This window comes from Pantoea sp. Lij88 (genome assembly GCF_030062155.1).
GTDB lineage: Bacteria > Pseudomonadota > Gammaproteobacteria > Enterobacterales > Enterobacteriaceae > Pantoea.
Genome location: NZ_CP118269.1, coordinates 2,185,827 through 2,241,754 on the forward strand (window position 1 = coordinate 2,185,827; position 55,928 = coordinate 2,241,754).

The 55,928-nt window shown below is 55.0% G+C and carries 58 protein-coding genes (2 of these 58 cut by a window edge); 28 read left to right on the top strand and 30 right to left on the bottom strand.

Annotation, left to right across the window (positions count from 1 at the left end):
- From acnB to PU624_RS14015, 11 genes are all read right to left on the bottom strand, one after another.
- A protein-coding gene (gene acnB, locus PU624_RS13965; RefSeq protein WP_283545471.1) for a bifunctional aconitate hydratase 2/2-methylisocitrate dehydratase crosses the window boundary here: on the bottom strand, positions 1-551 show its start. It extends 2,059 nt beyond the left edge of the window; only the first 551 of its 2,610 coding nucleotides appear in the window; the start codon lies at positions 549-551; its stop codon lies beyond the left edge, outside the window.
- A gap of 76 nt (positions 552-627) precedes the next feature.
- A complete protein-coding gene (locus PU624_RS13970) occupies positions 628-1,176 on the bottom strand; it encodes an RBBP9/YdeN family alpha/beta hydrolase (protein ID WP_283545472.1) in 549 nt (182 codons plus the stop codon).
- Between the two features lie 29 nt (positions 1,177-1,205).
- Positions 1,206-2,078 carry a triphosphoribosyl-dephospho-CoA synthase CitG gene (citG, locus tag PU624_RS13975; protein WP_283545473.1) on the bottom strand — a complete coding sequence of 291 codons (873 nt, stop codon included), beginning with the start codon at positions 2,076-2,078 and terminating at the stop codon, positions 1,206-1,208.
- Positions 2,053-2,571 (bottom strand): citrate lyase holo-[acyl-carrier protein] synthase, encoded by a 519-nt coding sequence (citX, locus tag PU624_RS13980; protein ID WP_283545474.1) that lies wholly within the window; start codon positions 2,569-2,571, stop codon positions 2,053-2,055. Before citX ends, citG begins: the two co-directional genes overlap by 26 nt.
- Positions 2,572-2,597: 26 nt before the next feature.
- Positions 2,598-4,118, bottom strand: coding sequence for a citrate lyase subunit alpha (gene citF / locus PU624_RS13985; protein WP_283545475.1), 1,521 nt, complete (start codon positions 4,116-4,118; stop codon positions 2,598-2,600).
- 32 nt (positions 4,119-4,150) lie between these two features.
- On the bottom strand, positions 4,151-5,026 hold the full coding sequence (gene citE / locus PU624_RS13990) for a citrate (pro-3S)-lyase subunit beta (protein ID WP_283547986.1): 876 nt from the start codon (positions 5,024-5,026) through the stop codon (positions 4,151-4,153).
- Positions 5,026-5,316 (bottom strand): citrate lyase acyl carrier protein, encoded by a 291-nt coding sequence (gene citD / locus PU624_RS13995; protein ID WP_283545476.1) that lies wholly within the window; start codon positions 5,314-5,316, stop codon positions 5,026-5,028. Before citD ends, citE begins: the two co-directional genes overlap by 1 nt.
- A 21-nt stretch (positions 5,317-5,337) precedes the next feature.
- Positions 5,338-6,414, bottom strand: a complete 1,077-nt coding sequence (citC, locus tag PU624_RS14000) for a [citrate (pro-3S)-lyase] ligase (protein ID WP_283547987.1) — start codon at positions 6,412-6,414, stop codon at positions 5,338-5,340.
- 53 nt (positions 6,415-6,467) lie between these two features.
- Positions 6,468-7,331 (bottom strand): fumarylacetoacetate hydrolase family protein, encoded by an 864-nt coding sequence (locus PU624_RS14005; protein WP_283545477.1) that lies wholly within the window; start codon positions 7,329-7,331, stop codon positions 6,468-6,470.
- A gap of 78 nt (positions 7,332-7,409) precedes the next feature.
- The gene (locus tag PU624_RS14010; protein ID WP_283545478.1) at positions 7,410-8,651 is read right to left on the bottom strand and encodes an MFS transporter; all 1,242 of its coding nucleotides are present in this window, start codon (positions 8,649-8,651) and stop codon (positions 7,410-7,412) included.
- Between the two features lie 83 nt (positions 8,652-8,734).
- Positions 8,735-9,823 (bottom strand): 4-oxalomesaconate tautomerase, encoded by a 1,089-nt coding sequence (locus PU624_RS14015; protein ID WP_283545479.1) that lies wholly within the window; start codon positions 9,821-9,823, stop codon positions 8,735-8,737.
- A gap of 159 nt (positions 9,824-9,982) precedes the next feature.
- Here PU624_RS14015 and PU624_RS14020 point away from each other — a divergent pair, with 159 nt between their 5' ends.
- Positions 9,983-10,909, top strand: coding sequence for a LysR family transcriptional regulator (locus tag PU624_RS14020; protein ID WP_283545480.1), 927 nt, complete (start codon positions 9,983-9,985; stop codon positions 10,907-10,909).
- Positions 10,910-10,952: 43 nt separating this feature from the next.
- Here PU624_RS14020 and PU624_RS14025 read toward each other — a convergent pair whose 3' ends face one another.
- Positions 10,953-12,194: an MFS transporter gene (locus PU624_RS14025; protein ID WP_283547988.1), complete on the bottom strand. Its 1,242-nt coding sequence runs from the start codon at positions 12,192-12,194 to the stop codon at positions 10,953-10,955.
- 347 nt (positions 12,195-12,541) lie between these two features.
- Here PU624_RS14025 and PU624_RS14030 point away from each other — a divergent pair, with 347 nt between their 5' ends.
- Positions 12,542-13,426: a LysR family transcriptional regulator gene (locus tag PU624_RS14030; RefSeq protein ID WP_283545481.1), complete on the top strand. Its 885-nt coding sequence runs from the start codon at positions 12,542-12,544 to the stop codon at positions 13,424-13,426.
- Between the two features lie 40 nt (positions 13,427-13,466).
- On the opposite strand, the gene umuC is transcribed toward PU624_RS14030, so the two are convergent.
- The 3 genes from umuC to PU624_RS14045 all read right to left on the bottom strand — a co-directional run bounded on the left by umuC (position 13,467) and on the right by PU624_RS14045 (position 16,133).
- The gene (umuC, locus tag PU624_RS14035) at positions 13,467-14,735 is read right to left on the bottom strand and encodes a translesion error-prone DNA polymerase V subunit UmuC (protein ID WP_283545482.1); all 1,269 of its coding nucleotides are present in this window, start codon (positions 14,733-14,735) and stop codon (positions 13,467-13,469) included.
- A gap of 2 nt (positions 14,736-14,737) precedes the next feature.
- Entirely contained in the window at positions 14,738-14,974 is a 237-nt protein-coding gene (locus PU624_RS14040) for a hypothetical protein (RefSeq protein ID WP_283545483.1), read from the bottom strand.
- A gap of 154 nt (positions 14,975-15,128) precedes the next feature.
- Positions 15,129-16,133 carry a LacI family DNA-binding transcriptional regulator gene (locus PU624_RS14045; protein ID WP_283545484.1) on the bottom strand — a complete coding sequence of 335 codons (1,005 nt, stop codon included), beginning with the start codon at positions 16,131-16,133 and terminating at the stop codon, positions 15,129-15,131.
- 317 nt (positions 16,134-16,450) lie between these two features.
- On the opposite strand from PU624_RS14045, the gene PU624_RS14050 reads away from it, so the two are divergent.
- Together PU624_RS14050 and PU624_RS14055 are read left to right on the top strand one after the other, a co-directional pair.
- Positions 16,451-17,647 carry an L-talarate/galactarate dehydratase gene (locus PU624_RS14050; protein WP_283545485.1) on the top strand — a complete coding sequence of 399 codons (1,197 nt, stop codon included), beginning with the start codon at positions 16,451-16,453 and terminating at the stop codon, positions 17,645-17,647.
- A gap of 77 nt (positions 17,648-17,724) precedes the next feature.
- Entirely contained in the window at positions 17,725-19,035 is a 1,311-nt protein-coding gene (locus tag PU624_RS14055) for an MFS transporter (protein WP_283545486.1), read from the top strand.
- A gap of 212 nt (positions 19,036-19,247) precedes the next feature.
- On the opposite strand, the gene umuD is transcribed toward PU624_RS14055, so the two are convergent.
- Positions 19,248-19,667, bottom strand: a complete 420-nt coding sequence (gene umuD, locus PU624_RS14060) for a translesion error-prone DNA polymerase V autoproteolytic subunit (RefSeq protein ID WP_283545487.1) — start codon at positions 19,665-19,667, stop codon at positions 19,248-19,250.
- Between the two features lie 337 nt (positions 19,668-20,004).
- On the opposite strand from umuD, the gene PU624_RS14065 reads away from it, so the two are divergent.
- On the top strand, positions 20,005-20,256 hold the full coding sequence (locus tag PU624_RS14065; RefSeq protein ID WP_283545488.1) for a hypothetical protein: 252 nt from the start codon (positions 20,005-20,007) through the stop codon (positions 20,254-20,256).
- 96 nt (positions 20,257-20,352) lie between these two features.
- On the opposite strand, the gene PU624_RS14070 is transcribed toward PU624_RS14065, so the two are convergent.
- The gene (locus tag PU624_RS14070; RefSeq protein ID WP_283545489.1) at positions 20,353-20,577 is read right to left on the bottom strand and encodes a hypothetical protein; all 225 of its coding nucleotides are present in this window, start codon (positions 20,575-20,577) and stop codon (positions 20,353-20,355) included.
- 550 nt (positions 20,578-21,127) lie between these two features.
- Here PU624_RS14070 and PU624_RS14075 point away from each other — a divergent pair.
- From PU624_RS14075 to PU624_RS14085, 3 genes are all read left to right on the top strand, one after another.
- Positions 21,128-21,373, top strand: coding sequence for a biofilm development regulator YmgB/AriR family protein (locus PU624_RS14075; RefSeq protein WP_283545490.1), 246 nt, complete (start codon positions 21,128-21,130; stop codon positions 21,371-21,373).
- A 288-nt stretch (positions 21,374-21,661) separates the two neighbouring features.
- On the top strand, positions 21,662-22,510 hold the full coding sequence (locus PU624_RS14080; RefSeq protein ID WP_136198390.1) for a manganese catalase family protein: 849 nt from the start codon (positions 21,662-21,664) through the stop codon (positions 22,508-22,510).
- Positions 22,511-22,572: 62 nt separating this feature from the next.
- Positions 22,573-23,436: a glucose 1-dehydrogenase gene (locus PU624_RS14085; protein ID WP_283545491.1), complete on the top strand. Its 864-nt coding sequence runs from the start codon at positions 22,573-22,575 to the stop codon at positions 23,434-23,436.
- Here PU624_RS14085 and PU624_RS14090 read toward each other — a convergent pair.
- Positions 23,429-24,439 carry an apurinic/apyrimidinic endonuclease family protein gene (locus tag PU624_RS14090; RefSeq protein WP_283545492.1) on the bottom strand — a complete coding sequence of 337 codons (1,011 nt, stop codon included), beginning with the start codon at positions 24,437-24,439 and terminating at the stop codon, positions 23,429-23,431. The genes PU624_RS14085 and PU624_RS14090 overlap by 8 nt on opposite strands.
- A 101-nt stretch (positions 24,440-24,540) precedes the next feature.
- Here PU624_RS14090 and PU624_RS14095 point away from each other — a divergent pair, with 101 nt between their 5' ends.
- Positions 24,541-24,906 (top strand): MmcQ/YjbR family DNA-binding protein, encoded by a 366-nt coding sequence (locus PU624_RS14095; protein WP_283545493.1) that lies wholly within the window; start codon positions 24,541-24,543, stop codon positions 24,904-24,906.
- A gap of 105 nt (positions 24,907-25,011) precedes the next feature.
- On the opposite strand, the gene PU624_RS14100 is transcribed toward PU624_RS14095, so the two are convergent.
- On the bottom strand, positions 25,012-25,296 hold the full coding sequence (locus PU624_RS14100; RefSeq protein ID WP_283545494.1) for a helix-turn-helix domain-containing protein: 285 nt from the start codon (positions 25,294-25,296) through the stop codon (positions 25,012-25,014).
- Positions 25,297-25,404: 108 nt separating this feature from the next.
- Positions 25,405-26,055, bottom strand: coding sequence for a metal-binding protein ZinT (gene zinT, locus PU624_RS14105; RefSeq protein ID WP_502921570.1), 651 nt, complete (start codon positions 26,053-26,055; stop codon positions 25,405-25,407).
- Positions 26,056-26,442: 387 nt separating this feature from the next.
- Between zinT and katE the strand changes: the two genes are divergently transcribed.
- Entirely contained in the window at positions 26,443-28,707 is a 2,265-nt protein-coding gene (gene katE / locus PU624_RS14110; RefSeq protein ID WP_283545495.1) for a catalase HPII, read from the top strand.
- 97 nt (positions 28,708-28,804) lie between these two features.
- Here the strand turns inward: katE and PU624_RS14115 are convergent, their stop codons facing one another.
- Complete coding sequence (locus tag PU624_RS14115) at positions 28,805-30,463, bottom strand: methyl-accepting chemotaxis protein (protein WP_283545496.1); 1,659 nt, start codon at positions 30,461-30,463, stop codon at positions 28,805-28,807.
- Between the two features lie 224 nt (positions 30,464-30,687).
- Here PU624_RS14115 and PU624_RS14120 point away from each other — a divergent pair, with 224 nt between their 5' ends.
- Positions 30,688-31,944, top strand: a complete 1,257-nt coding sequence (locus PU624_RS14120) for a mechanosensitive ion channel family protein (protein ID WP_283545497.1) — start codon at positions 30,688-30,690, stop codon at positions 31,942-31,944.
- Positions 31,945-32,001: 57 nt separating this feature from the next.
- On the opposite strand, the gene PU624_RS14125 is transcribed toward PU624_RS14120, so the two are convergent.
- Positions 32,002-32,298 (bottom strand): hypothetical protein, encoded by a 297-nt coding sequence (locus tag PU624_RS14125; RefSeq protein WP_283545498.1) that lies wholly within the window; start codon positions 32,296-32,298, stop codon positions 32,002-32,004.
- 418 nt (positions 32,299-32,716) lie between these two features.
- On the opposite strand from PU624_RS14125, the gene treZ reads away from it, so the two are divergent.
- The 4 genes from treZ (at position 32,717) to budC (ending at position 40,049) form a co-directional block, all read left to right on the top strand.
- Positions 32,717-34,501, top strand: a complete 1,785-nt coding sequence (gene treZ, locus PU624_RS14130; RefSeq protein ID WP_283545499.1) for a malto-oligosyltrehalose trehalohydrolase — start codon at positions 32,717-32,719, stop codon at positions 34,499-34,501.
- A complete protein-coding gene (gene treY / locus PU624_RS14135; RefSeq protein ID WP_283545500.1) occupies positions 34,498-37,026 on the top strand; it encodes a malto-oligosyltrehalose synthase in 2,529 nt (842 codons plus the stop codon). Before treZ ends, treY begins: the two co-directional genes overlap by 4 nt.
- A 55-nt stretch (positions 37,027-37,081) precedes the next feature.
- Entirely contained in the window at positions 37,082-39,157 is a 2,076-nt protein-coding gene (gene glgX / locus PU624_RS14140; RefSeq protein ID WP_283545501.1) for a glycogen debranching protein GlgX, read from the top strand.
- A 127-nt stretch (positions 39,158-39,284) separates the two neighbouring features.
- Entirely contained in the window at positions 39,285-40,049 is a 765-nt protein-coding gene (gene budC, locus PU624_RS14145) for a meso-2,3-butanediol dehydrogenase (RefSeq protein WP_283545502.1), read from the top strand.
- 118 nt (positions 40,050-40,167) lie between these two features.
- Here the strand turns inward: budC and PU624_RS14150 are convergent, their stop codons facing one another.
- Positions 40,168-40,443 carry a hypothetical protein gene (locus PU624_RS14150; protein ID WP_283547990.1) on the bottom strand — a complete coding sequence of 92 codons (276 nt, stop codon included), beginning with the start codon at positions 40,441-40,443 and terminating at the stop codon, positions 40,168-40,170.
- A gap of 380 nt (positions 40,444-40,823) precedes the next feature.
- Here PU624_RS14150 and PU624_RS14155 point away from each other — a divergent pair, with 380 nt between their 5' ends.
- From PU624_RS14155 to PU624_RS14165, 3 genes are read left to right on the top strand one after another with little or no spacing between them, the layout of a single operon-like run.
- Positions 40,824-40,982: a hypothetical protein gene (locus tag PU624_RS14155; RefSeq protein ID WP_283545503.1), complete on the top strand. Its 159-nt coding sequence runs from the start codon at positions 40,824-40,826 to the stop codon at positions 40,980-40,982.
- Positions 40,983-40,985: 3 nt separating this feature from the next.
- Complete coding sequence (locus PU624_RS14160) at positions 40,986-41,528, top strand: TetR/AcrR family transcriptional regulator (RefSeq protein WP_283547991.1); 543 nt, start codon at positions 40,986-40,988, stop codon at positions 41,526-41,528.
- The gene (locus PU624_RS14165) at positions 41,525-42,673 is read left to right on the top strand and encodes an MFS transporter (protein WP_283545504.1); all 1,149 of its coding nucleotides are present in this window, start codon (positions 41,525-41,527) and stop codon (positions 42,671-42,673) included. The genes PU624_RS14160 and PU624_RS14165 overlap by 4 nt, the downstream gene beginning before the upstream one ends.
- A gap of 152 nt (positions 42,674-42,825) precedes the next feature.
- On the opposite strand, the gene PU624_RS14170 is transcribed toward PU624_RS14165, so the two are convergent.
- On the bottom strand, positions 42,826-43,059 hold the full coding sequence (locus tag PU624_RS14170; protein ID WP_283547992.1) for a hypothetical protein: 234 nt from the start codon (positions 43,057-43,059) through the stop codon (positions 42,826-42,828).
- A gap of 293 nt (positions 43,060-43,352) precedes the next feature.
- On the opposite strand from PU624_RS14170, the gene PU624_RS14175 reads away from it, so the two are divergent.
- The 3 genes from PU624_RS14175 (at position 43,353) to PU624_RS14185 (ending at position 45,646) form a co-directional block, all read left to right on the top strand.
- Entirely contained in the window at positions 43,353-43,874 is a 522-nt protein-coding gene (locus PU624_RS14175; RefSeq protein ID WP_283545505.1) for a GNAT family N-acetyltransferase, read from the top strand.
- 100 nt (positions 43,875-43,974) lie between these two features.
- Positions 43,975-45,186, top strand: a complete 1,212-nt coding sequence (locus PU624_RS14180; protein ID WP_283545506.1) for a diguanylate phosphodiesterase — start codon at positions 43,975-43,977, stop codon at positions 45,184-45,186.
- A gap of 226 nt (positions 45,187-45,412) precedes the next feature.
- Positions 45,413-45,646 carry a DUF4060 family protein gene (locus PU624_RS14185; RefSeq protein ID WP_003850264.1) on the top strand — a complete coding sequence of 78 codons (234 nt, stop codon included), beginning with the start codon at positions 45,413-45,415 and terminating at the stop codon, positions 45,644-45,646.
- A 46-nt stretch (positions 45,647-45,692) separates the two neighbouring features.
- Here PU624_RS14185 and anmK read toward each other — a convergent pair whose 3' ends face one another.
- Entirely contained in the window at positions 45,693-46,814 is a 1,122-nt protein-coding gene (gene anmK, locus PU624_RS14190; RefSeq protein WP_283547993.1) for an anhydro-N-acetylmuramic acid kinase, read from the bottom strand.
- A gap of 282 nt (positions 46,815-47,096) precedes the next feature.
- On the opposite strand from anmK, the gene slyB reads away from it, so the two are divergent.
- A complete protein-coding gene (gene slyB, locus PU624_RS14195; RefSeq protein ID WP_283545507.1) occupies positions 47,097-47,564 on the top strand; it encodes an outer membrane lipoprotein SlyB in 468 nt (155 codons plus the stop codon).
- Between the two features lie 40 nt (positions 47,565-47,604).
- Here the strand turns inward: slyB and slyA are convergent, their stop codons facing one another.
- The gene (slyA, locus tag PU624_RS14200; RefSeq protein WP_136198598.1) at positions 47,605-48,042 is read right to left on the bottom strand and encodes a transcriptional regulator SlyA; all 438 of its coding nucleotides are present in this window, start codon (positions 48,040-48,042) and stop codon (positions 47,605-47,607) included.
- A gap of 150 nt (positions 48,043-48,192) precedes the next feature.
- Between slyA and PU624_RS14205 the strand changes: the two genes are divergently transcribed.
- The 3 genes from PU624_RS14205 to PU624_RS14215 are packed head-to-tail and all read left to right on the top strand — an operon-like array spanning position 48,193 to position 51,289.
- Positions 48,193-48,429 carry a DUF1656 domain-containing protein gene (locus PU624_RS14205; protein WP_010245554.1) on the top strand — a complete coding sequence of 79 codons (237 nt, stop codon included), beginning with the start codon at positions 48,193-48,195 and terminating at the stop codon, positions 48,427-48,429.
- 5 nt (positions 48,430-48,434) lie between these two features.
- Positions 48,435-49,292: an efflux RND transporter periplasmic adaptor subunit gene (locus PU624_RS14210; RefSeq protein ID WP_283545508.1), complete on the top strand. Its 858-nt coding sequence runs from the start codon at positions 48,435-48,437 to the stop codon at positions 49,290-49,292.
- Complete coding sequence (locus PU624_RS14215; protein WP_283545509.1) at positions 49,289-51,289, top strand: FUSC family protein; 2,001 nt, start codon at positions 49,289-49,291, stop codon at positions 51,287-51,289. Before PU624_RS14210 ends, PU624_RS14215 begins: the two co-directional genes overlap by 4 nt.
- On the opposite strand, the gene PU624_RS14220 is transcribed toward PU624_RS14215, so the two are convergent.
- The 4 genes from PU624_RS14220 to PU624_RS14235 all read right to left on the bottom strand — a co-directional run bounded on the left by PU624_RS14220 (position 51,290) and on the right by PU624_RS14235 (position 53,694).
- Positions 51,290-51,757, bottom strand: a complete 468-nt coding sequence (locus PU624_RS14220) for a hypothetical protein (RefSeq protein ID WP_283545510.1) — start codon at positions 51,755-51,757, stop codon at positions 51,290-51,292.
- 129 nt (positions 51,758-51,886) lie between these two features.
- A complete protein-coding gene (sodC, locus tag PU624_RS14225) occupies positions 51,887-52,405 on the bottom strand; it encodes a superoxide dismutase [Cu-Zn] SodC (protein ID WP_283545511.1) in 519 nt (172 codons plus the stop codon).
- Positions 52,406-52,489: 84 nt separating this feature from the next.
- Positions 52,490-53,386: an aldo/keto reductase gene (locus PU624_RS14230; protein ID WP_283545512.1), complete on the bottom strand. Its 897-nt coding sequence runs from the start codon at positions 53,384-53,386 to the stop codon at positions 52,490-52,492.
- Positions 53,387-53,454: 68 nt separating this feature from the next.
- Complete coding sequence (locus PU624_RS14235; protein ID WP_283545513.1) at positions 53,455-53,694, bottom strand: DUF1289 domain-containing protein; 240 nt, start codon at positions 53,692-53,694, stop codon at positions 53,455-53,457.
- A gap of 174 nt (positions 53,695-53,868) precedes the next feature.
- On the opposite strand from PU624_RS14235, the gene PU624_RS14240 reads away from it, so the two are divergent.
- From PU624_RS14240 to gloA, 3 genes are all read left to right on the top strand, one after another.
- Positions 53,869-54,465: a TetR/AcrR family transcriptional regulator gene (locus tag PU624_RS14240; RefSeq protein WP_283545514.1), complete on the top strand. Its 597-nt coding sequence runs from the start codon at positions 53,869-53,871 to the stop codon at positions 54,463-54,465.
- A gap of 50 nt (positions 54,466-54,515) precedes the next feature.
- Positions 54,516-55,613: an alkene reductase gene (locus tag PU624_RS14245; RefSeq protein ID WP_283545515.1), complete on the top strand. Its 1,098-nt coding sequence runs from the start codon at positions 54,516-54,518 to the stop codon at positions 55,611-55,613.
- 116 nt (positions 55,614-55,729) lie between these two features.
- Positions 55,730-55,928: the beginning of a lactoylglutathione lyase gene (gene gloA, locus PU624_RS14250; protein WP_008926200.1), read on the top strand. Its footprint extends 209 nt past the window's final position; 199 of the gene's 408 nt are visible here — the first part of the coding sequence; the start codon lies at positions 55,730-55,732; its stop codon lies beyond the right edge, outside the window.

Here is a 55,928-nt window from a genome sequence, read left to right on the forward strand (position 1 = left end):
GGTGACAGGTCATCCGTATTCGTTTCGCCTGTGACCCTGAAGACGGTAAGCGTAATAACATCAGGCAGCGCAGGACGCCGCGTAAACCACTCCCCGCTGGCCCACGAATGAATAACGTCCTGCGCCCGGATATTACCCTGCTGCGCTTTTTCGACAACGTCGTTAAATTTTTCAAAAATAAGCAGCGTATGGCTTAACTGTTCCGCCGCGCACTCCGCCCATTGCGGATCGTCCAGCAAGTCGATGAGCGGTTGAATATTATATCCGCCCTGCATGGTGCCCAGCAGTTCAATCGCTTTTTGTGGCGCAATCACTCCGCCTGCATTGCTGTTTTCGATCTGCTGATAAAGAAACTCTGCTTTAATTTTTGCGGCCGGATCAACACCCGGTGGAACGCAATGCGCTAACAGTTCAATGAGCCTGTTTTTATCCTCACCCTTTTCGCCCGTCAGCGCGGTAATTAACGCCCGGACTTGCTCAGCATTCAGAGGCTCAGGGGGAATGTTTTTTAAAGCACGCGCCTGCACATGCTTATTATAGTTTTCTAACATGGTTTCTCCGAAACAGACATGATTTATCCTACCAGGGGTTATGTAGTAACCTGTTTAATCCTGCTTTTAATTATCCTTAAAGACTTTCGCAAAATTCGGCCAGTTGCATCAGACCATATTCCCATTCCCCGAATCCGGCCGCGGTATTAATATGTCCTGAATCGCCCGTATCAATAAGACGTGCGCCCCAGCATTCCGCCCAGAATTGCGCGCGTTTAAATGACATAAGCGGATCGTTACGGCTCACCAGCATCACGCTGGGCGTATTCAGTTTTTCCGGCAGAACGCTATCCTCCAGTTCGAAAAGCGCGGGTTCTGCGGGGGCGACCAGGATGAGGCCTGCGATAGCCAGCTTTTGAGTCTGAACCAGCCGACATGCGGCAAGCGCCCCAAAACTATGCCCGACCAGAATAGCCGGATGCTGAGAGGTAAAGTGTTCACGACGGATAGCAGAGATCCAGCCATCAATATCGGGCTCCAGCCAGTTTCGCTGACGTATCCGTTTCCAGAGCGGAAAGCGCCGATGCCAGCAACTTTGCCAGTGATCCTCATCGCTGTCTCTCAGTCCTGGCACCAGAATAACGGTGAGCTTTTCATCGATCTGTTCCAGACGATCTGTCGTCATTCCGCTTTACTCTCCATGTGCACGCTATCTCATGACGCCGGATAATGAGAAAGTAACCATCCAACCGCCAGAAGATCTGCGCTTCCTCCCGGACTCAGGTTTTTTTTAATAAAGGCGTGGTCCATATTTTTCAGCGCCGTTCTGAGCCTTTCGTCGGACAGATTTTTTATTTTCATCAGCCTTGTCGCGTAACGCCGGACATATTCCAGGCCCGCTATTCCCCCGCGTGAAATCAGATTGGTATCGGAATTGGCGGCCATTAATGCCAGCAGCATCTTCAGCAACGCCTCTTCTTGTGTTCCCCCTTCACGCAGGGTTTTGTTCCACTGCGGCAGACCATAGCGCCTGACGGTCTCAAAGCCCCTCTCCGCCTCGCCGCGTGCGCCCGTGAAGCCAAAGGCCTGAAAAAATTCCTCTCCCCTGGTTTTTGCCCGCTCGTTTCTGCTGAGTTCTCTGTCGACCAGACCTGCGCACATTGCACGAACTTCCTGACAAAGCGTCTCCTGGCTGAGCCTGACGTTGTCTTTGGCGAGCCGCCCCGCAGCCGCGCACAGGAGACCCAGAGAAAAAATCCCGCCTTTGTGTGTATTGATGCCGCCGGTGGCTTTAAACATCGCCTGTTCACACGCCAGCCCTGTTGGTCTTATCGCCAGTAAGGTCTGGCGAGCAGGTAAGCCGGCAGTGGCGAATCCCTGATCATAAAAACGGGGAAACCAGGGTGAGATAGCGCGAAGACTGACCATAAAGTGCATGATAGTCATGTCACGATGCGCCCCGTTATTTTCGCTATCCACCAGGCCCGGCTTAGGGGTTAACTTAACTTCTCTGTGCATCGCCTGGGCTGCCAGCCACGCGATATTCCGGTCACGCTCAGACTTAATGCTGACCGCTGAAATAGTCATAGGTTAAATCCTCTATCACCTGCGCAAGTTCATTCTGAGAATGGCGGCGCATACGCGAGCAGACGTGCGCAGGTTCATGACAAATGAAGCACCTGCGCATGGGCTGATGTATCGCGCTGCGCTTGAGTAAGCCCGACGTGGGACAAAACACATCAATGTCCCACAGCCGCCCAAGCGGATGGTTATCCTCCAGATGGGCCATAACATGCTTAATCATCCAGGCCGGTGACGAAATGGACCACCGCGCCTCGGGGCCGGTGCAGAGAAAGTCGGTTTCATGCCGGGTGACCGGCCATCGGTGTTTCAGCAGCGACTGATTGATGGCCTCATTCGCCTCGGCCATGACACGTCGGGCAAGAGGGGTATCTTTTATCTCCCCTGGCCAGACGAGGGTCACAGAGACCATCGTCTGGCCATACTGGCCCAGCCACTGTTGCTGCAGGCGCGCGCGTGCCTCTCTGGCTTTCAGCACATCCTCAAGAGCAAGACGCATACACGATGCCTCTGCCGTTTCCCGGCTCACTCTTTCACCTGCCTGACCACATCAATGACGCTGCCATCGCGATACCGCACAACGCCCACGATGCGGGAAGTAAACGCAATCGGCTTAGGTTCACCCGAAATGAGCAGCGCTTTCTGATAGAGTGTCCCGATATCCACCACCGGCAGACCGGCGGCGATCAGGCGCGCTTTCACCTCCTGTCGGGCAGGATTTACAGCAATACCGTGGTCGGTAACCAGTACGTCAACGCTCTCGCCTGGGGTGACGCGCGTGGTGACCTGCCTGACTACGGTAGGAATGCGGCTGCGGATAAGAGGCGCCACCACGATGGTCAGATTAGCTGCGGCGGCCACGTCACAATGTCCGCCAGAGGCGCCGCGCATCACCCCGTCGGAGCCGGTCAGCACGTTCACATTGAAGTCGGTATCGATTTCCAGCGCGCTTAAGATGACGATATCAACACGATCGCAGCAGGCAGCTTTCGCGGCAGGATTGGCATAAACGCTGGTGGAGATTTCAACATGATCAGGATTTTTCGCCAGCGAAGCTCCCGCAGCCCCGTCAAAACTCTGGGTATCCAGCAGCTTTTTAATCAGCCCTTTTTCATGCAGATCCACAATGCTGCCAGTGATGCCGCCCAGGGCAAAGCTGGCCACAATGTTCTGTTTCCGCATCCGTGATTCCAGAAAACGGGTGCAGGCCGTTGAGGCCGCACCGGAACCCGTTTGCAGCGAAAAACCGTCGCGGAAAAAGCCGGAATGCTCGATCACATCGGCGGCAGAACGCGCAATCATCAGCTCACGCGGATTACTGGTGACGCGCGCCGCACCGACGCTGATCTTTGCCGGATCGCCTACGCTGTCGATTTTGACAATGTAATCCACCTGATCCTGAATAATGCTGGCGGGCATATACGGGAACGGCTCAATGCTCTCCGTCAGCAGCACCACCTTTCTGGCATATTTTGCATCAACCATCGCATAACCCAGCGAACCGCAACGGGACAGGCCGCCGCTGCCGCTGGCATTGCCATATTCATCGCAGCAGGAGACGGCTAAAAAGGCGACATCAATAGTGATTTCGCCCTTTTCAATCAGGTTGACTCTGCCGCCATGCGAGTGGATCTCTACCGGCTCTGCCATCAGGCCATGTGAAATCGCTTCGGCTAATTCACCCCGCATGCCGGAGGTGTAGATTTTGGTGATGACGCCGGCTTTGATGTGTTCAATCAGTGGCGCGTTGCAGGTCATTAACGAGCTGGATGCCAGCGTCAGTCCCTTAAGGCCCTTTTCTGCCAGCTTCGCCATGACGTAATTAATGACTTTGTCACCTTCACGGAAGGCGTGATGAAAGGAGACCGTCATACCATCACGTAATGCGCAGCGGGCCAGAACCTCATCAACCGTGTCAAAAAGTTTGCGCTGATATTTCTGGCGGCGATCTGCAAGATAAGGGGTCTGCGTGTTGGCACCGGTAAAAGGTTCATACTGCCGTGCGTTGCCGGACAGCGTCTGCAGGGCTTCAATTAAATGGCTCATGGTTTAATCCTGTTGTTCTGGGCTGAATGCAGCTACTGACGAACGCCGGAAGCGTTTTTACGTTCAATCACGACACGGGCATGGTTAATGATTGGCGCATCGATCATTTTTCCGTTCAGTGAAATCACCCCCAGCCCATGACGATCCCCCTCTTCGGCCGCTGCAATCACGCGCTCTGCGTAATCGACCTCTTCCTGAGTGGGCGCGTAGGCATTGTGCAGAATTTCAATCTGTCGTGGATTGATCAGCGATTTGCCGTTAAAGCCCATACGCTTAATCAGATCGACCTCTTTTAAAAAACCCGCTTCATCGTCAATGTCGGCATACACCACATCAAAGGCATCAATCCCTGCGCCGCGCGCAGCATGCAATACCGCGCAGCGCGCATAAAAAAGCTCGGTGCCGTCGCCACGTTCCGTCTGCATATCCATCACGTAATCAAATGCCGCCAGCGCAATACCCATTAATCGCGGCGACGATTTAGCAATAGCCACCGCATTAATAACGCCGACCGCCGATTCAATCGCCGCCATCAGTCTGGTCGAACCGACAGGACGTCCACACTCCGCCTCAATGCGGGCAATTTCCCCTTCAAGCTGATAAATATCATCCGGCGTGTCGGTTTTAGGTAAGCGAATAACGTCGACGCCCGCGCGTACCGCTGCTTCGGTATCTTTCAGCCCAAAAGGCGTATTCAGCGGATTAATCCTGACCACCGTTTCAATATCTTTATACATGGGATGCTGTAACGCATGAAAAACCAGCAAACGTGCGCTGTCTTTTTCTTTTAGTGAAACGGCATCTTCCAGATCAAACATAATGGAGTCAGGGCGATAGATAAAAGCTGTTGAGAGCATTGCGGCACTTGAACCGGGTAAAAAAAGCATGCTGCGACGTAATTTCTTCATCATAGTTTTTCCCACGCAATTTCTTTGCTCTCTGTTCCACGCAATATCGCCGTCTGCATTCTGGCCCGGATAACACAATTCAGCGCGCCTTTATCTTCGACAATAATTTCTCCCTGCGTAATATTAAAAGCAGAAAGTGTTTCTTTCACCACGGCAGTAATCTGCTCGCCAAATTGTTTGTAAACTTCGCTGTTAACAGTAATATCCAGCCCGTCTTCAGCCGGGCTGACTTTGACAACCAGATCGCTGGATTCAAGCGTACCGGCTATGGCCGCCTTAACTATTTTCATTTTAATTTCCTGGACAGTAAATTATCCGACGTTTGCCAGATTGTAGTCTGACTGTTTAAAGGGGTGACGTGACAGCCATCGGATTAAAAATGGCAGCGTGGTGGCTGGCACCATTCGTGTAACCGCCTCCATATCATTTCTCTCTAATGACTTTCTTACCGCAGAGGCCGATATCGGAAGGTTATTCTCATCCGTCACTCTGGTTATTTCGTTAACTTTAATCGGGGCTTCTGCCATTATCGTTTCATCTTCCAGCCAGTGATGCATCGCAAAATTATATTGCGCGGTGACTTTACAAAAAGGCTCGGTTCCCACAAAGCGCTGCCGGATATTTAACGCAGGCGCGATGTGGCGACGGAACAGCATTAAATCGATAGCGGCATAGACCTCATTAACAATCTGCTTTTCTTTGAGAAAGTAGCCAGGAAAGGTTCCCCGCGAAATAATATATCGGGAGCCGGGATGAACCGTGACATTAGGTAAATGACGTGAGCCCTCCTTTACCATGGCTAAACGATCCTGAAAGGAGAACGTCGACAAATCTTCCTCGACCACAAAGATATGAAGCCAGTCGCAGGCTTTTGCCGCCTGCTCAATCAGATAAAAATGCCCGGAGGTAAACGGATTGGCATTCATCACAATCGCGCCAACGTTGCTGACGTTAACCTGGTGATGTTTACGCAGCTTCCTGCAGTAGTGATGGATGCCCACAGGCGTGTTCTCCATCAGTGTGGCCCGGTTATCGAGTGTCACCAGAGGATAAAAACCGCATCCCCGGAAGGCTTTCACATTGCAGGGCGTGGTCAGGAGAAAAAGCTGATGCTCGCCATTCTGAATCGCCTGCGCCTCCGCTTCGTGAATCACTTTCAGACCCAGCGAGGTGCTGCGCCAGGCGGCATCCACAGCGATGCACTTTAACGTACTCCCGGCAATCCCTGCACAGGCCACCAGATGGCGTTTACAGCGCGCAATGACGAACTGTTCGATATCATCATCCATACCCAGTCCATTACTCTTAAGAAACAGGGCAATCTCTTCTCGCAGAGTCCCGCTGTGCGTTTCAACCGTTTCAAACGTCAGCGACGGGTCGCTATACATCATGTTTCTCCTGAAAATATCTGATGATCACCTCCTCCCGTACCTGCCGGAAATCAGGATGCCTGCAGATCGTGCTGCGGATCTGACTCCACAATCGTATTGGTTAAGTGCCCGATATTTTCAATCACGACGTCGACCTGGTCGCCTTCGTACATAAAGAGTGGCGGCGTACGTTTTTTGCCGACGCCCCCCGGAGAGCCGGTAATAATGACATCACCGGCATTGAGTGAAGTGAAGGTGCTGATGTAGCTAATCAGGTCGGCAACCTTATGGATCATACTGCCGGTGGAATCATCCTGAACCAGCCTGCCATTGAGCCAGGTCTGAATCGACAGCGCATGGGGATCCGGGATTTCATCCGCCGTCGTCATGCAGGGCCCGAAAGCGCCAGTATGGGGCCAGTTTTTCCCGGCGGTGAACCAGGCATGCTGCCAGTCCCGCACAGAGCCATCCATGTAGCAGCTGTAGCCAGCCACATGCTGCATGGCATCACTTGCGGCGATATTGATACCCGGCTTGCCAATAATGACGGCCAGCTCTCCTTCATAATCAAATTCGTTTGATAAGGCGGGTTTGACGACCGGTGTCGCATGACCCGTCTGCGAGTCAGGAAAACGAATAAACAGCGTGGGGGCATCACAGGTTTCCGCAAACTCCCTGCGTTTCTCCGCATAATTCATGCCGACACAAAATATCTTCTCTGGCACTTCAATGACGGGCAGAAAAATAATATCACTCGCCATGACATCGACAGGATAGTCCTGATATTGCCGGGCAATGTCGATCGCATCCTGCTGAAGCAAGGCTTTCAGGTCAGGACAGAGATGACCCATTTTCTCACCCAGATCGATAATGCCGTTCTCAGTAAAAATACCGTAGCTTTTATGACCGTGATGGCTGTAGCTGGTTAATTTCATAATAAAACCTGCTTGTCGTATTTAATGCTTTCGGGTTCACGCCGTGTAATACGGCGTGAACAATCGTTTATTCTGCTGCTATTTCAGCGGTGCGACGGGGACCAGCTTCTTTTGTTCATTGCCGGATAGTGATGTCGCGACAACCGCAGCCACCACAAGCAGTGTAATAATAAAGCCGGTCATTCCATGCCAGCCGGTGGCGTGGAAAACAAGGCCATTGACGAAGCCAATCAGTGAACCGCCCATGTAGTAGAAGAAAAGATAGAGCGCAACGGCCTGACCACGGGCGTGGGTGGCATTCTTACTGACCCACCGCAGACCAATAGAGTGACAACCAAAGAAGCATCCTGTGAAAATGACCGCGCCGACAATAAAGACGACAACGTTATCCACCAGCGTCAGCAGCATCCCCAGGGCCATGATGGCGAAGAGCGTTCTGAGCACATTCATGCTGCCATATTTTTCGGCAAAGCGGCCGGCCTGAGGCGCAGTAAAGAAACTCAACGCAAAGCTGAAGGAGATCAGGCCCGCATTGGCATGAGAGATATTGAACGGTTCGCCTTTCAGGAAGAAGGCCAGATAGTTATAGAGCGACGTGAAGACACCAAAGATGATGAAGCTGATAATAAATACCCGGGAGAGATTTTTGTTTTTAAAATGCTCAGCCGCGCCCTTCACGACACACAGAACGTTGAGGTTTTCCGTCGGCTTAAAGTTTTTGGAGGCTGGCAGCAGAAAGTTAACCAGAATCGCGACGACGATCAGGCTGACGGCAAAACCGTAGAAAATGGTATTGATTGAAATATGGTCAATCAGCTGGCTGGCAATAATACGACCGGACATGCCGCCCATCGAGTTCCCAAACACAAAGTAGCCGGTGACCACTCCCGCGACAACGGGCGCGACCTCCTCACTGATATAGGCGGTTGCCGCTGCAGCAATGCCACTGAGTGCCAGCCCGATGACTGCACGCAGTGCCACTAACAGTGTCCAGGATTGCGCCAGCGGACAAAGCAGGGTCAATATCCCGCCCAGTAGCAGAGAAACGATAATCAGTTTTTTTCTGCCATAGTGATCGGCTAAGGTTCCGGTAAATAGCAGGCCGAACGCCAGCATTGCCGTCTCTGCGGAGAGAATGATACTGACCTGACTGACAGGAATATCATATTCAATCGCCAGAACCGGCAGCAGCGGCTGAATAAAGAACAGAGAGGCTAATTCGGCCAGTCCGGATAAAGCCAGTGCCAGAATAATACGAATGTAAGCACTGGCTTTAATCTCACCCGCGGGTTTGGTTTGTTTATCGGTAGTTATAGTCATAACATCCTCATTACTATTTTGGGTACAGGGCGCTATAGCCCGTATGACCTAAATTTTTTATTTAATAGTTCAGGAGGGGGTAATTAAATTGCTTCTGAAATAGCCGCATCCGGAACGCAGACGACGCCTTCAAAAAGTTTCCGGCACGTTCTGATGACAGCGGCCCGTGTCTTTTCAATTTCATTGCTCTCGTTGGTTAACGAAACAGAAATTTTTCCGCCGGGATGTTCAATATCAATAATACTGGTGTACGTTGTCTTAGGCTGTCCTGAAATAATCTTCCAGGCTACAGAGCCTTCAATCCGTGTTGCTGTAGAAATACCAATGGATCCGGTAATCGCCAGCGATCGGTGGCAGGCATGCGGCATAAAGTAACGGACGTTAATGGTACCACCCGCCTGGGGTTTGCTCAGAAGGACCGGCTTAGGGATCACTTTGTCAGAGACGTCACCGAACCCCATCGCTCTGCCAGCCTGACGACGGATATGCTCCAGACGCGTCATAAATGCGCGGTCAGATTCCAGCTCTGCCGGTTGCTCAAAACCCGTTTTACCCAGCTGTGCAGCCTCGATAAGTACCATTGGCATGGCCATATCAATGCAGGTCACCTCTGCCTCGTCGATGCGATCGATGACGTTACCGGTTGGCAGTAGTTTTCCGGTCTTACAGCCGGCAGAATTAAGGAATGTAAGTCCTACAGGGGCTGCAGCACCCGGCACGCCATCAATGTGGGTGTCGCCTTCATAACTCACAAGAAGATCCGGTGTCTGGACTTCAGCATCAACCAGAGTACCGGTGTTGAGGTTGCGAATACGCACGGTGGTGACGGGACTTTTTGCGCTGACCAGCCCCTTTTCAATGGCGAAAGGTCCTACAGCACACAGCATGTTTCCGCAGTTGGGTGTGGTATCAACACGTCGCTCGTTGACCATGACCTGTACGAACAGATAGTCAACATCTGCATCGGAACAGGTTGACGGGCTGACGATAGCGACTTTGCTGGTCTGGGGACTTCCTCCGCCAATCCCATCAATTTCGAGTTCATGACCTGCACCCATCAGACTAAGCAGCACGGCATCGCGCTCCTCAATGTTATCGGGCAAGTCGCTGGCCAGAATAACCGGTCCTTTAGATGTACCGCCACGCATTAGTACGCAAGGAATCTTCAGCATGTTGTTTTCTCATTTCGCCTGGTGATAAGAACAGCGTCAAGATTCCACAGCATGATCAGGAATTCTAATGTCTAATTTCACGTCATTAATACGCTTTACGCATAAATACCCGCTGGGTTAGTGTGGGTGAAATAAAATAACGATAAGGCGTAAAATTTAATGCAGCATGAACTTCAGGGCATACAAGCTTTTGTTAAAATTGCAGAAATCGGATGTTTTACAAGAGCATCTCACTTCCTTCACATTTCACAACCTGCGTTAACACGCAGAATTAAAAAACTTGAGGAAAGTCTGGGGACGGTATTATTTGAACGTTCAACAAGAAAGATAAAACTCACCGCGGTTGGCAGAGAGTTTTTACCTAAGGCAAAGAATTTAATCGATTTCTATGAAAGTTCGATTCTGAATATTAAGGAGATGGCCACACACCAGAGCGGGTTTATTACGTTATCCTGTCTGCCTACCGCCGCATTCTACTTTCTGCCTTCCGCGATCAAAGATTATAACAATCACTACCCTAACATTCGTATTCGAATTCTGGAGCACACTGCCAGCGACTGTCTTGAAGCAGTGCTAAATGGCGATGCAGATTTCGGCATAAATATGATAAACATCACACATCCAAATATCGATTTTACTGCGCTGGTGAATGAACCCTTTGTTCTGGCCTGCCGTCGCGATCACCCACTGGCACAAAAGCAGCTGGTTTCGTGGCAGGATCTGGCGGGTTTAACGCTGATTGGTGTCCGGCGTTCAAGCGGTAACCGGTCGCTGATTGACCAGGCGCTGGAGGAGGTGGCGTTTAAGCCAGACTGGTTTTACGAAGTCAGGCATCTCTCCACCTCGCTCGGCATGGTAGAAGCAGGTCTGGGGGTTGCGGTGGTGCCGAATCTGGCGATGCCACTGAATGAACACCACATTCTGGTCAGTCGTCCGCTGGTTGAGCCGGTTATCCGGCGAACGCTGGGTCTCGTTCAGCGGCGGGAAACGGTGCTCAGTCCGGCCGCTGAAAAGTTCAGAGAACGACTCTTACAACTCTGGTCTCAGGAAGCCAACAGCCCCTGGATTGGTAAGTTCACTAACTGAAGTCGCCTTCGTCAGAAATCAGGCATGACCTGATTTCTGTGAATTAGTGGCGTTTTTCCATCTGTATCCAAAATACCGCGATGCTCAGCAGTAAACAGATAACCGCACTGACGCTGAACAGCAAATCCACGGCCAGATTCAGACTGGCATGATCCACCACCACACCTGACAGCACAGGCACCCAGTTAGCGATATAGGCAAGGACATAGAACAACGAAATCAGTTTTGCGTGACTGGCAGCCGGGGAGATCATATTTACCAGGGTCGCGCTTCCCACAAAGATCGCGCCATAGGAATATCCGGCCACGAGCAGTCCTGAGCATGCCCATACTAAAGAGTGGGTGCTGATAGCCCAGGTAAAAAACACAATCGAAATGGCCTGAGTAAGACAGCCGGCAGCCAGAGACGTGCGAGCGCTAATGCGGCGGCTCAAAATCTGACTGATACCGGCCACCACTAAATAGACCGCAATCACGTAGCCATACACACCCTGACTATGAATGCCGAGCAGATGCTCCGATACCGCCGGTCCAATCGACAAAATACTGGCGGCAAACGCCCAACTCATAAACAGAGCGCCAGCACACAGGAAAAAACGTCTGCCCGTCGCTTGCAGCCCGGCTTTAAGTGTCGTATCCGCTGAAATGGCAGACGAGGATGGCGCAACCCTGGGTTGGTCGTGATGGCGCGCTGGCCAGCTAAAACGTAATCCGATAAGGGCAATCGCAGCCGTGATCATAATCAGCAGAAACGGCAACGTCTGGCTGTGGAAATTTGCCTGAATCGCCACGCCACTAAAAACTGGCCCCAGAGCCAGACCGGTGGTGAAAGAAAGCGTTGCGAGTAGAGCTGCAGCTTTACCGCCATCTTTAGGGCCAAAACGCAAAAGGGCAATATTAGCTGCACCGGTTAATGCCCCGGTACCTACGCCCGCCAGCAGGCGTGCCATAAACAGGCAGGCAAATGAATCGGCGAGGGAAAACAGCAAGGCTCCCGCGAAGACGGCCAGTAGCGCAGGCATCATCAGGCTGCGCAGGTCGGCAACTTTCCCTGCAAGATTTCCTACGCTGAACAACGCAATCAAAACGCCTGCCGCATACGCGCCATAGATAATCGTCAGGCTGACGGCGGTTAAGCCCAGTTGCTGTTGATAGAGAGGATAAAGCGGCGTTGGCGCACTGCTGTTTAATAAGGCAGCGACCAGAGCCAGTGCAATGAAGCATAAAGCGCGCGTCTTTGACCTGGCGTTATTTGATCTGTCTGCCACGTAATTAACTTCTGACATGTTTATTATCCTGAGCGCATGCCACATGATTAGGCGTGAGCCACATTGATGTTTGATAGCGATGAGATGCGCGCATCATAGGGCCTGACGGAGAACAGGTACATCGACATTCCTGCATCACAGGTCTTCATTAATGCAGCTTGTTGTGCCCGGCGAAGTATGCATAAGTTGTAAGGCAAATCAGCCTGTTATACACGTGCAGTCTGACGACGCCAGGACGACAATGATATTACGTACTTCGCACAGTGCGGGCAGACCACTCTGCTGTTAAATGATTGATATTCAATCCGGTAACGTTGACACTTGTCGCAGCAATAAAGAGTCCGTGTTAAGGAAGAGAGCAAGAGATGAACTGGGATGATGTCCGTTTTTTCCTCGCGTTAGCGAGACAAAAAACGTTGCGGGGTGCCTCAAAATCGTTGAACGTCGATCAGGCGACAGTCGGACGCCGTATCGCAGCGTTCGAAAGCGCGCTCGGCTCCCGATTGTTTATCCGCACGCCCCGCGCTTTTACGCTGAGCGAGTCTGGCGAACAGGTGATGACCGAAGCCATTGCGATGGAAAGCGCCATGCAGGCGATGAGTCGTAAAGCCGCCTGCGGCGATAACATTCCGGCAGGTAACGTGCGCATCGCCAGCACAGACACGCTTGCCACTGTGTTTATCCTGCCTGCCATTCAGCGCCTGCGCGAACAATATCCGGATATCACCGTAACCTTACTGACCGGAATAGGTTTTTCCGATATCTCGTACCGCAGCGCGGATATAGCCATTCGTGCTGCCCGACCCGATTCTGAAGAGTTAATCGTTAAACGTATGGCGACCATTGATATGGGGCTTTACGCCAGCCAGCGTTATTTTGATCGGCTCGGAGAACCGAACCAGGAAGACGGATTAAGCAGCCATCAACTGGTCATGTTTCCGGCAGACATGGTGCCACGTCATCGACAAAACCTGTGTGGCTTTGCAGTAAACAGCAAGCAAGTCGTGCTGGAATGTAATACGCAACTGTTGATGCAATCCGCGATCAAACGCGGGATTGGCATCGGCCTGCTTTCGACATTTTTAGCTCACGGCGATCCGCAATTAATCCCGATTTTTCCTGAAAAACGCGACCCGGTTGATATCTGGCTGGTGCTTCATCCAGATCTGCAAAAAGTCGCACGCATCAGGGCAGTGATTACGGCGCTGGAGCAGTGCTTTGCGGAAGAAACCAGGGTAAGAGAAATTTAGCAGACCTCGCGGTTTCAGTAGCTGAAGAAAATTACCTGGCCTACTTAACCGCCGCCACCGGCAAATCCGTTACCCGTGTGGTATAGGCAGGCGACAGCATTTCGCGCTTCATCGACCAGGCTTTGTTGATCCCCTGCCCGGCAAACCACAGCTTTCCGCTGCCGGTTTTGTTAATTTTATCCATCAGCTGCATCAGCTCTTCGCTATTGCGGCGTGGCTGATGCTCATCAAACAGATCAAGCTGGGCCACGCCCTGACTGAAAAAATCCCCCAGCACGATGCCCGCCTTCATGTAGCGGTGTCCCTCAATCCAGATGTTATCCAGACATGCCATCGCGACACTGATAATGTCGCGGGTGTCCTGCGTCGGGATCAGCAGCTGGCCCGTGGACTGATTGCCATAAAAGGGTTCGTCAGTCGCATGCGGACTGGTGCGCACAAACACCCCTATCTGACGACAATATTGTTTCTCACGACGCAGCTTTTCTGCCGCGCGCTCAGCATAGGCGCAGACGGCTTCACGCATCTGATGATAATCAGAGATACGGCTGCCAAACGAGCGTGAACACATGATTTGCTGTTTTACCGGCGTCACCGACTCCAGCTCCAGACAGGACTCGCCGCGCAACTCTCTGACCGTGCGTTCCAGCACCACGCTGAACTGTTTGCGAATGGCCTCGGTGCTTTGATCGGCCAGATCTTTCGCCGTCATGACGCCCATGGCATTGAGTCGTTTGCCGATCCGGTGACCCACACCCCAGACTTCAGCTACATCAATCAGCGCCAGCAGCTTTCTTTGCCGTTCGGGGTCCGACAGATCGACAATGCCGCCGGTTTTGCTCCACTTTTTGGCCGCAAAATTCGCCAGCTTGGCCAGCGTTTTCGTCTGGGCAATGCCGACACCAACGGTCAGATGGGTCTCTTTGCGTACCCGTTCTCTGACCTGGCGACCAAAGGTCTCCAGCGCCATACAGTTCTGCACGCCGGTGAGATCCATAAAGGCCTCGTCGATCGAATAGATCTCCACCGACGGCGCCATCTCTTCCAGTATGGTCATCACCCGCTGGCTCATGTCGGCGTAGAGCGCGTAATTTGAGCTGAAGACGTGCACCGCATGACGCGTCAGCTCTTCACGCATTTTAAAATAGGGTGCGCCCATTTTGATGCCGGCTTTCTTTGCCTCGGCGCTGCGCGCAATCACGCAGCCGTCGTTGTTCGACAGCACCACCACTGGCTTGCCTCTGAGATCGGGCCGGAACACGGTCTCACACGACGCATAAAAGCAGTTCACATCGACCAGTGCGAACATGATCAGTGTCGGGTACGGTAGATAAAATCAATAGCCACGTCGGCGATATCGGGTTCATCCGGGCATGCATAAAGAGCCTGATGGGGAGAGGCGAGGAAACGCAGTGAAAACGAGAATCGCAGCAATCGTTGTGGAACCAGGCACTCAGCCTCAGCGGTGGCAACGATAGTCGTGCCATGAGAGTATGTCCGCTTCTGCGGGTCATCAACTGACAGTGACAATGTGGAAGACGCGATCATACGTTTGCCTGAAGCTATACCTGTATTTATATACAGTAATATAGACAGCATGATTTTTCCAGTTGCTACTCTGTAAAATTTTTAATGACAGATTCTCTGACCCGATAGCCATCGATCGGCATGCAGAAGCACATTTTCGGTGACATGTGCTCGTTTATGCAGACTCTCGCTCAATCAAATGAAAGCCTATATCCACAATGGCTTCTGCACCCGATTTTTGTTCAATACGATCGGCCAGCAGCGTGGCGGCACGCTGACCAATAGCGTGTCTGTCAACACTGACGGTCGTAATTGAAGGACGATTACAGGCGGCAAAATCGAGATCGCCAAAGCCAATAACGGCGATATCCTGCGGGATACGTAAACCCCTGCTCTCGGCTTCCATGATCGCCCCTTGTGCCAGCGTATCTGAACTGCAGACAATGACGTCAAACTCACCTTTGCCAGAAAGCTGTGTTAAACCGCTACGCCCTAATGCAAGCGATGCCGGAAGGGGCACATCCACCTGATGTACAACATCAATTGCATTGCGTTGAAGAACATCGCATAACCCCTGCTTACGCTGCGCGGCGCGGCGATCGTCGGTCCATAACAGACCCGGGCGACGATAGCCTTTACTCAGAAGATATTTACCGATTGCCTGTCCGACCTTTTCATGGGAAAAGCCCACCAGCATATCGAGCGGTGTCGGCGTTAAGTCCCAGATTTCCACCACCGGAATCATTGCGTTCAGGATGACCTTTTTCAGTTCTGTCGAGTGATGGATCCCGGTCAGTACCACGCCGTCGGGACGACGGGAAAGCAGAGTTGCCATCAGCTCCGCTTCTGTTTGTTCGGTATACCCTGCTACGCACAGCAATATGTGATACCCGCGTCGTGCCAGCTCATCGCTCAGCGACTGGATGGTATCAACAAACATGTTGTTGTTTATTTGTGGCACCAGAACCGCAATTAATTTACTCCGTCGCGACGCCAGACTGCCCGCTAACGCGTTAGGTATGTAGCTTGTGGCATGAACCGCCTGCATGACTTTCTCAACCGTTTTGGGGCGAACCAGTTGCGGTGAATTCAACGCCCGACTCACTGTCATCGGAGACAATCCCGCGCGACGTGCGACATCTTCCAGCGTCGGTGCGCGAGGTGGTTTAGTGCTCTTCACTGCCGGTACCCCTGCCAGATTGGCTGATTTATCTGCACATTATTCATTATGACTGTGGCTATTGCCAGCCTCTATCCAGGGAATACGACAAAGAACACGGCTTACTGACACCGGTTCTTCAGATAAATGATTGCGCAAACATTTTGTATTGTGCGTTTACCCAAAAATTTGCATAACGTGATCGATTTTCCGAAAAAAATGCGCTTTCATGCGACTTATGTGATCAATTGTTCAAATAATCATCCGTCATCTGGCTTCCTGAATGCCATAACAATAATAATGATATCGCAATCATTTATCGCTTTCAGGAGAGTAATATGTCTTCAGGTACAAACTCAAGTGCCGTCACCTACGCAAAAGCGGCCCATACCGGAACGGCAGCAGAAACGGGTGACCGTATCGAATGGGTAAAACTTTCACTGGCCTTTCTGCCGCTGGCAACGCCGGTGAGCGATGCGAAAGTGCTGACTGGCCGACAAAAGCCCCTGACCGAAGTGGCGATCATTATTGCCGAGATCCGCAGCCGTGATGGTTTTGAAGGTGTCGGTTTTAGCTACTCCAAACGCGCCGGTGGCCAGGGTATTTATGCTCACGCTAAAGAGATAGCCGATAATCTGCTGGGTGAAGATCCCAATGATATTGATAAGATCTACACCAGACTGCTCTGGGCCGGTGCCTCCGTAGGTCGCAGCGGGATGGCGGTTCAGGCTATCTCCCCCATCGATATCGCCTTATGGGATATGAAATCCCGGCGTGCCGGTCTGCCGCTGGCAAAGCTGTTAGGTGCGCACCGTGACTCCATTCAGTGTTACAACACCTCAGGCGGATTCCTGCATACACCGCTCGACCAGGTGCTGAAAAACGTGGTGATTTCCCAGGAAAATGGCATTGGCGGCATTAAGCTGAAAGTAGGACAACCTGACTGTGCCGAAGATCTTCGCCGGTTAACCGCAGTACGTGAAGCGCTTGGCGATGATTTCCCGTTAATGGTTGACGCTAACCAGCAGTGGGATCGCGAAACGGCTATGCGTATGGGACGCAAAATGGAGCAGTTCAATCTCATCTGGATTGAAGAACCTCTCGATGCTTACGACATCGAAGGTCATGCTCAGCTGGCTGCCGCGCTGGATACCCCTATTGCGACCGGGGAAATGCTGACCAGTTTCCGTGAGCATGAGCAACTGATTCTGGGCAATGCCAGCGATTTCGTGCAGCCTGACGCGCCGCGTGTCGGCGGGATTTCGCCCTTCCTGAAGATTATGGATCTGGCGGCGAAGCATGGCCGTAAACTGGCACCGCACTTTGCGATGGAGGTGCATCTGCATCTCTCCGCGGCTTACCCACTGGAGCCGTGGCTGGAACACTTTGAATGGCTGAACCCCTTGTTCAACGAGCAGCTGGAGCTGCGCGATGGCCGCATGTGGATTTCTGATCGACATGGTCTGGGCTTCACACTGAGTGAGCAGGCACGCCGCTGGACACAATTAACCTGTGAATTTGGCAAACGCCCTTAACACGACAGGCGGGAATCATTCATTCCCGCGCCTCTTACCTTACACAATGCATTCTGCCCTTGTCTGAGGAGTAGATAATGAAAAAAATAATAAAGCGCACAAAAGTGCGTTACACCATTCTTATGTTTTTATTTATTGCTACAGTATTTAATTACGCAGATCGTGCAACCCTGTCGGTGGTTGCCCCAATAATAAGTAAAGAATTAGGCTTTGATCCGGAATCGATGGGTCTGGCCTTCTCCTCATTTGGTATTGCCTATGTCATTATGCAACTACCCGGTGGCTGGCTACTGGATCGCTACGGCTCACGACTGGTTTACGGTTGCGCATTAATTGGCTGGTCGCTGGTCACCATGTTTCAGGGAACCATTTATCTGTACGCTAGTCCCTTGTTTGTCCTCATTATTCTTCGTCTGCTGATGGGTGCGATTGAGGCCCCTGCTTTTCCAGCGAACAGTCGCTTAAGCGTACAGTGGTTTCCCAATAATGAACGTGGCTTCGTGACGTCGGTTTATCAAGCCGCGCAATATATCTCGCTGGGTATTATTACTCCGCTGATGACCATTATTCTGCATAATTTAAGCTGGCATTTTGTCTTCTATTACATTGGCGCGACTGGCGTGATCCTCGGTATATTCTGGTTAATTAAAGTCAAAGACCCCATGCATCATCCAGAAGTTAACCAGGAAGAGATTGACTATATTCGTCATGGTGGTGGAGAACCGATGCTGGGCAGTAAAAAGGATCCTCAGAAAATAACGTTCGCACAGTTCAGAACCGTCTGTATTAACCGGATGATGATCGGCGTTTACATCGGACAGTTCTGCGCCACCTCCATCACCTGGTTCTTCCTGACCTGGTTCCCGACTTATCTGTACCAGGCGAAAGGAATGTCAATTCTGAAAGTTGGCTTTGTGGCCAGTATTCCGGCCATTGCGGGTTTCACTGGCGGCCTGCTGGGTGGGGTCTTCTCTGACTGGCTGCTCAAACGCGGCTGTAGCCTGACCATGGCGCGTAAATTGCCTGTCATCTGCGGCATGTTACTCTCCTGTGTGATTATCATCGCCAACTACACCTCTTCAGAATTTGTCGTTATTGCTGCGATGAGCCTGGCTTTTTTTGCAAAAGGATTTGGTAACCTGGGCTGGTGCGTACTCAGCGACACTTCACCGAAGGACGTTCTGGGTCTGGCTGGCGGTGTATTTAACATGTGCGGCAATATGGCAAGCATCGTGACCCCTTTGGTTATCGGTGTGATTCTCGCCAATACCCAGTCGTTCGACTTCGCCATTTTATATGTCGGTTCAATGGGACTCATTGGCCTGATTTCGTATCTGTTTATCGTCGGTCCGTTAGAACGGATTACGCTGGCCGCGTCTGCAGCCTGATTGTCTTTACAGGGAACGCTTCGCCCGCTGTTCCGGCAGTGTATTGCGTCGGAACAGCGATTTTTATTGGTATGGCCTGAGATCAGATCTCCTTACTCGCGCCACATCCTGCAGATGAATAGCATCGAATCAGCCCACGCTTCTCATCACTCACATCGGTGTCTGACAGCGCCAGGCATAAAAGCAGTTCACACCGACCAGCGCGAACATGATCAGTGTGTCGCTTTAATGACAAAGGTCACCACGCCAAACACCTCCAGCGCATCTTCGGTCTGGATAGCGATCGGTTTAAATTTGTTGTTCATCGGCATCAGTTGCAGGCAGGGATGAAGCTGGAGACGTTTAACGGTGAATTCGCCATCGACGGCGGCGACCACGATGTCGCCGTGTGAGGCGGTGAGGGAGCTGTCGACCACCAGCATGTCACCATCGTTAATGCCCGCCTCAATCATCGACTCACCGCTGACCCGGACAAAATAGGTGGCGCTGGGGTGCTGAACCATCAGCGCATTGAGATCGATACGTTGCTCGACATAATCCTGCGCCGGGGAGGGAAATCCACAGGGCACACGTTCGATATAAAGCGGTAACGGCATAACGGCGCGAATGTCCGCAGGTTTAATGAATTCCATAATATCACTCCTTTTTCAAATTACTGTATATAAATACAGTAATAGCTAATCCCTCTTTTAATCAAGTCACAGAAAAGTTTTTTAAGCGAAGGGGTTGATGGTAATGCACTTTTTTTTAACCGCTTTTTTCGCATTGCCGCCAGAGTAAGCGGAAACGGGTTACTTTTGCCGCAGCACGGGAATATCCGCGTTTTTTTCTTCCAGTAGCTGACCTTATAAATTCAGCCGCTGATTATTCTGACTTAAGGAAAATCTGACAACGCCCCTCTGGCCATCGCGGAGGTTTGAATATTCAGCGCGGGCTGGTTATTCTGCTTTTTTTAAGCATGGAGGGGTTATGGCAGACGACGATCGAATCAAACATCTGGAAGAAGCCGTCGCGCAGCTGAAGGTTGAGACCACGGTATTAAAAGCGATACTCGGCCAGCAAATAGCGCTGAATAATCTCAATTACAAAGGGAAATTTGACGATGTGCTGGCGGCGCTGGCGAAAGAATATGCCGAACGGGGGCTGGAGGAAGGCAATAATCAGGCCATCCATGATGTCCTGCGTGAATATATTAAATATGAGCCGCCTGCAGTGGAATAAGCGACTTTCTGGCAGCGTCCGGTTGCCGGACATGACCGGCTCCTGAACGCTGCCACTTTCCAGACCTGCCCCGCCTCAGGCGCTGCGGGTCAGTGGTCAGGCCTGGCTGTCACTCTCCAGCGCATCCTGAATCGCATCGGCCAGATTACCAATTTCATTCGCCACAGCCTGCAGGTCCCAGGAGGTTTTTGAGCCAGTCGCCGACGTAGAGGCACTGACGGACTCCTTTGCCACTGACAGCGCAGCTGCCACAGCCACTGAACGTTTATGTTGTTCCTGCGTCACGCCCGCAGGCGGAATCGCGAAATAGTCGTGAACCATGATCATTTCCTTGTGATGAGTAAGGGCTCAACCTTAGCCTTCTGCATCAGGCGTGGGAAGTGAATTATGCGACGCAGGCTGTCAGACGGCCAGGATTGCAGCAGTACTGTTGCACTATGCGTTTTTTCTGCGCTAAAACCTGTACAGCTTTTGCAGGAATGCCCCAAAAAAAGCCGTTTTAGCGCTTTGTGGTGTCATCAGCAAAACTCTCTGCCTTTTCATCTGAAAACCCTGATTGCCCTGAAAATAACTTCAACGTCCTGTATTTAATGACTTAATCGGCAACAATCCCTTTGTACACCTTAAACATGCATTTCTGATACACCACCAACCAGTTAAATTTTGTCAAATTTCATTGTACAACTTTGCAATTCTTGTATAACTTTGTCTCGTGATGTTCAATCACTTGTAACGAAAGGTGCTTTGCACCGCATCTGAAGGTGTTGTGGATTTCCACCTTCAGATGCATTTTTTTTGCGTCAGCCGACAACCGGATCTGAATCGACGCATTCTCCCCCAATTTCTTATGAGGCCTGACATGCAAACAACGATGAATACAGAGTCTCAGATTTCTGATTACTTCATGAACTCTGGCACCGCTTTGACCACCGAAAAAGAGGTTATCGCGGCGGTCCACGCTGAACTTGCCCATTCAAAATCGCATGTCTCAGATAAAGACATTGTGCTGGGCCTGATTCACCGCCTGGAGAGCGAGCGTGACGTGGTTAAGCAGGATATTTACCGTCAGGCGCTGGAACATGTTCTGCAGCGTGCAACGGCCACCAGCGAAAGCTAAAAACCTGTGTCTGATATGACGGAACGCGAATTAGCACGGATGCTTTTCCGGTACGGAATCAGCCCCTTTTAAGGGGCTTTTTTGTTTCTGCTTCTCTGAATCACTCCTCTCTTTCTTATCTCCCGCATTGCCTGCTCTGCCGGGCCAGATATAGCTCCGGAAATCACCTCTTTTGCCGCTTATTTGACCGCAAATCCCGGTTAATTGCTCTCGTTTCGCTTTATTTATCCGATATCTGTGTCCAGGCTTTTCCTGCATCTACTGCAAACACAGACGAGGAAAATAACTATGTTTCATCATTCATCAAAACTTCAATTCCCGGTTCGTGTAGAGAAGCCCGATCCAGAGTTTGCCATGCTGTTACAGCAGGCCATCGGCGGCGTCGAAGGTGAGATTCGTGTAGCGATGCAATACTTTTTCCAGGCGATGGGCGCGCGAGGTGATGTGCGGATTCGGGATCTGCTGATCTCCACCGCCACCGAAGAGCTGAGCCATATCGAAATGCTGGGCTACGCCGTGGCGCTGAACCTTGAAGGCGCACCGCTCTCTTACCAGGAAGCGTCAGCCAAAGATCCGGTGGTTAATGCCATTCTGGGCGGCATGAACCCACGCCACATCCTCTCTTCCGGTCTGGCTGCGATGCCGGTAAACGCCAACGGCATGCCGTTCGACATGAGCCACATCTACGCCTCCGGCAACGTGGCCGCCGATATGCTGGCTAACGTCACCGCAGAAGCTACCGGTCGCGTCCTGGCTACCCGCCTCTACAACATGACCGAAGACAAAGGCATGAAGGATTTCCTCTCCTTCCTGATCGCCCGTGACACCATGCACCAGCAGCAGTGGCTGGCCGTGATCGAAGAGATGGGCGGACTGAACGCGTCGCTGCCGATCCCGAACAGCTTCCCGCAGGAACATGAAGCGCAGGAGCACTCTTACTACTGCCTGAATACCTCGCTGGATAAACCGCTGCCGGAAGGTCGCTGGAGCAGTGGCCCGGCTTACGATGGTCATGGTCAGTTCAGCGCGAAACAGCAGCCCGATATTCTGGGTGATGAACCGGTGCTCGGCAATGCCCGTCCCGGTTCCGGTGCGCAGTCAGAACAGATCGACGGCGTTACACCACCCAAACCTTAATCCCTCCCCTGTCAGGGTCCGATGCCCTGGCAGGGTTGTCTCATTTTTACGGAGGAAAAGTCATGTCATCCACTCAGCGTCCACAACCCCCTTTTGCCGCGCAGCAGCAGACGTGGCCAGGCAGCACGGCCGCGATGCAGCCCCAGCCCGATCATGGCGAAGAGAGCTATCAGGGTTCCGGCCGTCTGGCGGGTAAAAAAGCGATTATTACCGGCGGGGACTCCGGCATTGGCCGCGCCGTCGCCATTGCCTTTGCCCGGGAAGGTGCCGATGTGCTGATCTCTTATCTTGATGAGCATGAGGATGCGCAGGATACCGCCCGGCTGGTCGAGGCCGCCGGTCAGAAAGCTATTCTGGTGCCAGGCGACATCACCGATGCGTCACACTGCAACGCCCTGGTCGATAAAGCCGTCGAAGCCTTTGGTGAGATTAACATTGTGGTCAATAACGCGGCGTATCAGATGACGCGCGAGTCGCTGGATGAGATCAGCGACGACGAGTTTGATCGGACCATGAAGACCAACCTTTACGCGATGTTCTACATCACGAAAGCGGCCACGAAGCATATGCCGGCGGGCGGATCGATCATTAATACCGCCTCGATCAATGCTGACCAGCCGAAACCGAAGCTGCTCGCCTACTCCGCCACCAAGGCCGCCATCGTTAATTTCTCTGGCGGCCTGGCCGCCCTGCTGGCTGAAAAAGGCATCCGTGCCAATGCCGTCGCACCCGGCCCTATCTGGACACCCCTGATCCCGTCGACCATGCCGGTTGAACAGGTGAAGAGCTTTGGCAGTGAAGTGCCGATGCAGCGTGCCGGTCAGCCTGCTGAGCTGGCGCCCACCTATGTGATGCTGGCCAGTGATGAAGCCAGCTACATTTCCGGGGCGACCATTGCCGTCACGGGCGGCGTGGCCATTATTTAACGTTCGCCGATTCCCTGGTCTCTTCGGCCAGGGGATGACCGATCAGTTTCTGCGCAATCCCCCACTGATAGAGCGGCTCCCGCGCCAGATTCTTCATTTTTACTTCGCACATGATGTCGAAATCCTGGAACGACAGCGCCCACCCATTCAGGGTCGGATTAAAGAAGTAGTCGGAGTGCGCCCGCAGTTTGCTTTTGCTCACGCCCAGCTGCTGCTGATCGGGCCAGCCCTCCTGCGGAATAATCCCTTCCTGTGAAATCGAATAGTGCAGCACTGGCCGCACGCCGCGCCACGAATCGATGACTCTGGCAACGCGCGCGTCATCCGGCTGAATAAACTCACTCTCTTTGACCCAGTGGTGATGGATATCCAGCACCACCGGACAGAGCGGTGCCGCCTGCAGCACGTCATCCAGCGAGCAGGAGATCTCATCATTCTCCACCGTCAGCATCCGTCGCGCTTCCGGGCTGAGCTGATTAAACGATCGTTTAAAACCGTCGAATCCCGCCTTGCCGTTCATATGGATGTTGATTTTAAAATCCTGGAAGGTCTTGCCGTAGCCCATCAGACAGGCGCAGAGCGTGTGATACTCCACATCCTCCAGCGCGCGCACCACCACATCCGGATTATCGGAAGCCAGCACCGTATATTGTCCCGGATGGAAAGAGAGCCGGATCTGATTTGCCCGCGCCAGTTCGCCACAGCGGGTAAACAGCGGATAGAGCTCAGGCAGAAACTCCGCAAACAGCGGCGTGGCTTCCGGCACCGTGTAGAGTGGCAGCAGATCGCTGCCGATACGCATCATCCTGAGTGGCTCAGGTAACGTGGCCAGATGCTCAAGCGTCAGGTAGAGATTATTAAGGTTGATAACGGTAATCTCATGAACCAGCTGATGACGTTCAGCCTGCGGTAAACTCAGAAATCGTTTACGGGTGGTCGCGCGAAACGGGAAAAACTGTTTGCCGTCGCTATTGAGATACTTACATGCAAAGCCTAATTTCATGTCTGCTCCTGGTTTATGCTTATCAGAAGTGTAACAGGCCTCTGGCGACCAGCCAGTCGCGGGCCTGAGAGATCCGATTAATCATGACAGGGAGAATCACTATGCAGGGTCACGCGATCCAGCGCATCGCTATCGACGCGGCTGAACGGCTGCCCGCCGCGGAATCCGGCTATCCGTTCGGGCCGGAACATCAGGTTTTTAAAGTGTGTGGAAAAGTGTTTTTACTGCTGACTGAGCTGCGGGGCGTGCCGATTATCACGCTGAAGTGCGAACCGCAGCAGGCGGAGTTGCACCGGGTGATCTATCCCTCGATCACCGCGGGTTATCATATGAATAAGCGTCACTGGATCACGGTGCATCCCGGCGACGGCCTCTCGCCCGGCCTGATTCAGCAGCTGGTTGAGGAGTCATATCAGCGGGTGGTGCGCGGCATCCCCGCCTCACGCCGCCCGGTGTGGGTGGGATGAAGGCGGTGGATGGAATAGGTGTTATCCCGCGCCGGAGAGAAGATGCGTTTGATGGCAGGAATAATAAATAGCAGGAGCAGAATCACCCCTGCCATCATGTGTCAGTCAGAGGAAGATCTGAGGATTTTCAACGCCACAGACGCGGGCATAACGGGCGAGTGTTTCAATGGTGGCTTTATCTGCGCGACGCTCGGTACGTGACACTGCAGACGGACTGACACCGAGGGCCTCCGCGACCTGAGCGCTGGTCATTCCCGCGCTTTCCCGCCATCTGGCTAACTGCTCGCGCAGATGCTCAGCCCGAACTTCTGCCTCGTAATGTTCGCGAACAACCGGATCAGATAAAATTTCTTTGCGGGCCGTCGTCCACGCAACTGATTTCTTACTCATCGTTTAACATCTCCTCTAAACGGTGCGCCCGGCTATCCCACCGGATGAGCTGAGCATAACCGCTATGTACCCGCCCTCACCAGCACGTCATCAGCCCCGCCCCGGCACTCAGTGGTGCAGCATCTCCTCCACGACGTCTGAGTTCGTCATCTGGTAAGGGTAATAGGTCGGCCAGTTGTCCATTTCAGCCAGCAGCGCCTGCTGAGACTGGTTGCCCATAAAGATATGGAAGTGGGCGGACTTACGTGGCCCGATGGTATGATCGCTGAACTGCACATATTTCGGGGCGTTGCTGCTGGCGTCCTGACACTCAAACAGATAGCGCACCCCTTTTTTACCCGAGGTATAGGTCAGGATCTTGTGGCCGGCATAACGATACTGGCAGGCACTGACCCGATCGCCGACATGGAACTCCATCACCCCATTTTCGATACCGATGGTATCGACGTCGGTGGCGTAGCCTTTACGATAATAAGCTTTAACCTGCTCTGCCGTTTTACGCTTATCCTGCTGCGCTTTCTTCTGCCAGACCGGATCCAGCTCGCCGCTTTGCAGCAGCGGATAGACCGACTGCCACAGTCCGTCCCAGTCAGAGAGCGGACGGTCTTTCACGTCGCTGTCAGCAAAGACGCCTTCTGCTGCTTTCTGCTCCATCGCTGACAGCGGTTTACCGTGTGTATGCGTGCCGTGCGCCAGCGACGACTGGCTGATTAACAGCGCGCCCAGCATCCCAATCCATTTACCTGCGTGATTCGTCAAAGCCTGATCCTCAGTTAAAGATACAAAGCGAAATGTTATGATATAACATTTCACACTTCAACCTGAGATGTCATCTGTCGATATTAATTTTATTTATTGATTATCACCCTCTTCCGGAACGTCCCTCGCGCCTGCGGCGGGCAAATCTGACGGGAGAGTAAAGCGGGTTGCCAGCATAGCGGGCGCGGGCTGACGCACCGCTAAGCCAGACGGCACAAGGCCTGGATAAGCGAAGCGATAACGGACATTCAGCGATAAGTCTGGTTTTTATGCCGGACAAAAAAGGCGCAGTCACTGCGGTTAAATAGCCGGTTTACCCTCAGCATTGTTCAGGTTGTTCTATATTTAGTGTCGTCGAAAGTAAAATAACAGCTGGAGCATGGATTAATGTCGAAAGAAACAGAGAAGAAACCCCTGAGTGAACGCGCGCCCACCACCGGTCCGGAATCATCAGAGCCGGGTCTGGGATCGCTGGCACCGAAAGATGGTTCGCATCAGCCCCCAGCCGAACCAACACCGCCAGGCAAACAGCCTACCGCGCCGGGCAGCCTGAAAGCGCCTCAGACGCACAACGCCAAACTTGACCAGCTTGAAGCCAGCCGCAAAAACGGCACCGGCAGTGCCCTCACCACCAACCAGGGCACACGCATCGCCAACGATCAGAACTCACTGCGTGCCGGTACGCGTGGTCCGACGCTGCTGGAAGACTTTATTCTGCGTGAGAAGATTACGCACTTTGACCATGAGCGTATCCCGGAGCGTATCGTGCACGCCCGTGGCTCCGCCGCCCACGGCTATTTCCAGCCTTACCGCTCCCTGAAAGATCTGACCAAAGCACAGTTCCTGAGCGATCCGGAGCAGACCACCCCGGTGTTCGTGCGTTTCTCCACGGTTCAGGGCGGAGCGGGCTCTGCAGATACCGTGCGTGATATCCGCGGTTTTGCCGCCAAGTTCTACACCGAAGAGGGTGTGTTTGACCTGGTCGGCAACAATACGCCGGTGTTCTTTATTCAGGATGCGCATAAATTCCCTGACTTTGTGCATGCCGTTAAGCCTGAGCCGCACAACGAAATCCCGCAGGGCCAGAGCGCCCATGACACCTTCTGGGATTATGTCTCTCTGCAGCCGGAAACCATGCATAACGTCATCTGGGCGATGTCTGACCGCGGCATTCCGCGCAGCTACCGCACCATGGAAGGGTTTGGTATTCACACCTTCCGCCTGATTAACGCCGAAGGCAAAGCGACCTTTGTCCGTTTCCACTGGAAGCCCGTCGCCGGGAAAGCCTCGCTGCTGTGGGATGAGTCGCAGAAACTGACCGGTCGCGATCCCGATTTCCATCGCCGCGATCTGTGGGAAGCGATTGAAGCCGGTGATTTCCCGGAATATGAACTGGGCCTGCAGCTGATCCCGGAAGAGGACGAGTTCAAATTCGACTTCGATATTCTGGATGCCACCAAGCTGATCCCGGAAGCGCTGGTGCCGGTAGAAATTGTCGGCAAGATGGTGCTGAACCGTAATCCGGACAACTTCTTTGCCGAAACCGAGCAGGTGGCGTTCCACCCGGGTCATATCGTGCCGGGCCTCGATTTCTCCAACGATCCGCTGCTGCAGGGACGTCTGTTCTCCTATACCGACACGCAGATCAGTCGTCTGGGCGGACCGAACTTCCATGAGATCCCAATCAACCGTCCGACCTGCCCGTACCATAACTTCCAGCGTCAGGGCATGCACCGTCAGGATATCGATACCAACCCGGCGAACTATGAGCCGAACTCGATCAACGACAACTGGCCGCGTGAAACCCCGCCGGCGGCCAAAGGCGGCGGCTTCGAGAGCTATCAGGAGCGTGTTGAAGGCCACAAAGTGCGCGAGCGCAGCCCGTCATTCGGTGAATATTATTCCCAGCCGCGCCTGTTCTGGAACAGCCAGACCGAGGTCGAGCAGCAGCACATCATTGGTGCCTACTCGTTTGAACTGAGTAAAGTGGGCCGTACTTACATCCGTGAGCGCGTGGTGGATCATCTGGCACGCATCGATACCAAACTGGCGCAGGGCGTGGCGGATAACCTGGGACTCGCGCTGACCGATGAGCAGCTCAACATCCAGCCACCTGCTGCGGTGAACGGCCTGACTAAAGATGACAGTCTGAGCCTCTACGCGATTCCGGATGGTGAGATCAAAGGCCGTCAGGTCGCGCTGCTGCTGAGCGATGGCGTGAAGGCGGCGGATGTACTGGCGATTCTGCAGGCGCTGAAAGCGGAAGGCGTGCACGCCAAACTGCTGGCACCGCACATGGGCCAGGTGCGCGCGGATGACGGTTCGGTACTGCCGGTTGATGCCACTTTCGCCGGTCTGCCTTCACTGACCTTTGATGCGGTGATGGTACCGAATGGCAATATCGATGCCCTGCTGTTAAGTGGCGATGCCCGCTACTTCCTGCTGGAAGCCTACAAGCACCTCAAGGTGATTGGTCTGGTGGGCGATGCGCGTCGCTTTAAAGCGCAGTTCGGTCTGGAAGATGCCGATCAGGAAGAAGGTATTGTGCAGGGCGACTCGGCGGAGAGCGCACTGATGTCTGAGTTTACTCAGGCGATGAAAGCGCACCGCGTCTGGTCCCGTAGCCAGAAAGCACAGTCCGTTCCGGCCTGATGCGTTGAGTAAATAAAAAACCGCCCCTGGGGGCGGTTTTTTTATGCCGGAAAGCGGCGCACTGTCGCGTGCGGGGTGATCCGTCAGACCTCCGTTATCAGAAGGTCTGCCAGTTCTCATTGTCCGTCACGGCCACAGGCTGACGTTTTGGCACGGCGATCGCCTTCGCAACCGGTGCGGCGGAGAAGGCCGTATGCAGACTGCCGGTTTTGAATACCGATACCGTTTTACGCAGGTAGCTCGCCTGCTCTTCCAGTGAAGCGGCGGCACTCGCCGACTCCTCCACCAGCGCGGCGTTCTGCTGCGTCACGCCATCCATCTCAGAAACCGCAATGCAGACCTGCTCAATGCCACGGGTCTGTTCGGTTGAGGAGGCGGCGATCTCTTCGATCAGCTGCGTCACACGGCTCACCGACTTCACGATGCTCTCCATGGCGATGCCCGCCTGAGAAGCGTGACCGGCACCGGTTTTGATGCGCTCGGCTGAGCGGTCGATCAGTCCACGGATCTCCTGCGCGGCGCTGGCGCTGCGTCCGGCCAGCGAGCGCACTTCACCCGCGACCACTGCAAATCCACGACCCTGCTCACCGGCACGTGCGGCTTCAACGGCGGCGTTCAGCGCCAGGATATTGGTCTGGAAGGCGATGCTGTCGATAATGGCGATAATACCGGCGATCTGATTCGAGCTTTCGCTGATCTGATCCATGTTGGCGATAACCCGGGCAACCGTTTCGCCGCCCTGCTGAGCTGTGGCTGATGCCTCTTTCGAGACCGAAGTCGCCTGCTGCGCATTGTCTGCATTAAGTTTCACCGTCGAGGTGAGCTGCTCCATGCTGGCGGCGGTCTGTTCCAGCGCGGCAGCCTGCTGCTCGGTGCGGGAAGAGAGATCGGTGCTGCCAGCGGAAATTTCCGCGGCGCCGGTAAAGATAGAGCGGGTCGCGTCATCGACTGAGGTAATCGTCACCACCAGCGCATCGCGCATCTGCTGCAGTTCCTGAATCAGCAGGCCCATCTCATTTCGGCCCTCGTGCTGAATATCAGAGGTTAAATCGCCCGCCGAAATGGCGCGCATATAACCGGTCAGTCGGCCCAGCGGGTTAATCAGCAGCTTCTGCAGTCCCATCCAGACCGCCACGCCAATCACAGCCGTAATCAGGCCGATTGTCAGCAACGCCCAGAGCGCATCCGTCAGGCTGCGCTGGTTATGTTCAGAGGTATCTTTCATCAGCTGCATGTTGACCGCACGCCAGGCTTCATAGGCCGAGTCGAGCTGATCCTGTGCCGCCTGCGCTTCAAGGTTGCCGTAGGCCGCATAGTTACCCTGCTTCAGAAAGGTAATGGAGGACAGCATGGTGTCACGCATCTGCTGATAGGCAGTCTGAAATTGCGTCGCCTGGGCTTCGCCCTGCCCCTCTTTGCGCGGCATCGCCTGCCACGCTTTAAAGTCGGCATCGGCTTTGTCCGCAGACTGACCCGCCTGCTCCAGCAGCGTGGCGATGGCCGCCAGTGATTTAGGATCCTGCTGGTTTTTCAGGAAACGGATCGCCACACGGTTGATCGTCACGCGGGTTTTGATCAGGGTTTTCACCGCATCGCTCAGGTGCTGCTGCTGCAGTGTCAGCTGTTCGGCTGCCACGAAGTTTTTATCGGCTTTTGAAACGCCGTTGTAGAACAGAAATCCGGTCAGTGTCAGTAACGTAATAAAGACGGTAAGCACCGCCAGAATACCGTGGGTTATTTTAAGATTTTTAAGCATGTCCAGAGGCTCATATCAGAAGAGATAGAGTGTTTATCGGCCAGCTTAAGATTTATCTGAGTGTGGTAGCAAAGAAGTTAAAAAATCGCAACCCGCCGGGTGCAGCCTGCGCGCCCTTAAACGGCAGAAAAATAATAACGGCTTCGCCTGAACGCATTCGGCGCTTAACAACCGACCCCGTGCTGTGGTTGAATTCGCCCCTTACTTTTTCGCTCGTGGTTAACATGCATTACATTCAGAGTCTGATGAGTTTTATTGAGGGAAACCGGGTGCTGTCGATCAGCTTCAGCCTGTTGCTGCTGATCGTGGCCGGGATGGTCACTCACCTGATCTGCAAATTCTTTATCGTCAAAGTGATCAGGAAGGTCTTTTTCAGCAGCCACAAAAAAGGCGTTCCGCTGGATAAGGACATCCGCCTCTCTCAGAAGCTGTCAAATTTTGTGCCGGTGATTGTGGTCTACAACTTCCTGCAATTTATGCCGGGCCTGCCTGAAAATCTTAAAGTCGCGATTCAGACCATCTGCGGCATCCTGTTTTTTGTCTATCTGTCGATCTTCTTCAACGAAGTGCTGGAGATTGTTAACAACTCCTATACGCGCAAATCCAAACGCAAGAATCACTCGATCAAGGGCTATATCCAGATTGGCAAAATCCTGGTGCATATCATCGCCGCGATCATGATTCTGGCGATTATGTCCAACAAATCACCCGCGATCATCATCTCTTCGCTGGGTGCGGTCGCCGCGGTGCTGATGCTGATCTTCCAGCATACGCTGCTGTCGCTGGTGGCGAACATTCAGCTCTCCTCCAACGATGTCCTGCAGCTGGGCGACTGGATTGAGATGCCGGACAGAAACATCAGCGGCGAGGTGATCGATATTGCGCTGCATACCATCACCATCCGCAACTGGGACAACACCATTTCGCGCATTCCGACCAAGAACTTCCTGACCGAGACCTACACAAACTGGCAGGCGATGTTCTCGTCGGGCGCGCGCCGCATCATGCGCAGCTTTTATCTGGATCAGAAGTCGATCACCTTTGTGAATCAGGAGATGCTGCAGTCGATGAGCCAGATCCGCCTGGCGGGCGAAACGATCACCGAGCTGCTGGATGGACGTGATATCAGTGCCGTCGGCGAACGCTGGTTTATGGAGAACGGCATCACCAATCTGATGGTGTTCCGTAAATTCCTGAGTGCCTGGCTGGCCCAGCGCGATGACATTATGAAGGAGATGTATATCGTGGTGCGGCCGCTGAAGCCGTCGCCGGATGGGTTGCCGGTGGAGATCTACTGCTTTACCTCATCGATTTTCTGGGCCGATTATGAAAATACTCAGGCGGCGATTTTTGAGTATATCTATGCGATGGCCCGCCTCTTTGAGCTGCAGATCTATCAGCATCCGGCAGGTTCCGATTTCGCCCGGCTGGCTCAGCCGCGGCCCGACAGCCGGGATACACAGCAGAACGGCGTGCAGTAACCGGTGACGGCGGTGGCGATCGCCTGCCCCCGCCGCGATGAAGCGTTGCTCAGCGAATTAGCTCTTGCTCAGCGCATAGTTCAGCACTTTGTCATTTTTCATCTGCACGGTCAGCGTCTGCCCCTCGGTAGTGTTCAGGGTGCGCGCCTCGCTGTAAGTCCACTTCAGCAGCCGCTGCCCGTCCGGGTAAGGCGTTTCACTGTCCGGCTGACCAAACAGCGCGATCAGCTGAGCTTTGGTGGTCTGACCGGTGTGAATGTGCTGCAGATTACTGTTGTCCAGCCGGTGCCCGACCTGATTAGAACAGGCGGCGAGCAGCAACAGCAGCGCAGCTAACAGAACGCGTTTCGTCACGTAACATCCTATTGAAGTATTCAGCGCCGCAGGTCATTGAGCGCAATCGCGCTTAAGCTTATAGCGAATCCCTGCCATCCGGCAGGCTTTTCTGCGCCTGCACCTCTTCCTTTCCCCCGTCAGAGTATGTTTCACGGCAATTAACGCAAATTAATGCCGCCAGAAGCCCCGCCGCCCTGCGATTGCAACATCTTAGTCTATGATTACTCTCTGTATGCCGCGTGGAAGCGGTCTCACGCCTTCCTCCCCGCCGCATCACGCTGAATATCAGTCCAGCTTCCTGGCTGAAGAGACGCGCCAGCCCACCTGGCATCCTGGTCTCGCTGCAAGGTTTTTGATTTTTGACGCTTGCGTCATCGACATCCTTTTCGCGCGGTGGCGAGCCATCGCGTATTTCCAGGCTAAATGAGGCAACTGAATGGAATCCAAATCTTTTTTTAAAAGTTGGGGCGCTGAACGGGTTGCCAGTGATGAGGTGCGTTTCCGCCTCTGGGCGACCGGTCAGCAACGCGTGACGCTGCGTCTCTCCGGCAAAGACATTGAAATGACCCCGCAGGCAGATGGCTGGTTTGAAACCCAGGTCACCGGTGTGGCGGCCAATGCCGAATATGATTTTGTGCTGGCGGATGGCACGGCCGTGCCCGATCCCGCCGCCCGTGCCCAGAAAGCCGAGGTTAACGGCCCGTCGCTGGTGATCGATCCTGAGGCGTATCAGTGGCAGAACACAGACTGGAAGGGTCGTCCGTGGCAGGAGTCGGTGGTGTATGAACTGCACATCGGCACCTTCACGCCTGAAGGCACCTTCCGGGCGGCGATTGAAAAGCTGCCGATGCTGGCCGAAACCGGCATCACCATGATTGAAGTGCTGCCGGTGTCGCAGTTTGGCGGCAATCGCGGCTGGGGCTACGATGGCGTACTGCTCTATGCGCCGCATGCGGCCTACGGTACGCCCGATGATTTCAAAGCCTTTATCGATGCGGCACACGGCCACGGTCTGTCGGTGGTGCTGGATATTGTGCTGAACCACTTCGGCCCGGAGGGCAACTATCTGCCGCTGCTCGCGCCAGACTTCTTCCACAAAGAGCGCCAGACGCCGTGGGGCGCGGGTATCGCCTATGACGTTGATGCAGTGCGCCGCTACATCGTGGAAGCGCCACTCTACTGGCTGCAGGAGTTTAATCTGGATGGCCTGCGCTTTGATGCCATCGATCAGATTGATGACCCAAGCGAAAAGCATGTGCTGACTGAGATTGCTGAGCGCATCCGCGCCACCATTACCGATCGCCCGGTTCATCTGACTACCGAAGATTGCCGTAACGTCACCTTCCTGCATCCGCGTGACGAAAACGGGGACGCCCCGCTGTTTACCGGCGAATGGAACGATGACTTCCACAACGCCGTGCATGTGCTGGCAACCGGTGAAACCCACGCCTATTACCAGGATTTCGCCGATCAGCCGGAACAGCGGGTAGCACGCGCGCTGGCAGAAGGCTTTGTCTATCAGGGCGAAGTGTCGCCGCAGTCGGGCGAGCCACGCGGCGTGAAAAGCAGCAGCCAGCCGCCGGTCGCCTTTGTCGACTTTATCCAGAACCATGACCAGACGGGCAACCGTGCGCAGGGCGAAAGGCTGGTCTCGCTGGCTGGCGCAGAGCGGACGCAGGTGCTGCTGGCCATGCTGCTGGTCTCACCGCACATCCCGCTGCTGTTTATGGGCGAAGAGTATGGCGAAACCCGGCCGTTCCTGTTCTTCACCGATTTCCACGGCGATCTGGCCAAAGCGGTGCGTGAAGGTCGCGCCCGTGAGTTTGAAGGCCATGCCGGTCACGGCGAAACGGTGCCGGATCCCAACGATGTCACCACGTTTGAACAGTCGAAACTCAACTGGCCGCGCACAGAAACGCCGGAAGGTCAGCAGTGGCTGGCGCTGACGCGTCATCTGCTGGCACTGCGTCAGGAACATATCGTGCCGCTGCTGCACACTGCCGGGGGAGATGCCGGCCAGATAGTGAAAACGGCAGAAGGTTTCCTGGCGGTGCGCTGGGACTTCCCGCAGGGCACGCTGTCACTGGCGCTGAACGTTGGCGACAGCACGCAGCCGATCCCCGATTTGCCGGGCGAGACCCTGTTTTCCTGGCCGCAGACCGCAACCGAACTGATTCCCAACGCTATCGTGGTGCGTCTGGCTAAGAGAGAAGCAGAATGAATATTCCTACCGCAACGTACCGCATCCAGTTCCGTAACGGCATGACCTTTGACCGTGCGGCGGCGCTGGTGCCCTATCTGAAACAACTGGGTATCAGCCATCTTTACGCCTCGCCGATCTTCAGTGCGACCGCGGAGTCGACCCACGGCTATGACGTCACCGACGTTAACCAGATCGAGCCGTCGATTGGCGGCCGTGAAGGCTTTGACCGCATGGCTGCCGCGCTGAAAGCGGCCGGGCTGGGGCTGATCCTCGACATCGTGCCGAACCATATGGCCGCGTCGCTGGAGAACCCGTGGTGGCGCGACGTCATTGAGCATGGCGAACAGAGTCGCTATGCCCGTTATTTCGATATCGACTGGTCACGCCGCCTGACGCTACCGTTCCTCGGTGACACCTTTGAGGCGGTGCTGGCAAACGGTGAAATCAGCGTGAAGCGCGATCCGCAGACCGCTAAACCGGCGCTGGCCTACTTCGACAATTTCTATCCGCTGAAACCGGAGACCTGGCAGGATCGGGAAGAGGCGGTGCTCGCCCTGCGCGATGCCGCACAGATTGCCGAGCTGCATGATCAGCAGCCGTGGCGACTGATGTCCTGGCGCGATGCACCCAATGACCTCTCCTACCGCCGCTTCTTCGAAGTAACCGGTCTGGTGGGCGTGCGCGTGGAAGACAAGGCCGTCTTTGATGCCGCGCATCAGCTGATCCTTGAGCTGGTCCACAGCGGCGCGGTTCAGGGATTGCGCGTCGACCACGTGGATGGCCTGGCCGATCCGCGCGGCTATCTGGAGCAGTTACGCCAGGCCGCCGGTCCCGACTGCTATCTCACCGTGGAAAAAATCCTCGGCGACAATGAACAGCTGCCTGATGAGTGGCCGGTTTCCGGCACCACCGGTTATGAGTTTATGGCCGCGCTTGCCAATCTTCTGGTCGACAGCGATCGCCTGAGCGGACTGCGCAAGGCCTATCAGGCCGTCATCGGCAAAACCGTCAACATGAAAGCAGAGCTGCGTGCCGCCAAGCTGTTGATGGCGAACCGCAACTTCGCCGGTGAATTTAACCGGTTACAGCAGCTGGCACTGAAGATTGCCGAAGCCGAAGGCGCACCTCAGCCGGAAGCGGAACTGAAAAATGCGCTGCGTGAGCTATTGGTGGCCTTCCCGGTTTACCGCACCTACGGCACACCGCAGGGCCTGACGCCTGCCGACACCGCGTTGCTGCAACAGGTCGTCAGCGAGGTCAAAGCCAGCGACTCTGCACCGGATACCCAGGCGCTCGACTTCCTGACGCGTATTCTGCGTGCTGACGTTGCCGACGCTGCCCGCGACGATGCGACACAGTTCCGCACCCGCTTCCAGCAGCTGACCGGCCCGCTGATGGCGAAATCGGTCGAGGACACCCTCTTCTTCCGTCAGCACATGGCGCTGGCGCTGAATGAAGTCGGCGCTGAACCGCTGGCGCGTCACTTCTCGCTGGATCAGTTCCATGCGGAGATGCAGGCGCGGCGCGAACATCAGCCCGATGCGCTATCCGGCACTTCAACGCACGACACCAAGCGCGGGGAAGATGCCCGTGCGCGTCTCTATACGCTGACCGAAGCGCCACAGCGCTGGGCGGAGTGCGTCAGCCGCTGGCGGGAGATGAACAAAGATCATGTCGTTCGCCTGAAAGATGGTCCGGCACCGGAGCCGGCCGTCGAGTGGATGCTGTATGAAGCGCTGGCAGGCGTCTGGCCGACGACTCTGCAGCCGCAGGATGCCGAGGGTCTGGCGGCGCTGGAAGCCCGCTTTGTGGTTTATGTCGAGAAGGCGCTGCGTGAAGCCAAACTGCGCACCGACTGGGCCGACAACAACGACGCCTACGAAGAGGCGGTGCTGGGTTATGCCCGTCATCTGCTCGCGCCCGCGAATAGCGCCTTCCTCAATGATTTCTGCCAGTCACTGCAGCCCTTTATGCGTGCCGGACTGGTCAACAGTCTGACCCAGACCGTGGTGAAACTTACCGCGCCTGGCGTACCCGATATTTATCAGGGCAGCGAGGCGCTGGACTTCAGCCTGGTCGATCCCGATAACCGCCGCGAGCCTGATTTCGACGCGCTGGCGGCAATGCTTAACGCGCCACAGCAGGACGGCAGCGAGGCGCACTGGCTGCGTGGTCAGGTCAATCAGCAGGCGATTGTGAAGCTGCTGGCGCTGCGTCAGCAGCAGCCCGCGCTGTTCCGCCACGGTGACTATCTGGCGCTGTCGGCTGAGGGTGAACAGCAGGATAAGGTACTCGCCTTTGCCCGCACCCATCAGGATCAGGCGGTGATCGTGATTGTGTCACGCCGTGTCTTTAACTCGCTGCCCGAGAATCTCGATCAGCCACCTGCGGCACGCTGGGCTGATACGGTCATCGCCCTGCCTGCCTCGCTGAGTCAGCGCAAGTATCAGGATGTGCTGAGCGGTCAGACTATCGCCGCAGACGACCAGCTGCCGCTTACCGCGCTGGCATCGCAGTGGTGCGCCGTGCTGGTGGCACAGTGACATCCGAATGAATTTTTTTTACGCGTCAATCTGTTCATTGAATAACGAGGCATAAATGTCAAACAGTCAGCGTTTTGAAATTACGGCGGGTTACAGCCATTTGCTGGGGGCCAACTTTGATGGCCAGGGCGTGAACTTCGCCCTGTTCAGCGCCCACGCCGAGCGGGTTGAACTCTGTCTGTACGATCCCAGCGGTAAAACGGAAATTGCCCGTCTGGAGCTGCCGGAATATACCCATGAAGTGTGGCACGGCTACATTCCGGGCCTGAAACCTGGCGCACTCTATGGCTATCGCGTCTATGGCCCTTACGACCCGGAAAATGGTCATCGCTTTAACCCGAACAAGTTGCTGCTCGACCCGTACGCCCGGGAACTGGCGGGCGACATCGCCTGGAACGAGGCGCACTTCGCGTACGATCTCTATCACGATGATAAAGATCTGACGTTCGACACCCGCGACAGCGCGCCGTTTACGCCAAAGTGCCGGGTGATCGACCCGAATGAATTCGACTGGCAGGATAAAAACCGCCCGAATGTGCCGTGGCCGAAAACCGTCATCTATGAAACCCACGTGAAAGGCTTTACGCAGCTCAACACGGCGCTGCCGCCGGAGTTGCGCGGCACCTTTGACGGGATGGGACACAAAGCGACCGTTGACTACATCAAAAGTCTGGGCATTACCTCGGTTGAACTGCTGCCGGTGCACTGGTTCCCGGACGATCAGCACCTGCTCGATAAGGGGCTGAAAAACTTCTGGGGCTACAACACGCTGGGCTTCTTTGCGCCCGCTACCCGCTACTTCGGGCCGCGCGGCATTCAGGGCTTCCGTGACATGGTGCGCGCTTTCCATGATGCCGGTATCGAGGTGATCCTCGACGTAGTCTACAACCACACTGCCGAGGGCAATGAGCTGGGGCCGACGCTGTCGTTTAAGGGCATCGATAACTTCTCCTATTACCGCACGATGCCAGACCAGCATCGTTACTACATCAACGATACCGGCACCGGTAACACCGTGAATACCTCGCATCCGCGCGTACTGCAGATGGTGCTTGATTCGCTGCGTTACTGGTCGGAGTCGATGCATATCGACGGTTTCCGCTTCGACCTCGGCACCATTCTCGGTCGTGAACCCGATGGTTTCGACCCGCGCGGCGGCTTCTTCGATGCCGTGATGCAGGACCCGATCCTGTCGCAGAAAAAGCTGATTGGCGAACCCTGGGATATCGGTCCGGGCGGCTATCAGGTCGGCAGCTTCCCGCCAGGCTGGGCGGAATGGAACGATCAGTACCGCGATACGGTGCGTGACTACTGGAAAGGCAACAACGTCTCCACCGACTTTGCCGCCCGCCTGCTGGGGTCCGGCGACCTCTACGATCAGCACGGGCGTCGTCCGTGGGCCAGCGTCAACTTTATTACCGCGCACGATGGCTTCACCCTCAACGATCTGGTGTCGTACAACGACAAACATAACGCGGACAACGGCGAAGATAACAACGACGGTCACAACGATAACCGCTCGTACAACTATGGCGTCGAAGGCCCGACCGATGACGAAGGCATCAACGCGGTGCGCGAGCGTCAGAAGCGCAACTTCCTCGCCACGCTGATCTTCTCCCACGGCACGCCGATGCTGCTGGCAGGCGATGAGTTTGGCCGCAGCCAGATGGGTAACAACAACGGCTACTGCCAGGACAGCGAAATCTCCTGGGTGCACTGGGATAATCTGCCGGAATCCGCTGAGGCGCTGCGCGAGTTCACCCGCCAGATCCTGACACTGCGTGCGCAGCAGCCGTTGCTGCGCCGTGAAAACTGGCGCGACGGCATGGATATCAAATGGTTTAACGCCGGTGGCGGCTTCCAGCAGGCTGAGCAGTGGGATGAAGGCTCAACGCTGGGCGTCTATATCGGCCGGCCGGATCTGCAGACCGAGGAAGGCATCTGGCATGACGTACTGATGCTGCTTAACCCGTTTGAAGGCAATGTGCCATTCCGCATTCCACAGTTCGGCGAAGGTGGCTGGGTGCTGGAGCTGACCACCAGCGATGTGGCGAAACGCGGTCTGGTGATCACCAAAGAGAAGGATTTCGAACTGGAAGGACGCAGCTTCGCCCTGTTCAGACGTCCCTAGTCACTAAACCCGGTTAAAAAGCCGTCACCTGGCGCAGCGCATTTCGCGCTGCGCTTGTGTTTCTGGCCATGGCTGCCAGGCTTAACCGGTTGTTAACAGTGAGAATTGATGCTGATAAGGAGGCATAATGTCCAGATTTACGCAGAAAGTTGTGGTTGTGACAGGCGCCGGGTCCGGCATTGGCGAAGCCAGCGCAAAGCGCTTCGCTGAAGAAGGGGCATCAGTCGTCCTGGTGGGACGTACCGCGCAGAAACTGGAAGAGACGCTGGCCGGCATGACGCCGGGCGATCACCTGGTAGCCGCGTGCGACGTCTCAGAAGCCGGACAGGTTAAGCAGCTGTCCGAAACCGTACTAAACAAGTATGGTCGCGTTGACGTGCTGGTGAATAACGCGGGCGTCATCGTACAGGGCCGCGTCCATGAAGTCGGACTCGACGCCTGGAAAACCCTGATGAAAACTGACCTTGATGGCGTTTTCCACGGCGTACACTACTTCATGCCTGCTCTGTTAAAGAGCAAAGGTAACGTGGTCAACATCTCTTCCGTTTCCGGCTTAGGCGGCGACTGGGGCATGAGCATCTACAACGCCGCTAAAGGGGCGATCACCAACTTCACCCGTGCGCTGGCGATGGACTACGGCGCCGATGGCGTGCGGGTTAATGCGGTCTGCCCGGGCTTTACCCTCACCGATCTGACCGAAGATGCCAGTCAGGATCAGGAGCTGATGGAACGCTTTTACGATCGTATTCCGCTGCGCCGTGCCGGTGAAGCAGATGATATCGCCCGAGCCATTCTGTTTATTGCCAGTGAGGAAGCCAGTTATATTACCGGCGTCAATCTGCCGGTCGATGGCGGCATTACCGCCTCTAATGGCCAGCCTAAACAGGCATAATGATCAGGGCAGCGTCTTTACGCTGCCTTTTTTTATTCTGAACGCCCCGCCCGGTTAATTCGCTTTATTCTCTTTTTTATGCGGCACTATTTTGCCAGCGAATCAGCCTGCCAGTGAATTAATGTTTTGGCGTATGACGGGTTGGCGTTGCTGCGCGCGCCGGTTTAATTGCCGTGCTATTACTGGTCGGGCAAATAAACGTGCTCAGACAGGCATTACAGAGTATGGCATTAGCGTGATGGACTTTCGCCACCGCCAGCGCCTGCTGCCGGGTATAAAGCGAACCAATAAAGACGCGTTTGTCGTTCTTTGACAGATTAACGCAACCTTCTTTGTGTAAAATCCATCCACCCATGGGACGCGGGCACAGATAATAATAGCTGGCTTTGAGCATGGTAGTCATCCTGATAGTTGCTGTATGTATCGTAAAAAACGAACCAAAATTCGTAAGAGGTTTTTTTTGTAATCTGAAGCGTTATTAAACTAACTGAGAATTTACCCTAAAACCACTTTATTGCGTAACTCAAACTGACTTTGAGAATATGCCCTTTTTTGCCGCTGACGTCGCTTCAGGCATTCGGCCCGCTGAAACCCATCCACCCGTTTGGCAGCCTCGCTTGTATTTACGCGTCTAATGCATCAATAAAACAGCATTAATCGCTATAAGCCATTAAAAACAGCAGGTTAAACATTTAAATGCCACATCATAAAGGCAAGTACCCTCCGTTATGATTAGAGTCACAACTAACAACGTTAGCCTCCACAGGGGTAAGTATGAGTATTGATAAACTGAGACTGAAAAAGAGTGAAAGCGGCTTGCCGCGCGCCTTTAAGCGAAGCGCCGGGATGCCCGGCGTCAGGGATTTATCAATACCGCCGTGTGCACAGGATAGGAATGGGCTTGAAAAAGTAAAACGATCGGTTTACTTTTGAATGATGAAAAAGAGAAACGATATCATCCAGGCTGCCGAGCGGCTCTTCTACACACATGGCTTCCACGCCACCAGCACCGATCAACTCTGTCGGGAAGCGGGCGTCTCGACACGTACGCTTTATCATCACTTCGCCTCACGTGAAGCACTGACCGCTGCCGTGCTGAGTGCTCGCGAACAGCGTTTTATGGCTGACCTGCTGCCACCGCAGCAGCCAGAGGCAATAGCGCAGCTGTTTGTGGTGCTGGGCGACTGGACAAAGGCAAACGGTGCTCGTGGCTGTTTCTTCCTGAAAGCGTGGGGCGAGTATGCGGAACGCGACAGCGAGCTGGCCGCTCAGGCGCTGGCCTTCCGGGCCACCCTGCGCCACTACATAACAGAGTGTGTGACACATCTGAACGGGGCTGAAGATCGGCCCCTGAGTGATGCCATCTGGATACTCTTTGAAGGTGCAATCACCACGGCGCTACTCACCGGCCCCGCGGCGGCCCGGCAGGCGGCTCAGGTCGCCCGTCAGCTGCTGCGTCAGAATGGCGCAACCGGATGAGATCGTCTGCAGCGCTGGCGCTGACCGGTTTTAGTCTGATCGCCGTCACTTACGGCATGGCCCGCTTTTCATGGGGATTGATGCTGCCCGCTATCTCGTCAGAGATCCCGCTCAGCCCACAACAGGCGGGGTTGCTGTCGGCATGCAGCTTTGCGGCTTACTGCTTCACTATTCTCACTTCAGCAGCACTGACAGACCGCTATGGCGCAAGAGTGACCGCGCTGATGGCTTTAGTAAGTGCCACGGCAGGTCTGCTTCTGCTTGCGAGTGCCTCTTCATCACTGATACTGGCGGCCGGACTGTTTATCGCCGGAATGAGTTCCGGTCTGGCTTCACCCGCACTGGCCGCGGCGGTCAGTCAACGGATTACTACAACACGTCAGCCGCGCATAAATACGCTGATCAATGCAGGGACCAGCGCGGGTATCATGCTGACGGTGGTCATCCTGAGCCTGCTCCCTGGCGGCTGGCGCGCTGCCTGCGTGCTGTTTGCCCTGCTGTCTCTGGTCTGTGTGCTGCCCGTCATGCGCGTGTTAAAGGGTCAGGCTGCTGAACGCGCCTCCAGAATGCATCACTGGTATCAACGACTTTACCGCCGCTCAATGCGCCAGCTGATGGGTATCGCGCTGACGTCGGGTCTGATCAGTGCGGCATGGTGGAGCTTTGGATCGGCACTTCTGCGTCAGCATGTCGGTGTTGATGCAGAGACGGCCCGCTTACTCTGGCTGATTGCCGGGAGTGCAGGCATTGCGGGTGCGGCAACCGGCCTGCTCGCTGCCCGTATCGGGCTGAATGGGGTTTACCGGCTGTCACTGTGCGGGATGGCTCTGCCGCTGCTGGTGCTGGCTTTTAGTCATGGTGAATCCATCGGCTTAATGGTCGCGGTTGCCTGCTGCGGCGCAGGTTACGTCACGCTGTCAGGCGTACTGCTGGTGTGGGGCGCTCGCGCCACCGCAGAAGACCCGGCGACCGGCGTTGGCATCCTGTTTTTTATGCTGGCGGCAGGTCAGGTTGTGGGATCGCTGCTGTTTGGTCAGCTTTACGCCTGCTGGGGTGCCACTACGGCCTTAACGCTTTTTACTATCGCGGCCCTGCTGTTACTGTTTGTGGCGCCCGCACAGAATAGCGGAGAGGCAGTTAAATAAGCAGGCGTGGACGAAGGGAATAAAATAGCCGAAAAAAAAACAGATGGACGCAAATGCGTCATGCCAGACAGTCAGGAAATAAGTGCCCGACTCATCATGGTTAATAATGTCATCCGGCAGATTATCTGCGATATAAGAATTTCCAGCGCAAATCAGATCGCGCGGATATTTTTAATGCGGGGATTAACTTTCTGCTGAAGTAAATCTTCTTCGGGACCCAGATAATAAGGCACAGCACACTGCTTACCATCTTTGGTAAAAATAATCTGGTTATCCTGCAGGAATAAGGCCGTGAAATGACCCAGCACCACCCCATTTAATTCAAAGCAGTGATTTCTTGCTGCACGCAGCCCCTGCTTACTATTCAGAAAATCAACAAATCGCATCACGCTGCGCCTCCAGATAATTAATCACCCCAGCCAGAATCGCAAAGATAATAGCCTTAACCCCGGCACGATTCATCCGGCTGAGGCTGTTTTCAGAATAGGCTTAACCGCCATTCAGTAGTGGCACTAAACCAACGTGTTTTTTATCCGTGTTTTTCCAGGAATATTCCTGGATAACAGGACAGAAATGAAATGGTGCAGGCACGTCATATTTATATTGCGCCCTCTCCCCGCCCGCTATACCGTTGTTTTTCCACCAGGTGCAGATTTTCAGGTAAAAACCGGAGCAGGTTATGGAAATTTTTGAGGCAGATGAACGCCACATCGCAGCGATTCAGCAAATCTACGCCTGGCATGTCCTTAACGGCACCGGCTCCTTTGAGACCGTGCCGCCCGACGCCGCAGAAATTGGCGAGCGGATGCGAAAGATTCAGCAGGCGGGCCTGCCGTGGTTCATCGCCGTCAGCGATGGCGAAGTCCGTGGCTTTTGCTATCTGGCCCCTTATCGTCCCCGCCATGCCTACCGGCATACGCTGGAAGACTCTATTTATATCGATCCCGGATTTCAGAAGCGCGGTGCCGGTTCACGGCTGCTGGAGCATGCTATCCGGTGGGCTGAGCAGAAAGGATACCGCCAGCTGATCGCTAACGTCGGCGACAGCGAGAACCAAGGGTCAATTGCCGTGCACCGCGCCGCGGGCTTTGAAATGACCGGCATCCTGCGATCGGTGGGGTTTAAACAGGGACGCTGGCTGGATACCGTTTTTATGCAGCGTTCTCTGGGAACGGGCGATACTGCGCTGCCGGTAGACTAAAATAGAATCAGAGTGAGAAAGACGTACTGGCCCTCGTTCTCCTCAGGAGAAGCTTCTGGTAAGGTGCCTTAACAAAAAATAAAAAATTCCGGAAACCTTTATGTTGTCGACAATCATCTATCGCAGCCACATTACCGAACATGTGCCGCTCGAGACCCTGAATGATTTGGCGCTGAAAGCGAATAAAATTAACAAATCCTCCAGCGTCACCGGAATTTTATTGTTCAATGGCACACATTTTTTCCAGCTGCTGGAAGGCCCGGAAGCCGCGGTAAAGTCTGTCTACAGCCGCATTTGCCAGGATCCACGCCACCATAATCTGGTCGAACTGCTGCGCGATTACGCCCCGGCGAGACGTTTTGGTCACGTCGGGATGGAGCTGTTCGATCTGCGACTGCATGATCAAGAGACGGTGCTGGAGGCGGTGCTGGCAAAATGCACCACGAAATATCAGCTGACCTATGCCGATCGCGCTCTGCAGTTCCTGCGCACATTTATCGAAGCGCGGGAAAAAGAGAACTATTTCGAGATCCCTGCCGCCAGCGGCTGGACGTTTATCCGTAATGAGTCACAGCAGCGCGAAGGTAACGCGGCGATGGTGGCAACCGATGAAGTCAGCTTTGCCTTTCAGCCGATCGTTGATCCCTTTGCCTGCGAAATCGTCTCACTGGAGGCGCTGCTGCGCGGCCCGCAGGGGGAACCGCCGCTGGAGTACTTTGCCCGACTGTCACGTGAGCAGCTCTATCAAATCGATCTGACATCAAAAAGGATCGCCTTCGCGCAGGCTAAGCAGCTGGGGATTGAGGGGATGACCCTGTCGATCAATCTGCTACCGATGACGCTGGTGGAAGTGCCCGATGCCGTCCCGTTTTTACTGAATGAGATTGCAGCACAGGGGCTGGTGCCGGAGCAGATCATGGTCGAGTTCACCGAGAATGAAATTATCTCGCAGCCGGAGGCCTTTGAAGCCGCTATCCGGCAGCTTAAAGCGGCCGGTATCAGTCTGGCGCTGGATGATTTCGGCGCGGGGTTCGCCGGGCTGTCGCTGCTGACCCGCATTCAGCCCGACAAGATTAAGATCGACCGGGCCATTATCTCTGATGTGCATAAAAGCGGGCCGAAGCAGGCGATTGTTCATGCCATTCTGAAATGCTGCGCCTCGCTGGAAATTGGCGTTATCGCCGAAGGCATTGAACAGCCGGAAGAGTGGATGTGGCTTGAAGCGGCCGGTGTGACGCAGTTCCAGGGTTTCCTGTTCTCAAAACCTCAACTCAATGGCATCGCCGCCGTCGCCTGGCCGGAACTGATTTAACCCCTGCGATTTGGACGAATTTGCGATCCCCTGCCTTGCTGGATCCTCCGGCTGCTGCTAAATAATTAACAGCGCCGGGGGATCATCTTTCTGTCATCTTCCCGCGTCACAGTCAGTCATAACAAAATCAGTGATTAAATGTTTAGCAGTCAGATGTTCAGTGTTTAGGCCAGCGCTACGCGCCATGCAGGCGACGTGACTCCAGGGACAGCATTTGAGGAACTGAATGAAGCAAATTATTCGCGGTGATAAAGAACCCTCCCATATCCTGGCAGCGACCCGTGCGCTTGAAGCGCACTACTCCCGCTACGGAGAAGGTAATAAGTACCATCCCATTATCTATTCCATCGCCTACCGCAGCCGTTTCTATCAGGTAGAGGTGATTACCCGACGTGAAACGATGGTGGCTACGGTGATAACCGGGGTTCGTAACCTGACGCATCTCTCTGGCGCCGCCTGACGGCCACCTGCTCTTCTGCGGGGGCAGACTGCCCCCGCCTCCCCGCTTAACGTCGGTAGAGTGAATTGGCCGGATAGATTGCGCCAATCACGCTCTGTTCCCGTGCGCCCGTCACCGCAGGCAGATTACCCGGCAGGCCCGAGAGTGTGCGGAACGCCAGCCAGGCAAATGCCAGCGCTTCCATATCGTCACCGCTGATACCCGCCGCATCGGTAGTGGTCACTTCCGTGCCGGGAAGATGCGCCGCCAGACGCGCCATCAGCTGCGGATTGCGACTCCCGCCGCCACACACCAGCAGACGGTCACAGCCATCATTGAGTAACACCTGCTGCGTGATGGTGATAGCGGTCAGTTCGACCAGCGTGGCCTGCACATCCTGCGGTGCCAGACCCGGGAAATAGCGCAGGTGCTGTTCCAGCCAGCCCAGGTTAAAGTGTTCGCGACCGGTGCTTTTCGGCGACGGCAACGCAAACCACGGCTCACGCAATAGCGCCTCCAGCAGCGCCGGAATCACCGAGCCGCTGCGCGCCCACTGCGCATCTTTGTCATAAGGCTGCCCCTGATTACGCCAGATCCAGGCATCCAGCAGCATATTGCCTGGCCCGGTATCAAATCCACGCACTGGCTGACCGGGGATCAGCACGGAAAGATTGGCGATGCCGCCAATATTCAGCACCATGCGACGTTCAGTGGCATCCATCAGCAGCGCCTGATGAAAGGCGGGCACCAGCGGCGCGCCCTGCCCGCCCAGCGCCATGTCACGACGGCGGAAATCGCCCACCACGGTGACGCCAGTTGCGGCCACAATCTGGTTGTTATCGCCAATCTGCAGCGTATTGGGTGCGTCACTCTGTGGCTCATGCCAGACGGTCTGACCATGACAGCCAATCGCCGTGATATCGCTGGCCTCCAGCGACTCGCGCTTCATTAATGTCACCACGGCCTCAGCAAACAGCTGGCCGAGGCGGGTATCGAGCTGGCCGAGCTGTGACAGCGTCAGGGATTGTCCCTGACACATCCCCAGAATCGCCTGACGCAGTTCTGGTGGCATCGGATGGCAGTAGCTCGCCTGCTGGGCCACCATATTCTCATCAATGGCGGCCAGCACCACATCCACCCCATCCAGGCTGGTGCCTGACATTACCCCGATATAGCGTCCTGATTTCATAGCCATTCCTTACTTCCGGCGGGAAGTGCGATTCATCTGCGGCTAGCCTGACAAATAATGATCGCTAATTCTATGATTAAATTGTTTTTATCCAATCGTGCTCACCGATAACGCAACGGGACTATTTTTAATCCGCGATTGAATTATTGTTGATCCTGCATAGTCTATGCTTCGTTCAACCGTGTTTTATTCGGACAGGGATTAATTTGCCAGGTTTGTGTCTTATACTGAGTGCAGGATACAGCGGTAAACGTGGCGCCTTCTCGACTAAAGGAGTTTCAAATGATCAAGCGTGTAATTGTGGTCGCTCTGGCCGGTGCTATGCTGGCAGGTTGTAGCAATACCAGTACGCTGTCGGGTGATACCTACAGTGCCAGTGAAGCGAAACAGGTGCAGAGCGTGTCGTACGGTACCTTAGTCTCCGTTCGTCCGGTGAAAATCCAGGGCGGCGATGAGAGCAACGTTATCGGTGCAATCGGTGGTGCGGTGCTGGGTGGCTTCCTGGGTAACACCATTGGTGGCGGTACCGGACGTAGCCTGGCGACAGCCGGTGGTGCAGTTCTGGGTGGCGTAGCCGGTCAGGGCGTACAGGGCGCAGTTAATAAAACAGATGGTGTTGAGCTGGAAATCCGCAAGGATGATGGCAACACCATCATGGTGGTTCAGAAACAGGACGCCTCGCGTTATTCCGTTGGCCAGCGTGTCGCGATGGCCTCTAACGGCAGCCAGGTGACGGTTTCACCTCGCTAACGCTGTAAAACAAAAAACCGACGCCCTGGCGTCGGTTTTTTTATTTCTCTTTGTTCTGAAGTTCGAGAATGTTTTTCTCAAGCCGGGCAATCAGCGTCACCATCTGACTGATCTCTTCCCGACTGATGCCGGACAGAATGTCGTCCCGCGTTTCATCAATCACACTCTCAACCTGTTCGATAATCGGCTCCGCCTGCTGCGTCAGCTTAATGCGCTTGGCACGACGATCGTTGGCGCAGGTCGAACGGGTAATGAGTCCTTTCTCTTCCAGCTGGTCCAGCGTGCGCACCAGCGACGGCTGTTCAATACCGATCGCCTTGGCTAACTGAATCTGCGACTGTTCGGGCGGCAGTTGATGAATATTGTGCAACGTCACCCAGTGAGTCTGAGTCAGCTCAAGCGGCTTGAGCCGCTGATCAATCAACGCGCGCCAGATGCGCACCAGGCGAGATAAATCCGTTCCGAGGGGCGTATCCATTTCATCTCCTTATAATTAGCTTGCTAGCTATCAAGCCAGATTTTACACTATTCTGCGAGTTTACAGGACAAATTACAAATCCCCGACCAGGGCATGATAACGGGGCAGCGCTTCCACTCTGCCGTTTGGGTTAACGAAGGATGTTATCACGTGCTCACTCCTGCTTTTTCAGGTGCGAATCCGCTGACCGATCTGGTCGTGGGCGCCTCACTGTTTTTCCCGCCGATATTCAAAGCGGTGATCCTCGGCTTCTTTTTCTGGCTGCTGATCCACCCGCTGGTGCGCGGCTGGATCTACTCCGGCGATGTCTGGCATCCCACCCTGTTTGATCTCTCCCTGTTTGTGCTGTGCGTTACCGCCGCACTCTGGCTCATCGGTCACGGATAATCGATATGAAATTTAACGCGGTAAAATATTTCTCAACGCTGATTGTCTTCGCCCTGGCGCTGCTGGCGGGCGTCTGGCTGTGGAACTACTACATGCAGTCGCCCTGGACCCGTGACGGGAAAGTGCGGGCAGAGCTGGTGGATATCACGCCTCAGGTGTCGGGCCGGATTACGCAACTGAAGGTGAAAGACAATCAGTTTGTGCACAAGGGCGAGCTGCTGCTCACGCTGGACCCGGTGCCCTGGCAGATCGCGCTCGACAACGCCGCCGCCCAGCTCAGCAAAGCGCAGGCGGACATGGCGAAAGCGCAGCATGAATTTAACCGGCGCAGCAGCCTGCCGCGCAACATCATCTCTGCCGAGGATCTTGATGCGGCACGCTTAAGCTTTGGCGCTGCCACCGCCAGCACCAAAGCCGCGCAGGCCGAGTGGGAACGGGCGCGCTGGAATCTGCAACAGACAACGCTGACCGCTCCGGCGGATGGCTGGATCACCAATCTGACGCTCCGTCCCGGTAACTATGCCACCGAGGGTTCACCTCTGTTTGCGCTGGTCGACAGCCACTCTTACTACGTTATGGGCTATTTCGAAGAGACCAAGCTGCGCCATATTCACCCAGGTGCGGCGGCGCAGGTGGTGCTCTACAGCAATGGTATGCGGCTGCAGGGCCAGGTGGACAGCATTGGCCGCGCCATCTATGACCAGAGCATTGAGACCGACAGCGGCCTGGTGCCCGATATCAAGCCCAACGTGCCCTGGGTGCGGCTGGCGCAGCGGGTGCCGGTGCGCATTCGCCTCGATTCGCTTCCGGCCGATGCCGATCTGGTCGCCGGCACCAGCTGTACCATCACCATTCAGCCATGAATTTTCAGTGGCTGGCCTGGGATCAACTGCCCTGGATTAAGGCGAACGCCGGTCAGTGGCGCTATGCGTTGCGTAACGCGATTGCCATGTGTCTGGCACTGAGCATCGCCTATGGGCTGGATCTTGATGAACCCTACTGGGCGATGACCTCTGCCGCCGTGATCAGCTTTCCCACCGTCGGGGGCGCGATCAGTAAAAGTCTGGGCCGCATCGTGGGCAGTCTGCTGGGGGCGAGCGCCGCGCTGCTGATTGCCGGACACACCCTGAATGAACCCTGGCTGTTTACCTTTGCGATTGCCGGCTGGCTGGCGCTCTGCACCGGCATTTCAAACCACTACCAGAACAACGTCGCCTATGCGTTTTCGCTGGCGGGTTACACCGCCGCCATCATCGCCTTTAGCAGCGTCAATATCACCGACATCACCTCGCTGTGGACCATCGCCCAGGCTCGCGTCTGCGAAGTGATCTCCGGCATCCTCTGCGCCGGATTGATGATGATGGTGCTGCCGAGCACCTCCGACGGCGAGACGCTGATCACCTCACTGAAGCAGATGCACGCCCGCTTGCTGGAACATGCGGTGTTACTACTGCAGCCCTCGGCCAGCGAGACTATTCGTGTCGCGCATGAAAACGTCATCAGCCAGATCCTGACCATGAATCTGCTGCGGATTCAGGCCTTCTGGAGCCACTACCGCTTTCGCCGACAGAATAACGTCCTGAACTATGTGCTGCATCAGCAGCTGCGACTCACCAGCGTGCTCTCCAGCCTGCGCCGCATGTTGCTGAACTGGCCCGATGCGCCAGAGGCGCTGTTTGAGGCGCTGCAGCTCCTGCTGGCTGAGCTGGCGAAACCGGCGTGCGATAAATACCGTCTGGCGCAAATCCTGCGCAGCGTGACACCTGCGGCGGATGGCGACTACCGGCAGCGTGCCTTTTGTCAGCGCCTGCGCTACTTCTGCTGGATGTACCTCAACGTGCTGCGCTGGATCCGCCTGCTGGATCGCGCCGATGCCGATACCCGCTTTCAGCCACCGCCGGTTCCGGCGCTGGCGCGCGACAGTGACAGTGCCGAAGCGGGCTGGAGCGCCCTGCGCACCTTCTGCGTGATCGTGCTGGGCTGCGCCTTCTGGATCAACACACAATGGTCTTCCGGGGCTTCCGCGCTCACCTTAACCGCCATTGCCTGCGTGCTATACGCCTCCGTGCCCTCACCCGGCGGCAGCGTCACGCTGCTGCTGAAAACGCTGCTGTGGCTGTTTGCGTTCAGCTTTGTGATGAAATTTGGCCTGATGGTGCAGATCAGCCAGCTGTGGCAGTTTTTACTGTTTCTGTTCCCGCTGCTGGTGACGCTGCAACTCTTCAAGCTGCAGCAGAAACAGCGCGCCGGGATGTGGGGACAGTTCATCGTCTTTATGGGATCGTTTATTGCGGTGACCAATCCGCCCAGCTGGGATTATCAGGACTTCTTTAACGATAACATCGCCAAAGTCTGCGGGGTGCTGCTCGCCTGGCTGGCGTTCCAGATTCTGCGGCCCAGTTCCGATGCACGGCGCAGCCGACGGCATATCCGGGCGCTGCGGCTGGCCTTTCTCGACCAGCTGCGGCAACGGCCCCGGCTCAGCGAGAGCCGCTTTGAATCACAGATTTATCACCGCATCAGCCAGCTCAGTCACAGCCGGGATGAGCAGGCGCGCGTCTGGCTACTCCGCTGGGGCGTGGTGCTGCTCAACTGCTCGCATATCGTCTGGCAACTGCGTGAGTGGCGTGCAGGTTCGGCAGCGCTGATGGGGTTTCGCGACAACAGCCTGCAAAATTTACAGCAAATTATCAGCAGCCGCGGCGTGCGCCACAGCTCGCTGGATCAGATGCTGACGGAACTGGAAGAGACCATCGCCGCATTGCTGGCGCTGGAAAACACTGAGGCCAGCGAACTGGCGGGGATTATCTGGCGATTACGCTGTTCGCTGGCACAGCTGAAGCAGGCGGTGCCAGAGTAATCACTGGCAATATTGCTGCTGTTGCCGGTTAAAATCATCCTGCAGCTGTTGCAGCGTTTTATGGCCTTCGAAGCGGGTTTTATCCATTTCGGTCATCGGTTCGATCACCAGCGCTTTCTCATCGGGTGAGAAGATAAAGCGGCGCGTCAGCTCCGTGCCGGTAAAACTTTGACCGTGAATCCCCCCGCACACCATGGTCATGGCGTGGCGATAGATAGTGCTATCCGTGAAATTGGTTTCGGTGGCGCTGCGAAAGACCTGATCACAACCCTGCGCTTCCAGCTTGTGCACCATGTTGCGGCTCAGCCATTCACGGCCTTTGGCGATCTTTTCACAGGTGACACGCATCGGACTGGTATCAATGGTGCGCTGAAGTTCGCGTCCGGTTTCGGTAACCAGTTGCGTATCATTGGGTTTATCGCATCCCACCAGCAGCAGACACAGCAGTAATGCGCCCTTGAATTTCATTTTCCTGCTCCTTCCCCATCACGCTTTCTTACCTGAATCAATATCATAGGGGGGAAATGTCAGGGATGGTACAACAATTCATAAACAGTCAGGAGAAAAGCGGGCGGCCACTGCCTGCCGCCCGGACACTCAGATTACACCGCAGGCATAACGCGCCCCGCCACCGCCCAGCGGCTGAGGATGGTCGGCATGATTATCCCCGCCGACATGCACCATCAGCGCTTTGCCTTTAATCTCTTTTAATGATTTCAGACGCGGTGCCAGCACCGGATAGGTGGCTTTGCCCTGGTCATCAACATAGACCGCAGGCAGGTCGCCCAGGTGTCCCTCAGCATACGGCCCCAGATGTTTGCCGCTATTGGCCGGATCAAGGTGGCCTCCGGCCGCACCGGCGGCGACCACTTTCCCACCAGATTCGCCAGGTTCACAGCTGCCTTTGGCATGGACATGGAAACCATGAATGCCCGGCTGAAGCCCCTGCAGATCCGGCGTGAACTCCAGACCATACTGTGTCTCATCAATTTTTACGGTGCCCAGTGATTTCCCGATCCCTTCAGCGGTAACCTGATGGATCGTAACCTGCTCGCTGGCAGCCTGAGCTGAACCGCAGGCGATCAGGGCGAATAGCGCAACTGCTTTCATTTTCATGGTGACTCCGTTTGCATCCCAGGGTTTGAGATAAGTCTGGTCGCTGTTGCGCTATTTTGCCGGAGATTGACGCAGTTTTACGCTTCAGGGCACATCAAAGCCCAGCGCCGCCTTGCGAATGCGGAACCACTGCTGACGTGTCAGGATTAAGTTCAGCGCGCTGGCAGCTTCGCTGACCCGAGCCGTTTTACCCGAGCCGATGATTGGCAGCGGGCGTGACGGCAGCATCAGTATCCAGGCGTAGACCACCTGTTCCAGGCTGGAGGCGCCGGTTTCCTGCCGCACCGCTTCCAGTTCGTTTCGCAGCGGCTGGAAATGCGGATCGTTAAACAGGCGGCCGCCCCCGAGGCAGGACCAGGCCATTGGACGAATACGCAGTTGCTGACACTGATCCAGCGATCCATCCAGCAGCACGCTTTGCTGCACCGGTGAGATCTCCAGCTGATTCGTCACCAGCGAGAACGGCAGACGGGATTGCAGCAGGGAAAACTGGGATGGGGTGAAGTTGGAGACGCCAAAATGCAGAACCTTGCCGCTCTGATGCAGTGCCATAAAGGCTTCAGCCACCTCGTCAGCCGCCATCAGCGGATCGGGACGGTGGATCAGCAGCAGGTCGAGACGATCGGTGTGGAAATGACGCAGCGAGTTTTCAGCGCTCTGCAGGATATGGCTTTTATCCGTGATGTAGTGACCAATCTGATGTTCAGGCCGGGCGCGCGTGGCGATGCCGCATTTGGTCACAATCTGCAGCTGGTCGCGCAGGCCGGGTGCCAGTTTCAGCGCCTCACCAAATGCCGCCTCACACTGGTAGTCACCATAGATATCCGCATGGTCAACGGTGGTAATGCCAAGCCTGAGATGATGCTCAATAAACGCGACCCGCTCCTGAGGCGACATGCCCCACTCCATCAGACGCCAGTACCCCATAACCAGCGGTGAAAAATCGGGCCCCTGTGAAGCGATGGCTTGCGGTTCTAACATGACGTTCTCCCTGTTGCGCGTGGGCTGTAATTAATGTGTCAGAGAGTATAACGGAAAGCGTAAAGTCGTCAGAATAACTCCGGCTGCTGGGGTTCGGGCGGCTCCTCGCCTTTCTGCTGCCGTTGCAGTCGCTGACGACGTTGCTGACAAAGACGTATTACCTCGCGCTTCTGCGCATCGCTGAAGCGCAGCCAGTTGAACCGCTCATCGCGGCTGCGTAAACATCCCAGGCAATAGCCGCGCGCATCAGTCTGGCAGATGCCGCGACAGGGGCTGGGAACCGGGAAAAACTCAAGCTGCTCGGCCACCACGTCTCCGGATTCACAGAATAAACAGTCCATTAAAAAGCGTAGCCTGGTTGTGCAGGAAGTAAGCCCTGCGCGGTCAGAATTAACCTTTTCTTTCCTAGAGAGGTGAACACTCTGTGCCAAATGCACGGTGCAGCGTTGCATTAGACCGACTGGTCTACTAATCTCACTGCCATGAATAAGACGCTACAACGCAATGAAACCCGCGAACACCTGCTCCAGACAGGTGAGCAGCTCTGCCTGCAACGCGGCTTTACCGGAATGGGCCTCAGCGAACTGCTGACGCAGGCGGCGGTGCCGAAAGGCTCCTTCTACTACTACTTCCGCTCTAAAGAGGCGTTTGGCGTGGCGTTACTGGAACGCTACTTTGCACGTTACCTGCAGGATGTGGAGTTACAGCTTAACCAGACCAGCGGCACGCCGCGTGAGCGTCTGCTTAATCACTTTCGTGCTGCCGTTGAGCTGTTTGTGCAGCAGGGCCATATCGTTGGCTGTCTGGGCGTTAAAGTCTCTGCTGAGGTGTGCGATCTCTCTGAGCCGATGCGTGATGCACTGCAGCAGGGTGCAGGGAAGATTACCGCGCTCTACGCCCGGACGCTGATCGCCGCCGGGCAGCAGGAGTCGCTGAGTCTGCCGCAGCCTCCCGCGCAGATGGCGGAATTGCTGTCGCTGCTGTGGCTTGGTGCGAGCCTGCAGAGCAAAATTTCCCGCGAGGCGCAGCCGCTGCGTCTGGCATTGAGTACCATCGAACAGTGGCTTAAAAGCCACTGATTTTTAAAAAACGTGTTTGTAGACGACTGGTCTACTAATCAGGAGCTATTATGGCGAGTACCCAGCTGTTTCGTCCGCTGAAAGTCGGCGCAATTACCGTCCCAAACCGCGTATTCATGGCCCCGCTGACCCGTCTGCGCAGCATTGAGCCAGGCGATATCCCGACCCCGATGATGGCGGAATATTACCGTCAGCGCGCCAGCGCCGGTCTGATCATCACCGAAGCGACCCAGATCTCTTTCCAGGCGAAAGGCTATGCCGGTGCGCCAGGCTTACATACGCAGCCACAGATTGCAGCGTGGAAAGTGATTAACGAAGGCGTGCATCAGGCGGGCGGTCACACCGCCGTACAGTTATGGCACACCGGTCGTATCTCTCATAACAGCGTGCAGCCGGAAGGCAAAGCACCGGTCGCCCCCTCGGCGATTGCCGCTGGCACCCGCACTTCACTGCGTGCTGAAGATGGCAGCGTCTACCGCGAAGATACCTCAGTACCGCGTGAACTGACGGTGCCAGAAATCAAGCAGATCGTGGCCGATTTTGGTCAGGCTGCGGCCAACGCGCGTGAAGCGGACTTTGATCTGCTTGAACTGCACTCCGCACACGGTTATCTGATGCACCAGTTCCTGGCGCCGGGTTCAAACCAGCGTACCGACGAATATGGCGGCAGCATCGAAAAGCGCGGTCGCTTTGCACTCGAAGTGGTTGATGCAGTGATCGCTAACTGGTCAGCCGATCGTATTGGTATTCGCGTCTCGCCTATCGGCAGCTTCCAGAATCTGGACAACGGTCCGGACGAAGAAGAAGCGGCGCTGTGGTACATCGGCGAGCTGGCAAAACGCAACATCGCCTATCTGCACCTTTCAGAGCCAGACTGGGCCGGCGGTCAGCCTTACACCGACGCCTTCCGTCAGAAAGTGCGTGATCTGTTCCCGGGAGCCATCATTGGTGCCGGTGCCTATACCGTTGAGAAAGCGGATGATCTGATCGGTCGCGGTCTGATCGATGCGGTTGCGTTTGGTCGTGATTACATTGCTAACCCGGATCTGGTTGAGCGTCTGCAGCAGGATGCCCCACTCAATCCACAGCGTCCGGAAAGCTTCTACGGCGGCGGCGCTGAAGGGTATATCGACTACCCGACGCTGTAACCGTTTTGGGCTGCCGTCCGGGATGATGGCGGCAGCCATTATTCAATGGCGATTTTCATCGCTATACTTATCGCCTGGGTCATCCGGCGATGGCGTTTTATTTCAAAGAGGATGTTATGCGTTTACTTCATACCATGCTGCGCGTTGGCGATCTGCAACGTTCTATCGATTTCTACACCCGTGTGCTGGGCATGCGTGTGCTGCGTCAGAGCGAAAACACCGAATATAAATATACCCTGGCCTTTGTGGGCTACACCGACGAGAGCGAAGGTGCGGTGATCGAGCTGACCTACAACTGGGGCGTCGATAAGTATG

Excerpts from the sequence above, each read along its gene's own strand:
- PU624_RS14065 (WP_283545488.1), top strand. The coding sequence starts at position 20,005 with ATGGCAGACGACGATCGAATCAAACATCTGGAAGAAGCCGTCGCGCAG.
- katE (WP_283545495.1), top strand. The coding sequence starts at position 26,443 with ATGTCGAAAGAAACAGAGAAGAAACCCCTGAGTGAACGCGCGCCCACC.
- PU624_RS14215 (WP_283545509.1), top strand. The coding sequence starts at position 49,289 with ATGAATTTTCAGTGGCTGGCCTGGGATCAACTGCCCTGGATTAAGGCG.
- PU624_RS14210 (WP_283545508.1), top strand. The coding sequence starts at position 48,435 with ATGAAATTTAACGCGGTAAAATATTTCTCAACGCTGATTGTCTTCGCC.
- PU624_RS14100 (WP_283545494.1), bottom strand. The coding sequence starts at position 25,296 with ATGAGTAAGAAATCAGTTGCGTGGACGACGGCCCGCAAAGAAATTTTA.
- PU624_RS14240 (WP_283545514.1), top strand. The coding sequence starts at position 53,869 with ATGAATAAGACGCTACAACGCAATGAAACCCGCGAACACCTGCTCCAG.
- PU624_RS14175 (WP_283545505.1), top strand. The coding sequence starts at position 43,353 with ATGGAAATTTTTGAGGCAGATGAACGCCACATCGCAGCGATTCAGCAA.
- PU624_RS14185 (WP_003850264.1), top strand. The coding sequence starts at position 45,413 with ATGAAGCAAATTATTCGCGGTGATAAAGAACCCTCCCATATCCTGGCA.
- slyB (WP_283545507.1), top strand. The coding sequence starts at position 47,097 with ATGATCAAGCGTGTAATTGTGGTCGCTCTGGCCGGTGCTATGCTGGCA.
- glgX (WP_283545501.1), top strand. The coding sequence starts at position 37,082 with ATGTCAAACAGTCAGCGTTTTGAAATTACGGCGGGTTACAGCCATTTG.
- PU624_RS14095 (WP_283545493.1), top strand. The coding sequence starts at position 24,541 with ATGCAGGGTCACGCGATCCAGCGCATCGCTATCGACGCGGCTGAACGG.
- PU624_RS14055 (WP_283545486.1), top strand. The coding sequence starts at position 17,725 with ATGAAAAAAATAATAAAGCGCACAAAAGTGCGTTACACCATTCTTATG.
- citF (WP_283545475.1), bottom strand. The coding sequence starts at position 4,118 with ATGAGCCATTTAATTGAAGCCCTGCAGACGCTGTCCGGCAACGCACGG.
- PU624_RS14155 (WP_283545503.1), top strand. The coding sequence starts at position 40,824 with ATGAGTATTGATAAACTGAGACTGAAAAAGAGTGAAAGCGGCTTGCCG.
- citG (WP_283545473.1), bottom strand. The coding sequence starts at position 2,078 with ATGACTATTTCAGCGGTCAGCATTAAGTCTGAGCGTGACCGGAATATC.
- treY (WP_283545500.1), top strand. The coding sequence starts at position 34,498 with ATGAATATTCCTACCGCAACGTACCGCATCCAGTTCCGTAACGGCATG.
- citD (WP_283545476.1), bottom strand. The coding sequence starts at position 5,316 with ATGAAAATAGTTAAGGCGGCCATAGCCGGTACGCTTGAATCCAGCGAT.
- PU624_RS14230 (WP_283545512.1), bottom strand. The coding sequence starts at position 53,386 with ATGTTAGAACCGCAAGCCATCGCTTCACAGGGGCCCGATTTTTCACCG.
- PU624_RS14180 (WP_283545506.1), top strand. The coding sequence starts at position 43,975 with ATGTTGTCGACAATCATCTATCGCAGCCACATTACCGAACATGTGCCG.
- PU624_RS14015 (WP_283545479.1), bottom strand. The coding sequence starts at position 9,823 with ATGCTGAAGATTCCTTGCGTACTAATGCGTGGCGGTACATCTAAAGGA.
- PU624_RS14120 (WP_283545497.1), top strand. The coding sequence starts at position 30,688 with ATGCATTACATTCAGAGTCTGATGAGTTTTATTGAGGGAAACCGGGTG.
- PU624_RS14220 (WP_283545510.1), bottom strand. The coding sequence starts at position 51,757 with ATGAAATTCAAGGGCGCATTACTGCTGTGTCTGCTGCTGGTGGGATGC.
- slyA (WP_136198598.1), bottom strand. The coding sequence starts at position 48,042 with ATGGATACGCCCCTCGGAACGGATTTATCTCGCCTGGTGCGCATCTGG.
- citC (WP_283547987.1), bottom strand. The coding sequence starts at position 6,414 with ATGTATAGCGACCCGTCGCTGACGTTTGAAACGGTTGAAACGCACAGC.
- PU624_RS14245 (WP_283545515.1), top strand. The coding sequence starts at position 54,516 with ATGGCGAGTACCCAGCTGTTTCGTCCGCTGAAAGTCGGCGCAATTACC.
- citX (WP_283545474.1), bottom strand. The coding sequence starts at position 2,571 with ATGCGTCTTGCTCTTGAGGATGTGCTGAAAGCCAGAGAGGCACGCGCG.
- PU624_RS14085 (WP_283545491.1), top strand. The coding sequence starts at position 22,573 with ATGTCATCCACTCAGCGTCCACAACCCCCTTTTGCCGCGCAGCAGCAG.
- PU624_RS13970 (WP_283545472.1), bottom strand. The coding sequence starts at position 1,176 with ATGACGACAGATCGTCTGGAACAGATCGATGAAAAGCTCACCGTTATT.
- PU624_RS14150 (WP_283547990.1), bottom strand. The coding sequence starts at position 40,443 with ATGCTCAAAGCCAGCTATTATTATCTGTGCCCGCGTCCCATGGGTGGA.
- budC (WP_283545502.1), top strand. The coding sequence starts at position 39,285 with ATGTCCAGATTTACGCAGAAAGTTGTGGTTGTGACAGGCGCCGGGTCC.
- PU624_RS14170 (WP_283547992.1), bottom strand. The coding sequence starts at position 43,059 with ATGCGATTTGTTGATTTTCTGAATAGTAAGCAGGGGCTGCGTGCAGCA.
- PU624_RS14090 (WP_283545492.1), bottom strand. The coding sequence starts at position 24,439 with ATGAAATTAGGCTTTGCATGTAAGTATCTCAATAGCGACGGCAAACAG.
- PU624_RS14160 (WP_283547991.1), top strand. The coding sequence starts at position 40,986 with ATGAAAAAGAGAAACGATATCATCCAGGCTGCCGAGCGGCTCTTCTAC.
- PU624_RS14025 (WP_283547988.1), bottom strand. The coding sequence starts at position 12,194 with ATGTCAGAAGTTAATTACGTGGCAGACAGATCAAATAACGCCAGGTCA.
- PU624_RS14080 (WP_136198390.1), top strand. The coding sequence starts at position 21,662 with ATGTTTCATCATTCATCAAAACTTCAATTCCCGGTTCGTGTAGAGAAG.
- PU624_RS14050 (WP_283545485.1), top strand. The coding sequence starts at position 16,451 with ATGTCTTCAGGTACAAACTCAAGTGCCGTCACCTACGCAAAAGCGGCC.
- PU624_RS14040 (WP_283545483.1), bottom strand. The coding sequence starts at position 14,974 with ATGATCGCGTCTTCCACATTGTCACTGTCAGTTGATGACCCGCAGAAG.
- PU624_RS14030 (WP_283545481.1), top strand. The coding sequence starts at position 12,542 with ATGAACTGGGATGATGTCCGTTTTTTCCTCGCGTTAGCGAGACAAAAA.
- umuD (WP_283545487.1), bottom strand. The coding sequence starts at position 19,667 with ATGGAATTCATTAAACCTGCGGACATTCGCGCCGTTATGCCGTTACCG.
- PU624_RS14070 (WP_283545489.1), bottom strand. The coding sequence starts at position 20,577 with ATGGTTCACGACTATTTCGCGATTCCGCCTGCGGGCGTGACGCAGGAA.
- sodC (WP_283545511.1), bottom strand. The coding sequence starts at position 52,405 with ATGAAAATGAAAGCAGTTGCGCTATTCGCCCTGATCGCCTGCGGTTCA.
- PU624_RS14010 (WP_283545478.1), bottom strand. The coding sequence starts at position 8,651 with ATGACTATAACTACCGATAAACAAACCAAACCCGCGGGTGAGATTAAA.
- citE (WP_283547986.1), bottom strand. The coding sequence starts at position 5,026 with ATGAAGAAATTACGTCGCAGCATGCTTTTTTTACCCGGTTCAAGTGCC.
- anmK (WP_283547993.1), bottom strand. The coding sequence starts at position 46,814 with ATGAAATCAGGACGCTATATCGGGGTAATGTCAGGCACCAGCCTGGAT.
- treZ (WP_283545499.1), top strand. The coding sequence starts at position 32,717 with ATGGAATCCAAATCTTTTTTTAAAAGTTGGGGCGCTGAACGGGTTGCC.
- PU624_RS14020 (WP_283545480.1), top strand. The coding sequence starts at position 9,983 with ATGCAGCATGAACTTCAGGGCATACAAGCTTTTGTTAAAATTGCAGAA.
- PU624_RS14005 (WP_283545477.1), bottom strand. The coding sequence starts at position 7,331 with ATGAAATTAACCAGCTACAGCCATCACGGTCATAAAAGCTACGGTATT.
- umuC (WP_283545482.1), bottom strand. The coding sequence starts at position 14,735 with ATGTTCGCACTGGTCGATGTGAACTGCTTTTATGCGTCGTGTGAGACC.
- PU624_RS14075 (WP_283545490.1), top strand. The coding sequence starts at position 21,128 with ATGAATACAGAGTCTCAGATTTCTGATTACTTCATGAACTCTGGCACC.
- PU624_RS14115 (WP_283545496.1), bottom strand. The coding sequence starts at position 30,463 with ATGCTTAAAAATCTTAAAATAACCCACGGTATTCTGGCGGTGCTTACC.
- PU624_RS14165 (WP_283545504.1), top strand. The coding sequence starts at position 41,525 with ATGAGATCGTCTGCAGCGCTGGCGCTGACCGGTTTTAGTCTGATCGCC.